This window comes from Aurantimonas sp., from assembly GCF_964217435.1.
Lineage (GTDB): Bacteria > Pseudomonadota > Alphaproteobacteria > Rhizobiales > Rhizobiaceae > Aurantimonas > Aurantimonas coralicida.
This window is the reverse complement of sequence record NZ_CAXPJM010000028.1, coordinates 1-56,255: the sequence shown is the minus strand read 5'-3', so window position 1 is coordinate 56,255 and position 56,255 is coordinate 1. Positions and strand designations below refer to the sequence as shown.

Here is a 56,255-nt window from a genome sequence, read left to right as displayed (position 1 = left end):
GCTGATCGCCTCGGGCGTTGTCGTTCCCCGGATCGACCTGCGGTTTCGTGCCCGCAACACGGCCGAGCGGATCATCAAGTACATCCTGATCTTCTGCGCCACCATCTCGATCCTGGTGACGCTGGGCATTCTCTTCTCGCTCCTGTTCGAGGGGCTTCGGTTCTTCGCCGTGGTGTCGCCGCTGGAATTCTTCTTCGGCATCAACTGGGACCCGCAGATCGCCATCCGCCCCGACCAGGTCGGCTCGACCGGCGCCTTCGGCGCGGTGCCGATCTTCGCCGGCACGCTGATCATCGCGTTGACGGCGATGGTCGTGGCGCTGCCGGTGGGACTGTTCTCGGCGATCTACATGGCCGAGTTCGCCTCGCAGCCGATGCGCACGGTGGTCAAGCCGCTGATCGAGGTGCTCGCGGGCATTCCGACGATCGTCTACGGCTTCTTCGCCGTCCTCGTCGTCTCGCCGGCCATTCGCGGCTTCGGCAGCGACATCGGCATCCCGGTATCGCCGACAGCGGCGATCGTGCCGGGCCTCGTCATGGGCGTGATGATCATCCCGTTCATCTCGTCGCTGGCCGACGACGCGATCTCCGCGGTCCCGCGGGCCATGCGGGACGGCTCGCTCGGGCTCGGGGCGACCCGCGGCGAAACCATCACCAAGGTGATCCTGCCCTCGGCCCTGCCGGGCATCGTCGGCGGTGTTCTCCTCGCCACCAGCCGGGCGATCGGCGAGACCATGATCGTGGTCATGGCGGCGGGCCTGACCGCGAACCTCACCGCCAATCCGCTGGAAGGCGTCACCACCGTCACGGTGCAGATCGTGGCGCTTCTGACCGGCGACACGTCCTTCGACAGTCCCAAGACGCTGGCCGCCTTCGGCCTCGGGCTGACGCTCTTCCTCATGACGCTGATGCTCAACCTCGTCGCAATCCAGATTGTCCGGAAGTATCGGGAACAATATGACTGACGCTACCCAAGCAGGCGCATTCCCCTCGGGCCGGCCGGGCACGCATTCCCGTGATCTCGTCAGGGCCAGCCTCGGCAAGCGCAAGTCGGCGCAGACCCGGCTGAAGATCTACGGCGGCGTCGCGATCGCGTTCGCGCTGCTGATGCTCGCGACGCTGATCGGATCGGTCGTCTCGACCTCGCTTCCGGCCTGGACGCGGACCGAGGTGAAGCTCGACGTGGCGATCCCCGCCGAGGACGACATCAACTACAATTCGCTCGCCAACAATTCCCTGCTCGCCATGTTCCCGGAGACGGACGGGCGCGCGGAACGGCGGGCGGTGACCGGCATCCTGAGCAACGGCGCGCAGTTCATGCTGCGCGATCTCGTCGCCGCGGACCCGCAGCTGAAGGGCCAGACGACATCGGTGTGGGTGCCGGTGTCCGACCCCTACGAGCAATTGTTCGAAGGCGTCGTCAATGCCGACCAGGCCGAAGCCAACCGGCGCCTCGACGACGCGGCGCTGGCCCGCTTCAAGCAGCTGGAAGAGGCCGGGCTGATCCGCTCGGCGGTCGACTGGGGCCTCGTCACCGAGGCGGACAGCCGCTTCCCCGAACTCGCCGGCCTGAAGGGCGCGATCATCGGCTCGTTCTTCCTGCTGCTGGTCTGTTTCCTGATCAGCGTTCCCGTCGGGGTCGGCGCGGCCGTCTATCTGGAGGAGTTCGCGCCGAAGAACCGGTTCACGGACTTCATCGAGATCAACATCAACAATCTGGCGGCGGTGCCGTCGATCGTCTTCGGTCTCCTGGGCCTTGCGCTGTTCATCGGCGTCTTCGGACTGCCGCGTTCGGTGCCGCTGGTCGGCGGCATGGTGCTGTCGCTGATGACCCTGCCGACGATCATCATCGTCACCCGGAACGCCTTGAAGGCGGTGCCGCCCTCGATCCGCGAGGCGGCGCGCGGTGTCGGCGCCTCGGAGATGCAGGTGATCGGCCATCACGTCCTGCCGCTGGCCCTGCCGGGCATCCTCACCGGGGTGATCATCGGCCTGGCCCAGGCGCTCGGCGAGGCGGCGCCGCTGCTGCTGATCGGCATGAACGCCTTCATCACCTCGGCCCCGTCGGGTCCTCTCGACCCGTCGACGGCGCTTCCGACCCAGATCTTCATCTGGTTCGACAGCCCGGAACGCGGCTTCGTGGCGCGCACCAGTGCGGCCATCTGCGTGCTCCTGGCCTTCCTCTCGATCATGAACCTTACGGCGGTCCTTCTGCGACGCCGTCTCGAACGGCGCTGGTAGATATGCGACAGGAGACTCCCATGATGGAAAATATCCAGGTGTCGTTAGCGAAAGGGCCTGCCGTGCAACCTACCCGTCCGATCAAGATGCGATCCGAGAAGGTGACCGTCCATTACGGTCCGAAGCAGGCGCTCTACGACATCGATCTCGATGTCGAGGAGAACCAGGTGACGGCGCTCATCGGACCGTCGGGCTGCGGCAAGTCGACCTTCCTGCGCTGCCTGAACCGGATGAACGACACGATCGACATCGCCAAGGTGGGCGGCAAGATCACGCTGGACGGCGAGGACGTCTACGATCCGGCGATCGACGTGGTCGAGCTGCGGGCGCGGGTCGGCATGGTCTTCCAGAAGCCCAACCCGTTTCCGAAGTCGATCTTCGACAATGTCGCCTATGGTCCGAAGATTCACGGGCTCGCCTCGACCAAGGCCGAGCTCGAGGAGATCGTCGTCACCAGCCTGCGCAAGGCCGGCCTCTACGAAGAGGTAAAGGACCGGCTCGCCGAGCCGGGCACCGGCCTGTCGGGCGGCCAGCAGCAGCGCCTGTGCATCGCCCGCGCCATCGCGGTGTCGCCCGAGGTGATCCTGATGGACGAGCCCTGTTCGGCACTCGATCCGATCGCGACCGCCAAGGTCGAGGAACTGATCGACGAGCTGAAGCAGAACTACACCATCGTCATCGTCACCCATTCGATGCAGCAGGCGGCGCGCGTCTCGCAGCGCACGGCGATGTTCCATCTCGGCTATCTGGTGGAGGTCGGCCCGACGGAGAAGATGTTCTCCAACCCGGACGACAAGCGCACCCAGGACTACATCACCGGCCGCTTCGGCTGAACGAAGGCAAGGAAGCGTCATGCCCATGACCGAACATACAGTCACGTCCTACGAAGACGAGCTGAAGCTGATCGTCCGCCGGATCTCGGAAATGGGCGGGATGGCCGAGCGGATGGTCGAGCAGTCGGTCGCCGCGCTGATGCGCAGCGACTGGGGGCTGGCCCAGTCGGTGGTCGCCGACGACCTGCTGCTGGACGACGCCCAGCGGGCGCTCGACGAGCGGGCGATCATGACCATCGCCAAGCGCCAGCCGATGGCCGTCGACCTGCGCGAGATCGTCGGCGCCATCCGCATCTCCAACGATCTGGAGCGGATCGGCGACCTGGCCAAGAACATCGCCAAGCGGGTGATCGCGGTCCACGACCATGCCCATCCGGTGCAGCTGGTGCGCGGCATCGAGCATCTGTCGGAGATGGCGCTGGAGCAGCTCAAGGAAGTGCTCGACGCCTATGGCGAGCGGGACTACGAGCGCGCGCTCGCCATGCGCGAGAACGACGAGCAGATCGATGCGATGTACACCTCGATCTTCCGCGAGCTCCTGACCTACATGATGGAGGATCCGCGCAACATCACCTCCTGCACGCATCTCCTGTTCTCGGCCAAGAACATCGAGCGGATCGGCGATCACGCCACCAACATCGCCGAGACGGTCTATTACATCCAGACCGGCAAGCAGCTCGAAAACGAGCGGCCGAAGGGCGACAACACGGCGACGATGACCCAGCCGGTGCCGAACGACCCGCCGAGCCAGGCTGACGAGGGCTGACAGCAATGAGCGCACGGATCGTCGTCGTCGAGGACGAGGAAGCCCTCGGCATTCTCCTGCGGTACAATCTCGAGGCCGAAGGCTACGTCGTCGACGTCATCGACCGGGGCGACGAGGCCGACATCCGGCTGAAGGAGGAGGTGCCAGATCTCCTGATCCTCGACTGGATGCTGCCCGGCCTGTCGGGCGTTGAGCTCTGCCGGCGGCTGCGCCAGCGCGAGGAGACCGAGCGCCTGCCGATCCTGATGCTGACGGCACGCGGCGAGGAGAGCGAGCGGGTGCGCGGCCTGTCGGTCGGCGCGGACGACTATGTCGTCAAGCCGTTCTCGACGCCGGAGCTGATCGCCCGTGTGCGGGCCATGCTGCGCCGCTCCAAGCCCGAGAAGATCTCCAGTCAGCTCGTCGCCGGCGACATCGATCTCGACCGCGAGACCCATCGGGTGCGGCGCGCCGGCCGCGAGCTCAAGCTCGGACCGACCGAGTTCAAGCTGATGGAATTCTTCATGCAGTCGCCGGGCCGGGTGTTCTCCCGCGAGCAGTTGCTCGACGGCGTCTGGGGCCGCGACATCTATGTCGACGAGCGCACGGTGGACGTGCATGTCGGCCGGCTGCGCAAGGCGATCAATCGCGGCCGCGAGCGCGACCCGATCCGCACCGTGCGCGGCGCCGGCTATGCGCTGGATGAGCAGTTCAGCGCCGCCAGGTCCCCGGCCGCGCCGGCCCGCACGCGACTGAGTGCCGGCGCCTGACGCGTCTCCCCCCGGCTTCTTCACGAGCCTGAAACGCAAACACCCCGCGCGGCCTGGCCACGCGGGGTGTTTTGCATTTGGTAGGGCCTGCGGCGCCTAGCGCGCGCGGCGGCGATCCGAGAAGGGCTGGAAGGCCAGCTTGGCGTGATAGGCGCAATAGGGCGAGGCATCGCGGGCGTTGTTGCCGCAGAAATGGAAGTCCGGCTTCATCGGGTCGCCGACCGGCCATTTGCAGGTCGTCTCGGTCAGTTCGACGAGGCTGAGCTTGCGGGCGATCGGCACCACTTCGGCGCTCTCGCGCTCCTGCGGCTGGTCCATCACCTCGAGCTCTTCCTCCGGCTCCATCTTCAGCGCGGTGGCGCCCATGGTGCGCGGCATGGAACGGCTCGGGGCCTGCTGCTGCGAGGCGGCGACCAGACGGGCCGGCACCACCATCTCGACGGTCTCGACCTCGGCCGTGCGGCGCGGGGCAGGGCGCTCGACGGCAACCGGCTGCGCGACATTCGGCTGGCGGGCCCGCGATTCGAGTTTCAGGCGGTGCACCTTGCCGATCACGGCGTTGCGGCTGACGCCGCCCAGGCGGTCGGCGATCTGGCTGGCGCTCAGGCCTTCGGTCCAGAGCTGCTTGAGCAGCTCCACGCGTTCGTCAGTCCAGCCCATGGCAAGCTCCTTTCGGCATAGTCGCGACGGCTGGAATCCCTCCACAAGCGCGACGGCTGACCGCGCCAGAACGCACAAGATATATTGAGGAACTAGGTCCGCCGCACGAAATCTAGTATCTTGACGGCAAGATAGCCCAGCCGCGGACTCGCTGACAAGGCTCGCCGGGGACGCAGGGGAATCGTTTGGGGCTTTTCCCCAGCCTTTGTTGCCGCCCGTGACGTTCGTCAAGCCTATGACCGACAAGCAGGGCGAAAATGCGGTTCGATTGACACCGCGTCGGCTCGCCATGGTATAGCGGAAGCTCCGAAGTCTCGGAAAACGCTCGAAAGCCTGCCCCATCGGCAGGCTTTGGCGTTTCAAGCATCCCGCCCCAGCGGTTCGCGCGCCGAACCGATCCCGCAACAACAACCGGATCCGACCCTTACGATCCAGCAAAGTCAAAGGCCATGGCTGACACGACGGACCATTCCTCGCCGCTCTTCGAGACCTATGCACGCGCGCCGCTCGCCTTCGAGCGCGGCAGCGGCGTCTGGCTGGAGACGCGCGACGGCCGACGTTTCATGGACTTTGGCGGCGGCATCGCGGTGAACTGCCTCGGCCATGCCCATCCGCATCTCGTCGAGACGATGAAGGCGCAGGCCGAGAAGCTGTGGCACGTCTCCAATCTCTACGAGATCCCCGACCAGACGCGGATGGCCGAACGGCTGACGGCGGCGACCTTCGCCGACCGCGCCTTCTTCGCCAATTCCGGCGCCGAGGCGGTGGAATGCGCGATCAAGACGGCGCGGCGCTATCACTACGTCAACGGCGCGCCGGAGCGCTATCGCATCCTGACCTTCGAGGGCGCCTTTCACGGGCGCACGCTGGCGACCATCGCGGCCGGCGGGCAGAAGAAGTATCTCGAGGGTTACGGCCCGAAGGTCGAAGGCTTCGACCAGCTGCCCTTCGGCGACCATGACGCGCTGCGCGAGGCGGCGGCGCAGCCGGACGTCGCGGCGATCCTGATCGAGCCGATCCAGGGCGAGGGGGGCATTCGCAGCGTGCCGCCCATGTGCCTGACGGGCCTGCGCGAGATGTGCGACAATCTCGGCATCCTCCTGATCTACGACGAGGTGCAGACCGGCGTCGGGCGGACCGGCAAGTTCTTCGCCTATCAGCATTCGGGCGCCGCGCCGGACATCCTCGCCTCGGCCAAGGGCATTGGCGGCGGCTTTCCGCTCGGCGTGTGCCTGGCGACGGAGCGGGCGGCCAGCGGCATGACGCCGGGCTCGCACGGCACGACCTATGGCGGCAGCCCGCTGGCGATGGCCATCGGCAATGCTGTGCTCGACGTGGTGCTGGACGACGGCTTCCTCGACCATGTCCACGACATGTCGCTGCAGCTCAAGCAGTCGCTGGCCTCGCTCTCGGACCGCTATCCCGACGTGATCGAGGCGGTGCGCGGCGAGGGGCTGCTGATCGGGCTGAAGGCCAAGGTGCCGAACGGCGAACTCGTGGCGCAGATGCGCGAGGAAGGACTTCTGGCGGTACCGGCGGGCGACAATGTCGTGCGCCTGCTGCCGCCGCTCAACGTCACCGCGGACGAGGTCCGGCAGGCGATGGATCGGATCGAGACGGCGGTGGCGGCGATGTCGGCCGGCAACCGGCGCAAGAGCGCGTGAGGCGAATGATGACGATGGCAAACGGCCCCAAGCACTTTCTCGACATCTCCGCCGTCCCGAGCCGCGACCTGCACGACATCATCGACGATGCCGCCAGGCGCAAGGCGCTCGGCCGCGACGGTCCGAAGCCTTTGGCCGGCAAGGTGCTGGCGATGATCTTCGACAAGCCGTCGACGCGCACGCGGGTGTCCTTCGACGTCGGCATGCGCCAGCTCGGCGGCGAGACGCTGTTCCTGTCCGGCACCGAGATGCAACTCGGCCGCTCGGAGACCATCGCCGACACGGCGCGGGTGCTGTCGCGCTATGTCGACGCGATCATGATCCGCACCACCACCCATGACCGGCTGACGGAAATGGCGGAATACGCCACGGTGCCGGTGATCAACGGCCTGACCGACGACACCCATCCGTGCCAGATCATGACCGATCTCTTGACCTTCGAGGAAAAGCGCGGCCCGGTGCGCGGGAAGACCTTCGCCTGGACCGGCGACGGCAACAACGTGCTGTCGTCCTTCGTCGAGGCCTCGGCGCGCTTCTCCTTCAACCTGACCATCGCCACGCCGGCGGGGTCGGGGCCGGACATGCGCTTCGTCGAGCGGGCTCGCAAAGACGGCGCCTCGATCCTAATTACGGAGGACCCGGTGGAAGCGGTGACTGGCGCCGACTGCGTCGTCACCGACACCTGGGTGTCCATGGGCCGCGAGGAACAGGCACGCGGCCACAATGTCTTCATGCCCTATCAGGTCAATGAACGCCTGATGGCGCATGCCAAGCCCGAGGCACTCTTCATGCATTGTCTCCCTGCCCATCGCGGCGAGGAAGTGACCGACGCCGTCATGGACGGCCCGCAATCGGTGGTCTTCGACGAGGCCGAGAACCGTCTGCACGCGCAAAAATCCATCCTGGCCTGGTGCTTCGACGCACTCGGCACCGAGACTTCCGCGGGGCAGAGCCGTGGCTGATCCGCAGAAGGCGCTCGGCGAGTTCAACTTCGCCGGCGACGATGCCGTCGTGCCGTTCGCGGTCGAGGGCCTCGACGCCCGGGGCCGGGCGGTGCAGCTCGGACCCATGCTCGACCAGATCCTCGGCCGGCACGACTACCCCGAACCGGTGGCGCGCCTGCTGGCGGAGATGGTCGTGCTGACGGTGCTGCTCGGCACGTCGCTGAAATTCGACGGCAAGTTCATTGCCCAGACCCAGACCGACGGTCCGGTGGACCTGCTGATCGTCGACTTCACCACGCCGTCGAGCGTGCGCGGCTATGCCCGCTTCGACGCCGACAAGCTGGCGGCCGCCGTCAGCGTCGGCGCGACCTCGTCCGAGGCGCTCCTGGGCAACGGCATCATGGCGCTGACCGTCGACCAGGGCGAATACACCCAGCGCTACCAGGGCATCGTGGAACTGGCCGGCTCGTCCATGGAGGAGGTCGCCGAGGCGTATTTCCGCCAGTCCGAGCAGATCCCGACCGCGGTGAAGCTGGCGGTGGCGCGGATCGTCAAACGCGGCGAGAACGGCTTCGTGGAAAGCTGGCGTGCCGGCGGTCTGGTGGCGCAGTTCCTGCCGGAATCGCCGGAGCGCATGCGCATGCCCGACCTGCCGGGCGGCGACGCGCCAGAGGGCGTCGAGGACGAACTCGGCGATTTCGAGCCGGACGATTCCTGGGTCGAGGTGCGGGCGCTGGTCGACACGGTCGAGGCGTCGGAACTCGCCGATCCCGATGTCGGCGTCGAACGGCTGCTGTTCCGGCTCTTCCACGAGCGGGGCGTGCGGGTGTTCCCGCCCAATCCGGTCGCCGACGACTGCTCGTGCAATCGCGAGCGGATCAAGGGCGTGTTGTCGAACTTCTCCGCCGAGGAGATCACCGAGAGCGTCGAGGACGGCGCAATCGCGGTGACCTGCGAGTTCTGCGGCGAGTCCTACAGCTTCGATCCGTCGGAATTCACGGACGCCGAAAGCGGCAAAAGCCCCGACGGCGACAGCTGACACGATAATCCCGCGCGCGGCCGGTCCGGGCGTGGGGCCGGGGCTTTGACGGCGGCCGGCGGGTTCGCGCGGCTAGTTCAGGACCCGCTGGCGGGCCGGCACGTCGAGCGAGAAGGCCGGGATCTCCACCTGGAACAGCGTGCCGTCCTCCTGCTCCATGCGGTAATGGCCGCGCATGAAGCCGGACGACGTGCCCAGCGGGCAGCCGGAGGTGTAGGTGAAGCTGTCGCCGGGGGCGAGCCGCGGTTCCTCGCCGACGACGCCGGGGCCACTGACTTCCTCGACGTGACCATTGGCGTCGGTGATGTGCCAATATCGTGATCGCAGCCGGGTCGTTTGCCGGCTGCCGTTCTCGATCTCGACCGTATATGCCCAGACCCAGCGTCCGTCGTCCGGCATCGACTGGTCTTCCAGATAGGTCGGTGTCACCGTGACCGTGATGCCGTGCGTCGTCGCCCTGTACATGGCCCCATACCCGAATGGCGTGTCGCGTCGCTTACGTTATCGCGGTGCGGCCGGTTCGGGTCAACGGCGGGTCGCCGCGTGGACGGAGAAAGCCTTGCTCGACGGTGTTCTGAAACGGCAGATCGACCCGCCGATCGACTGGCTGGCGGGCGGGCTGGCGCGGCTGAAGATCGGCGCCAACACCGTGACGGTCGCCGGCCTCGTGCTGGGACTGGCCGCCGCCACCGCGATCGCCTTCGGCGCGCTGGTCACCGGCCTCGTGCTGATCCTCTTGTCGCGGCTCGCCGACGGGCTGGACGGGGCGGTGGCGCGGCAGACAAGGCCGACCGATTTCGGCGGCTATCTCGACATCGTCTTCGATTTTCTCTTCTACGGATCGATCCCGTTGGCCTTCGCGATCCTCGATCCGGGCGCCAATGCGCTGGCCGCGGCGATCCTCCTGATGAGCTTCTACGCCAATGGCGCGAGCTTTCTCGCCTATGCGGTGATGGCCGAAAAGCGCGGCATCCGGACCGTGCAGCGCGGCACCAAGTCGCTCTATTTCACCACCGGGCTGGCCGAGGCGTCGGAAACGCTGGCCGTCTTCGTGCTGTTCTGCCTGCTGCCGCAGCATTTCGCGCTGATCGCCTATATCTTCGCGGCGATGACGGCGTGGACGTTTGCATGGCGCGTGCGGATGAGTTTCCAGGCGTTCGGGTGAGGGCAGAGGTGAGGGGGCAGGGATGGTGGACCTGATCAGCGTTCTTATCAACGTTTGATCACGATGCGGCGTTCTCTCTTTCGCAAGTCTGGCTTGTGGCGCAATTTGATTCCCGACAATTTGTCTTGAATATATCTATATTCGGAAATATCTAACAACTGCGCTTTAACATATGTCCTATACTATGAGGTTGAAATCGATTCGGCTTAGCGGATTGGGAGCTGACGGGCCTGCATTGTATGACAACTGGTGCTTCTAACTGCCGAAAATTGACAGTATCCATGCTTATTGCATTGGTGTACACTTTATCTATAATTGTAGCTTGGTATAGCGTTAAGTATGATCTATGGAAGACAATTTTTATTGTTGGATTAGTTGTCGCGCTCATGCTTTCCGCGGGGGGGATTATGCATCTTCTCCGGAGGAGGGGGATATTGACTTCAAATGTATACATAGATCTAACGACTGATGAACATCAGTGGGCTCCTACCGCGGGCGCCTCAATGATAGTCGGTTGGTCAGCCGCAGCAACAAATTTTATCCATGAAGAAGCCGTCATATTGCTCCTTGTTGGGTTGCTGTACTCGTTCTGGTGTGTCCTCGTTTTAGCGGACGCAGCGCATCCAGAGTTTGCAGGTGTATCTTCCGAACGGAAGACCTCGTGGTCGCGTAAGAAATTAATTTTAGCACTTACGTTCACTCATGTTTTTGTATCAGGGCTCTTCGGGTACTCGGCCTCCCTAATCTTCAGACACATAAGTTATATATATTCCTGTCTCCTCGTTCCCCTCCCGTGAGGGGGTATCGATCTCATCGATTGAGCTTACCTGCGAAGCTGTTAGTGATGGCAGATCGAAATTACAGAGCTTCTTTCGATCTTGGGAAAAAGGCGAGGCGAACGGCTTCAGCGCCGCATGGCTCGGGTTCCGAAGTGTATCTTCGTAGCGTCTAAACGCGTCAACATCGGCGACAATATGCCTGTACCTAATAGCCCCCTACCTGTCAGCCGTGCAAACTGAATCGCTTTAGACCGCCGTCAACGCGGCTTCGATGTCTTCCAGCAGGTCGTCGACATCCTCGAGGCCGATGGAGAGGCGGAGGAGGCCGTCGCTGATGCCGAGTTCGGTGCGCGCTTCCGGCGTCAGGTTCTTGTGGGTGGTGGTCGCCGGATGGGTGATCAGGCTCTTGGCGTCGCCCAGATTGTTGGAGATCAGGATGATCTCCAGGGCGTTGGAGAAGCGGAAGGCCGCCTCCTTGCCGCCGGCCACCTCGAAGGCGAGGAGGGTCGAGCCGCCGGTCATCTGGCGGGCGATGATCGCCGCGTCCGGATGGTCGGCGCGGCCCGGATAGATCACCTTGTTGACCTTGCCGTGCTCGGCCAGCGTGTCGGCGATGCGGGCGGCCGAGCGGGTCTGCTGGGCGACGCGCAGCGGCAGCGTCTCCAGGCCCTTGAGCAGTGTCCACGCATTGAAGGGCGACAGCGACGGGCCGGTGTGGCGGAAATAGTTGTGGAGGTTCTCGTCGATCCATGCGGCGGAGGACAGGATGATACCGCCGAGGCACCGGCCCTGGCCGTCAATGTGCTTGGTGGCCGAATAGACGACGACGTCGGCGCCGAGCTCCAGCGGACGCTGCAGCATGGGCGTGGCGAAGACGTTGTCGACGACGAGGGTGGCGCCGGCCGCATGGGCGATCTCGGCGACCGCGGTGATGTCGATCACCTCCAGCGTCGGATTGGTCGGCGTCTCCATGAAGAACACCTTGGTCTCCGGCCGCACGGCGGCGCGCCAGGCGTCGAGATCGCGGCCGTCGACGAGGGTGCAGGCGACGCCGCAGCGCTCGAGCACCGTCTCGACCACGTAGCGGCAGGAGCCGAACAGGGCGCGGGCCGCCACGACATGGTCGCCGGCCTTGACCTGGCACTGCATGGCGGCGGCGACGGCGGCCATGCCGGAGGCGGTGGCGCGGGCGTCCTCGGCGCCTTCCAGCGCCATCATCCGCTCCTCGAACATGCGGGTCGTGGGATTGCCGTAGCGCGAATAGATGAAGCCGGGCTCGTCGCCGCGGAAGCGGGCCTCGGCGGCCTCGGCGCTCGGATAGACGAAGCCCTGGGTGAGGAACAGCGCCTCGGAGGTCTCGCCGAAGCTTGAGCGCGTCGTGCCGCCATGGACCATGGCCGTGGCCGGGCGCAGTTTGCGTGCCGTATCCGTCTTCTTCTGCATGGGTCGTCTCCGAACAACAAAAACCGGCTGTCGCGTCGCCGCAAAGCCGGTTCGTCGGGAGGCACGATCGCCAAATCGTCAGAACGGCCCTTTAGCGACTTCTTTAACGTGGCTGCAAGCCGGCCGGCCAAATCACCACTTCTGCTTTGCAAATAGACCCGATCCGGCTAGGCGTCAATCCGGGAGCGCGACGCCGCGGGCGGCGCGGATGCAATGCAAGGCCATGACGGGACAGCCGATGTCGGACACATACGCGCAGGGCGGAATCCTGCCCGACCAGGAGATTGCGGGGCTGTTTGCCGCCGGTGCCATCGCCGCGCCGATCGAACGCGACGGCGACCAGATCCAGCCGGCGAGCCTCGACCTGCGCCTCGGGCCGAAGGCCTACCGGGTGCGCGCCTCGTTCCTGCCGGGGCAGGGGCAGTCGGTGGTCGACAAGCTCGACCGGTTCTCGCTGCACGAATTCAGCCTCGCCGACGGGGCGGTGCTGGAGACCGGCTGCGTCTACGTCGTGCCGCTGCTGGAAAGTTTCCGCCTGCCGGCCGACATCCGCGCGACGGCCAATCCGAAATCCTCCACCGGGCGGCTCGACATCTTCACGCGGGTGCTGGCCGACGGGGCGCAGGAATTCGACAAGCTGCCGGCCGGCTATGACGGCCCGCTCTATCTGGAAATCTCGCCGCGGACCTTCCCGATCCTGGTGCGGCAGGGCTCGCGCCTGTCGCAGATCCGCTTCCGCAGCGGCGAGCCGCTGTTGAACGAGGCGGAGCTGGCGGCGCTGCACGGCGAACAGGTGCTGACGACGGCGGCCGAGGCCAACATCTCCGGCGGCGGCATCGCCCTGTCGATCGATCTCGTCGGCAACCGGGACGGGCTCGTCGGCTATCGCGGCAAGCGGCATACGGGCGTCGTCGACGTCGACCGGCGCGGCGCCTATGCGCTGACCGATTTCTGGGAACCGGTGCTGCGCTCCAAGGCCGGCGAACTGGTGCTCGATCCGGACGAATTCTACATCCTGGTGTCCAAGGAGGCGGTGCATGTGCCGCCGGCCTTTGCCGCCGAGATGACACCCTTCGACCCGCTGGTCGGCGAATTCCGCGTTCATTATGCCGGCTTCTTCGATCCGGGCTTCGGCCATTCGGCGGCCGGTGGCTCGGGCAGCCGCGCGGTGCTGGAGGTGCGCAGCCACGACGTGCCCTTCATCCTGGAGGACGGGCAGATCGTCGGCCGGCTGGTCTATGAGCGGATGCAGGCGCTGCCGGAGAAGCTCTATGGCAGCGATCTGAAGTCGAACTACCAGGCCCAGGGGCTGAAGCTGTCGAAGCACTTCGTCTGAAGGCTGGCGCGGTCGCGGTCGCGCCTCCGTCAGGCGAGCGCCTCGCGGCGATCGCGGCTGAGGCGCCAGATGGTGACGGCGTTGGTGGTCAGGACGAGGAGTTCGGCCAGCGCCGCCCCGACCGAGCCGACGAGGACGTTGCTGGCGACCCAGCAGAGCGCCGCGCCAGCCAGAAGCAGGCGCATGGGAATGCCGTCGAGCATGAACATGGCGATGGTGCCGAGCAGGCCCGCCGTCAGCGGAATGACGTCGAGCGGCTGCTCCCAGCTGATCCAGCTGACCAGTCCGGTCGCCGCGAGCATCGTCGCCATGATCGGCCAGCTTCCCTTGTAGCGTCGCGCCAGAAGGATGCGCAGGATGATCAGCGCGCTGATCGCGCCGGCGACCTTGGCGCCGAACAGGAAGAACTGCACCGCGAAGGCGACATTGGCGAAGACCAACAGCAGCAGCAGACGGTCGTCGCGCTTGCTGGCAAAGGCCATGATGCAGATGACCAGCGCGGCAAAGCCGGTCGCCTGGCCGGCGATGAAGCGGAAATCCCAGAGCTCCAGTTGTGATCTCCCGATCATATGGGCGGCGGTCGAACGAAGCCGTCCGCCGGGTGTGAGAAGAAACTTCGGGCGGAGCCCTTGCAGCTATGGCTGGATGGGGCAGCGTCGCCTATATTGGTGTTCGACGGGCTGCGCGGTGCGCCAGGAGTAACATATTCTCGGGGCCTTAGTCATTCCTAGGGAGCTGTCCCTGCCTTGGCCCGTGGGCCTGGGGCACACGGCGCCCACCTACTCTGTAGGTTCCCGGGATCGACATCTCCATCGGCCGGGTGGCTCGTCACTTTCCACCCTTCTCCGGCCAGCCGACACGGCAGACCACTTTTCTTCCGCCGCGAAATCGTCCACCTCTGCCCGGTAGGGGGAGAGCCGATGATCGATGCGAAAGAAGCCAAGGCAAGCCTGCGCCAGGCGGCACTGGCCCGGCGGGACGCGATGCCGGAAGACGCCCGGATCGAGGCGTCGCTCACCGTCGCCGATCGCTGCGCCGACCTCCTGCCGATCACGCCCGGCATGGTCGTCTCGGGCTTCCTGCCGATCCGCTCCGAAATCGATATCCGTCCCTTGATGATGCTGCTGGCCGACCGCGGCGCGCGCCTCTGCGTGCCGGCGATCGTCGACGGCCGTCTGCAGTTCCGCCATCTGGTGCGCGGCGCGCCGCTGGAGCCGCAGGGCTTCGGCACCTATGCGCCGGGTGCGGAAGCGGCTGTGCTCGACCCCGAACTGATGCTGGTGCCGCTGGCCGTCTTCGACCGGCAGGGCGGCCGGATCGGCTATGGCCGCGGCTATTACGACAGCGCCATCGCGGCGCTGACGCAGAAGGGCACGCCGCCGATCCTGGCCGGCGTCGCCTTTGCCGTGCAGGAGGCGGAGACGGTGCCGATGGAGCCCCACGACATCCGCCTGCCGATGATCGTCACCGAGCGCGAGACGATCCGCCCCGATATTGGCTGATCAGCGCCGGTTCTTCTCGCGGCCGAGGATCAGCGCCCAATAGGGCTCGCCGTTGGCGCCGGTCGCCGCGGCAAAGCCGATCTCGGTGACATTGGCGTTGAGCAGGTTACGGCGATGGCCCGGCGAGCGCTTCCAGCCGGTGATGACGGCCGGCGTCGAACGGTAGTTCCAGCCGATATTCTCCGACACCGCGGCCCAGTCATAGCCGAAGGAGGCGACCCGGTTGGGCAGGGCGCCGTCCAGCGAATGGCTGAGATTGCCCTTCGCGGCCATGGCGCGGGCCTGCCGCTCGGCGGCCTTGCCGAGCACCGGGTCGAAGCGGACGGCGCCGAGGCCGTTCTCGGCGCGGAAGGCGTTGATCGTGGCGAGCGCGACATTGCGGTCGACGCTGATCTCGCGGGTCGAGCCGACATCGACGGAGCCGGGCGAGCCGACGCAGGCGGCCAGAAGCGCGATGGGCAGCAGCGCCAGGAGGCGCAGGACGGGGGCAAGGAGCGTGCGGCGGGCGAAAATCATGGCGTCTGGTCTGTCCTGTCGGTTGCGGCGCGCGATCGGGGGAGGCGCGGCAGGCGGTCGGCGGCCCTGCGCTCACAAGGCGCAGATGCACGATGATGATGGCGGGGATTGCTCACCGAAATCTGAAGCTCGTCGGCCCCGCCGGCATGTCGGCACGGCCGGAGACCGCGCCCGGCCGGCGGTGGCTGCGAGACACCGGCCTCATGCCTCGGCAATCTGGCGGTTTTTCGACCGGATGGCGGTGGTGGCCGGCGCGACGATGTTGCGCAGGGGGGGCGGGCGTTGGTGGCACTGTTGCCGGCGGGCGACCCCCGCATTGCGGGATGGCGCGGCCGAGTTGACGGGGCGGGCGGCATGGGCCAAGCGGATCGCTGCCGGTTTGTCGTCAGGGGTGGGCCGGCGCGGCACGAGGCCGCGGGACAGACAGCGACAGGCGAGCGCGATGCGATTTCTCTTTCTCGGCGACATGGTCGGCCGCTCCGGACGGACCGCCGTCTTCGACAGGCTGCCCGGCCTGATCTCCGACTGGAAGCTCGACTTCGTCGTCGTCAATGGCGAGAACTCGGCCGGCGGCTTCGGCATCACCGAGGAGATCTTCGAGCGCACGCTGGAGGCGGGCGCCGACGCGGTGACCACCGGCAACCACGTCTGGGACCAGCGCGAGGCGCTGGCCTTCGCCGGACGGCAGGACCGCTTCATCCGGCCGGCGAACTATCCGGCCGGCACGCCCGGCCACGGCTCGGGCCTGTTCGAGGCGAAGAACGGCGCGCGGGTGCTGGTCGCCAACATCATGGGCCGGGTGTTCATGCATCCCGATCTCGACGATCCCTTCGCCTGCGCCGACAATCTGGTCTCGGCCTGCCCGATGGGCGAACAGGCGGACGCCATCATCGTCGACTTCCACGCCGAGGCGACCAGCGAGAAGCAGTGCTTCGGGCATTTCCTCGACGGGCGGGCGAGCGTCGTGGTGGGTACCCATACCCATGTGCCGACCGCCGACCACCAGGTCCTCGTCGGCGGCACCGCCTACCAGTCCGATGCCGGCATGTGCGGCGACTACGATTCCTCGCTGGGCATGGAGAAGGAGGAGCCGCTGAACCGCTTCGTCACCAAGGTGCCGCGCGGCCGCTTCGACGCCGCGCAGGGGCCGGCGACCATCGCCGGGCTGGCGGTGGAGATTTCCGACCGCACGGGGCTGGCCGAAAAGGTCGCGCCGGTGCGCATCGGCCCGCGGCTCGCCGAGGCGGTGCCGGACTTCTGGTAGGGCGTTCGCGGAGGGCCCGCGGTGCCGGCGTCAGACGCCGGCGAGGACGATGACCGTCGGCGTCTTCGGCAGGCTGCGCATGGAGATGGTGAGGCTGGGTTCGGCCCGCCGCTCCACGGCGAAGCCGGGCATGCGGTCGAGGAAGCGCTCGATCGGGCCGGCGAAGCGATGCATCGGCAGGACGATGGACGAGCGCAGCCGGTCGGCGATCTCGCCCATGCCCTCCTGGCTCATGGTCATGCCGCCATCCACCGGCACCATCAGGACGTCGAGCCGGCCGATGCGGGCGTAATCCTCATTGGTGAGCTGGTGGTGCAGATGGCCGAGATGGCCGATGCACAGGCCCGCCACCTCGAAGATGAAGATCGAATTGCCATCCGCCTCCATGCCGCCGAAGGCGCGGATGTCGGTCGGCACGTTGCGCACATAGAGGTCGCCGACGGTCAAGGCATGCTCGGCCGGTCCGCCCTCCGGGTTCCAGCCGAGCAGCACATGGGGGATCGCCGGGTCTGGATAGGGCGTGTTGTGGGACGAATGCGCCTTGTTCATCGTGACGATGTCCGGCATCGCGCCGCCCGCAAAGCCCGCATAGTCGGTGGCCGCCACGACCCCGCCGGGGCTCTCGATCAGGTAGGTCGCGTGGGAGACATAGGTGATGGTCACCTCGTCCGACGTCGCGGCGAAGCGCCGGGCGGCCGGATTGTCCATCGCGACATAGGTCGCCCCCGGCAGGCTCTCGGCCATGGCGATGCAGGTGCTCGGCACCATCTGGGCGGCGGCCGGGGCGGGCGCCAGGGCAAGGCCGGCGAGACACGCGGCGAGGGCGACGAGGCGGATCATGGGCGGGCTCCGGGTCGGCTGGGCAAGCGGGTCAAAGATCGATCCCGCCAGGGTCGGCGGGCGTGTCGGGCGCCTCGGGCACGATCATCGCGCGCTCCTTGAGGAAGGGATGGATCGCCACGGCCTCGCGAAGCTGGGCCTGGGCGAGACGGAAGCGCCCTTGGCGCATCAGGATGATGGCGCGGCCGGACATGGCGGCGAAGTGCTTCGGCTCCAGCGTGATGGCGCGGTCGACATCGGCCAGCGCGCCGTCGAAATCCTCCTGCAGGAAACGCACGAAACCCCGCTGGTTGAAGGCCTCGGCATAATCGGGGGCGGCGGCCACGGCGGCGTCGAGAAGGGCGCGGGCGCCGGCGAAATCGTAGCTGCCGCGCCGGTCCATGGCCTCTTCGACGAGGCGGCGGGTGGCGGCGTCGGGCGCGGCTTTGATCCAGTGCCGCCAGATGGCGGTTTCGGCGGCGCGGCCCTCGGCCTCGGTGGCGGCGTTCTTCAGCGCGGCGAACAACCGGGCGTCGGTCGGGCGAAGCGCGCGCTCGGCTTCGGCCGGCGGCGGGGCGCGGTCATTGCCCGGCGCGGCGGTGTCGCCCAGGGCCGGGACGGCCGCGGCGAGGACGAGGGCCGCCCAGAGGGCGTAGCGGAACAGCGCAGCGCGATATCGCATGGTCGCGTTCTCCCCTGACCGTCGGCGCGGCAGCAGCAGGGGCGATCGGGCGCCGACCCTTCGAGGCTACCCCGCCGGCGCCAGAAGCGAAATCAACATGGCGTCATCAGGCGGCGGTCGCCGGCCGGCAACGCGCAGGAAGGGTCGCGGAGGCAGGGCTGCGCGGCGTCTATGCGCCGTCGCCGGGTCGGACCATCTCCTGCCAGCGTGCGATCAGCGCGGCGAAATTGTCGGCCGGCGCTCCGGGATAATCGAGTTCGTCGGGGCCGATGGCGACGAAGGGCTGGCGCGAGGCGGTCCAGATGTGGCCGGCGGGGACCAGCCAGCTGGTGTCGTCGAGGGTGCCGGCCTTGATGTTGACCCGGCCGGGATTGCCTTGCGAGCGGTGCTGGATGCGCACGCCGCAATCGGGGCAGAAATCGCCGAGCCGCACCGCGCCGCTGTCGGCCATGCGCCGGGTGGTCGCCATCTCGCTGCTGATGACGAGGCTGGCGGGATCGACGCGCAGGCTCTCGCCATAGGCGCTGGAGGTCTGCCGCTGGCACTCGGTGCAATGGCACAGGTAGAAGACCTGCGGCGCGGCACGGATCTCGTAGCGCACCCTGCCGCACTGGCAGCCGCCGGTCAGCGGCAGGGCCGGAAGGGCGGTCCTGCGGGGTGTGGAACCTTCAAGGGCGTCGGACATGGGAAACCTCGTTCTGGACGTTTGCCGCCCGATTTTTTATATGTCGCGCAATTCTTCCGCATTGAAAGACAGGTTCGCCATGGCCGGCCATTCACAGTTCAAGAACATCATGCATCGCAAGGGCCGCCAGGACGCGGTCCGATCGAAGATGTTTTCCAAGCTCGCCCGCGAGATCGTGGTGGCGGCCAAGTCGGGCCTGCCGGACCCCTCGATGAACGCGCGGCTGCGACTGGCGATCAACAACGCCAAGGCGCAGTCGATGCCGAAGGACAACATCGACCGGGCGATCAAGAAGGCCTCGGGCGGCGATTCGGAGAATTATGACGAGGTCCGCTACGAGGGCTACGGCCCGGGCGGCGTCGCCATCATCGTCGAGGCGCTGACCGACAACCGCAACCGCACCGCCTCCAACGTGCGCTCCTGCTTCACCAAGGCCGGCGGCTCGATGGGCGAGACCGGCTCGGTGTCCTTCATGTTCGATCATGTCGGCGAGATCGTCTATCCGCTGTCGGCCGGCGACGCCGACACGGTGATGGAAGCGGCGATCCTGGCCGGCGCCGACGACGTGATCTCCGACGAGAACGGCCACACCATCGTCACCGCCTTCGAGGATATCGGCGACGTGTCGACGGCGCTGGAGGAATCGCTGGGCGAGGCCGAGAGCGTGCGCCCGACCTGGCGTCCGCAGACCGGCACGCCGGTGGACGAGGACAAGGCCGAGAGCGTGATGCGGCTGATCGGCAATCTCGACGACGACGACGACGTGCAGAACGTCTATGCCAATTTCGAGGTCGATGATGAGGTGATGGCGAAGCTGTCGGCCGCCTGAGCCGGGCTGACGCCCTTTCCATGACAGATGGCGGGCTGCGGCGACGCAGCTCGCCCGGTCGCCTCTCTGTGGCGCGGCCCCGGTGGCCGTCCCGGGGGGGGGGCGAATGACGCCGCCCGGCGGCCGCTCTTCCCTCACGACTGCGTGTTCTCGGGCGCCGTCTGGCCGCAAACCCCGGTTCGCCGGGCTTGGCGGCGTTAACCATTTGTTAACGATTAACGAGACGTCCCCTTAGGGAAAGTCCTACATCGACGTGGGAAACAGGAACCACGTCATGCAGATTTCAGCCTATCTCGGGGCCCTTCGCCGTCGCTCGGACCCCTATGTCGACGATACCAGTCTGGAATTCCAGTTCCGCGCCAGACGCTTCGTGCGCATCCGCAACCTGATCGACGCCGTTCTGGCAAAGCAGGAGCGCTGCGAGATCGTCGATCTCGGCGGGACGGAAAAATACTGGGCGGTCGCCGGCGACTATCTCGACCGGCGACGCGGGCGGGTCTTCGTCACGCTGGTCAATACCGAGCCCCAGGTCGTCGCGCGGCCCGACCAGTTCCGTGCCGTGCGCGAAAGCGCCAGCGACCTGACGCTCTTCGACAACCAGGGCTTCGATCTCGCCCATTCCAACTCGGTGATCGAGCATGTCGGCTCGCGGGCCAACATGCGCGACTTCGCCCTCAACATGCGCCGGCTGGCCCCGCGCTATTACTGCCAGACGCCGAATTACTGGTTTCCGTACGAGCCGCATTTCCGCACCGCCGGCTTCCAGTATCTGCCCAAGGCGGTCCGGGTCGCCATGCTGCAGCGCTTCGCGCTCGGCTTCTTCGACCGCATCGACGACATCGAGGACGCACGCAACGTGGTGCGCGACCACGATCTGATCGGCCGGCGGCAGATGGCGGCGTTCTTCCCGGATGGCGAGATTTCCTACGAGACCGTCCTCGGCTTGCGCAAATCGGTGATCGCGACCCGGGACGCGGGCGCACGGGACGCCTAGCCCCCCGGGTTCGCCGCCCGCCATCCGGCGGTGAAGTAGAACGCACGGGCTGATCGAGTTTCAAAAGCAACCGGCATCGGTATGGATGCGCGGCGGCAGACTGTGTCGCGCGTTCTGGAACAATGGCGCATCCTCTCCGTTGGTTTGATGAATGCCGACGCCAGAGAGGAGGCTACTTATGAAGTATATTGCAGCCACTGCGACCGCCATCATCTTTGCCGCGACGCCTGCGATCGCGCAGGACACTGCTGCCACACCGGCCACGACGCCGATGGCCTCGGAAGATACTGCAGCGACCGACTGGGCGCAGCTGATCCGGACCCGCGACATCGTGGGTGGTGCCGTCTACACGACCAACGAAGCCTATGACGAGGGCTCCTGGGGCGACCGGGACGACTACGCCTGGGGCCGTTCGGGCTATGACGCGGTCGGCAGCGACTGGAACCAGATCGGCGAGATCGAGGACGTGGTCCTTGATCGGTCGGGCAACCTTGCCGGCGTCGTCGCCGAAGTGGGCGGCTTCCTCGACATAGCCGACAAGCACGTCATGCTGCGGGTTGGCGACGTGGATCTCGTACCGGTCGACGACCAGTCCTACGCGTTCATCACGCGGTTCTCCGAGGAAGAGCTCGAAGGCCGTCCGGGCGTCGACGAAGCCTGGTGGAACTGAGGCGCCTCGTCTGACCGGCGACGCTTGCGCCGGAGCTGATCCGGTGCAATCCGAAGGCCCGTCGCGGGAAGCCGCGGCGGGCCTCGTTCATGGAGCGCTCCGCTTCGGTGAGGGAACGACGCGCCGCGCGCCTTGAGCTGTGCGGCTCCCACGTGACCAAGCCTGTTTCGTTTTTGGTTTGTTCACTTTTCGTCTTCTCAATAGCACCTGATTCGGCTAGTCGGAGAGGGTTAACGAAGTGTTGCAGGAGCGGACCATTCGCATCATCGGCATCGATCCCGGCCTGCGCCGGACCGGCTGGGGCATCGTCGAGACGCTCGGCAATTCGCTGCGCTTCGTGGCCAGCGGCACGGTGATGTCGGACGGCAAGATGGATCTCGCCTCGCGGCTGCGCACGCTCTACGAGGGGCTGGCCGACGTGATCCACGCGCAGCAGCCCGACGAGGCCGCGGTGGAGCAGACCTTCGTCAACAAGGACGCCGTCGCCACGCTGAAGCTCGGGCAGGCCCGCGGCATCGCCATGGTGGTGCCGTCGCTGGCCGGGCTGCCGGTCGCCGAATACGCGCCCAACGCCGTGAAGAAGGCGGTGATCGGCGTCGGCCATGGCGAGAAGAAGCAGATCCACATGATGGTGAAGGTGCTGATGCCCAAGGCGACCTTCGACACGGACGATGCCGCCGATGCGCTGGCGATCGCCATCTGCCACAGCCATCACCGCCAGTCGGCCCAGTCGCGGGCGCTTTTGGCCGGCCTGTGAGGGTGCGCGCAGATCCGTTCGCCCGTCGCGGCTCAGGTCCAGCTTTGCCGGCCGGGACTGTCGGCGATGATGCGCCGATCGTGGTAAGCGACGGTCCGGGCATGCCTCGCCGCAGACCCGCCTACGATTCCCACCGCCTGGAGACGCATTCGTGATCGGCAAACTGAAGGGCACCGTCGACGAGATCGGCGAGGACCACGTCGTCGTCGACGTCCACGGCGTCGGCTATGTCGCCTTTTGCGGCGCGCGCACCCTGGCGGCGCTGCCGGGCGAAGGCGAGGCGGTGGTGCTGTTCATCGATACCTATGTGCGCGAGGACATGCTGCGGCTCTACGGCTTTGCGACGCGTGCCGAGCAGGACTGGTTCCGGCTCTTGCAGATGGTGCAGGGCGTCGGCGCCCGGGTGGCGCTGGCGGTGATCGGCACGCTGTCCGCCGGTGACCTCGCCAACGCGGTGGCGTTGCAGGACAAGGCGATGGTGGCGCGCGCGCCCGGCGTAGGCCCGAAGGTCGCCGCGCGGATCGTCGCCGAGCTGAAGGACAAGGCGCCGGCCTTCTCGGGCGCCGGCAGCGACGAGAGCCTGGGACTGAAGCGCGACATCGGCGGCGGCACCGCCGCCGCGCCGGTGGCCGATGCGGTCTCGGCGCTGGTCAATCTCGGCTATCCGCGCGACCAGGCGGCCGAGGCCGTGGCGAAGGCGCTGAAAGATGCCGGCGAGGCGCCGGACAGTGCGAAGCTGATCCGGCTGGGGCTGAAGGCGCTGAGCCGCTGAGGCGGCGAATGGCGCAGCCGGGGCCGGGGACGGATCGCCGGCCGGCCGGTTTTGACATGACGGCGCCGAACGGCCATTGCGGAACCTGCCCGCGACCGGCCGCGCCATTGGTTTTGCAGGCAGATTGTCCCATCGCGACGGAACGGCCCTTATGAGCGACGCCCGCCTGATCAATCCCGAGAAGCACGGCGAGGACATCGACGCGACCCTGCGGCCGCAGCGGCTGGACGATTTCGTCGGCCAGGCGGCGGCGCGGGCCAATCTGAAGATATTCATCGAGGCGGCGAAGAATCGGGGCGAGGCGCTGGATCACGTGCTGTTCGTCGGCCCGCCGGGGCTCGGCAAGACGACGCTTGCGCAGATCATGGCCAAGGAGCTCGGCGTCAATTTCCGCTCGACCTCCGGCCCGGTGATCGCCAAGGCCGGCGATCTGGCGGCGCTACTGACCAATCTGGAAGAGCGCGACGTCCTGTTCATCGACGAGATTCACCGGCTGAGCCCGGCGGTGGAGGAAATCCTCTATCCGGCGATGGAGGATTTCCAGCTCGACCTGATCATCGGCGAGGGGCCGGCGGCGCGCTCGGTGAAGATCGACCTGTCGAAATTCACCCTGGTCGCGGCGACGACGCGGCTGGGGCTGCTGACGACGCCGCTGCGCGACCGCTTCGGCATCCCGGTGCGGCTGAATTTCTACACGGTGGCGGAGCTGGAGCACATCGTCACCCGTGGTGCGCGGCTGATGCGGCTGCCCATGGCCGAGGACGGCGCCCGCGAGATCGCCCGCCGGGCCCGCGGCACGCCGCGCATCGCCGGCCGGCTGCTGCGCCGGGTGCGCGACTTCGCCGACGTCGCCGGGGCAGAGACGGTGGACCGCAAGGTGGCCGACGAGGCGCTGTCGCGGCTGGAAGTGGACAGTCTCGGCCTGGACCAGCTCGACCGGCGCTATCTGGAGCTGATCGCGATGAATTTCGGCGGCGGGCCGGTGGGCATCGAGACCATCGCCGCGGCGCTGTCGGAACCGCGCGACGCCATCGAGGACATCGTCGAGCCGTATCTCCTGCAGCAGGGCTTCCTGCAACGCACCCCGCGCGGGCGCCTGCTGACCCAGCGGGCCTTTGCCCATCTGGGGCTGGCGGTGCCGAGCACCTATCAGGGATCGCAGGCGAGCCTGTTCGAGGACGGCGCCGACGCCGAATGAGGCGGATGCGTCAGGCCGAGGCCGGGTGGTGCCCGGTGTCCAGCCGCGCCATGCGCTCGCCATCGGGCACCGGATAGGCGAGGCGATGAGCCGGATGGTCGAGGGTCGCCGCCAGATGTGCAGCGCGGGCCTCGACCACGGCAAGGGCGGCGCCATCGAGGCCGAGACGCGCGAGACCCATGAAGGCGTCGCACTGGCGGCGCAGCGCGGCGATGTCCCGCGGCCGCGTGGCGGCCGGGGCGATCTGCTCCAGGCAGGCGAGGTAATGCTCGCCGGCGATCATGTCGGTGGCCGCATACTGGCGCAGATGGCCGAAGGAATATTCCAGATATTCGGCGAAGCTGCGCGGCAGGTCGATGACCCGCAGCTTGCCGTCGCTGTCGACATGCAGCGGATCGGCCTTGCCGCGCCCGACCATGCGAGACATGGCGGCGGTCAGCCAGTCCATGCAGGTGATCGCGGTGAAGGGGTCGTTGACGCCCGGTGACAGCGCCCGGCCGGCGATCTCGACCAGTTCGTCGACGAGGAAGACCTGGTCCTGATGCGGGCTGCGCTGGTTGCCGCAGGCGATGGAGGCGACGAGGGCAGTGCGGGTTGCGTCGGTGACGCGCTCGCTCGGCCAGGCGTGGAAGATCACCTTGCCGGGATGTACGAACATGCCGGTCCGGCAGTTCATCCGCACCACGATGTCGGCCTTCTGCGCCGCCTCGATCAGGGTCTCGTGGTCGATGATCTGGAGATAGCCGCTGCGGTCGGAGACGATCTCGGCATAGGGCACGGTGGCCGCCGCTTCGTCGATGTCGTCGCCGAAGCAGGGCGGCACCTGCCACAGGAGGCCCGCCGGCTGGGCTTCGCCGGTTGCCTCGCCGTCCTCCACGTCGCCGCGGATCGGGAAGGCCTTCTCGATCTGCTTGCACAGCGCCTCGCCGATGCCGGCGATGACGTTGGAGATGTGGATGTTGGACGGGACGTGGTGGATGAAGAAGATCAGCACGCCGATCGAGCCGATGGCCAGGATGATGGCGCCGAAGATCGCGATATTGGGCACGAACATCGCGGCATAGACGTCGTCCTCGCCGCCGTCGCGGACGCTGCGCAGCACGAGCATGGAATAGATGAAGGTCGCGACGAAGACGCCGAGGGTGATCTGGTTGCCGCGGTCGTTCATGAAATTGGTCAGGAGCCGCGGGCCGTAGCTGCCGGAGGCGAAGACGACCGTCGCCATGGTGACCGAGAAGACGGTGCCGGCCACCCCGATCATCGAGCCGCCGATGGCGCTGAGGATGGCGCGGGCCCCGTCCGGCTGGGTGGCGTAGAAGAACGGGCTTTCGCCGAAGGCGTCGAGCGGGACCCGGGCGTCGATCTCGATCAGGACGAAGGCCAGAACCGCGGCGCTGACTGCCATGATCGAGGGGATGAACCAGTAGCTTGCGACGACGCGCTGGTAATATTGCTGAATGAACGCACGCATCGCGGCTCCTCGGGTCGGGCGAGTGCAGATATGGCCCGCACGGCCCGGCACAAGCACCAGGCCGCCATTGCCGCGTGAATCAGGGATGATGGGCGCCCGGAGCCGGCGGGAGGCGCGGGGACCGGCCGCTTCGTCAGCGGCCGATCCAACGAAGGGAAGACTGGGTGCGCCGGGTCAGCCGGCCGGCGGGTAGGGATCGTTGCCGTAGGTCCATTCCGTCTGCCACTGGCCGTCGCTGCCCTGCACCAGGACCTGGGAGTCGGTGCCGCTGTCATGCATCTTGTGGGCCGCGTCGCGGGCGGCGTCCATCGCCTCCGCCTGGGTGTCGTAGGGCGTGTCCTTGTCGTCGTGACGCACTTTCCAGCCGTCGCCATCCTTCAGGACGTAATAGCGTTCGCGTGCCATGCCGCTCTCCTCGAAATCGGGTTTCTCGTGCTGGCGAAAGCTAGCGAGGCGCCGCGGGGCGGCAAGTGTTCGCGGCCGTCGGTCGTTTGGCCGGGCAACGGGTCGAACGCCCGGATGTTTCGGTCTCGCCGCCGGCCGGCGCAACAACGCCGACGCGAAGGCTGGTCAGGAGCCTGTCCTGCTGGTAGCATTCCGCTGCGGAAGGTGGTCGGCGATGGCGGACAGCGGGACAGACGCGCTTCTGGTGCTCAGCTACAATGTCTGCTGGGAGGCGATGAGCCATCACCATGGCCTGCCGCTCGGCGATGCCTGCACTTTCGTTCCCGGCAATCCGCATCTAATCCGCTGCGCCGTCAACGTCGCCCATTGCATCGACGCGATGCCCGAGGCGATGGGCATGGACGGCTTCGCATTCATCGGGCTGCAGGAAGCGAGCCTGGTGGGAATGGCGCGATCTCACACCGCGCAGCCTCGCCCAGGGCGACCGGGCGGGCGACTACGTCTTCGACAGTGCCGGCCCGGCGGCCGACCAGATCCCGCCCAATTATCCGCCGGACAAGCTGCAATCGGATCACCTGCCGGTGGTCGCCCTGCTGCCGGCGGCCTGACGCGGCGGGATCAGGGCGCAGGGTTCACACGACCAGGCATCAACGGGAGGACGGCATGACCCATCGAACGATCGCCCGATCGCTGCTGGCGGCCACTGTGCTGCTGGCGGCCGGTGCACAGGCGCAGGGACAGGCGGCGGCGCCGAACCAGATCCAGCAGGCGAGCCTGTTCCGGGCCGACGTGCGGGACCGGCCGGGCTGCGAGCCCACCGCCGCGAACGGCACGGTGAGCTGGCCCGAGGCGATCGGCAATCCGGCGGTGAGCTGTCCCGACGCCTTCGGCTGGACGTCCTTCCTGACGGCGGTCGAGCAGGCGTTCTGGACCTGGGGCACCGACCAGACGATCTGGATCGACGACCCGAAGGCGATCTGCGGACGCGAGGGCTCGCCGGAGGATTGCTGCGACCCGGCGGTGTTCGACGAGACGCCGCCGCTGGGCGAGGCGCCGCCGGCCGGCTGCCCGTTCTATCCGCCGGACTGGACCAATCCGCCGCCGATCACCGTGGCGCGGCCGAGCCCGAGCCACACCCACGACTTCCTGGAACGGCTCGATCCGGCGCGGGTGCTGCGCCAGGAGGAGGCGGAGATCGTGTTCCGCAACCGGTCGTTCGTGCGCTACACCTTCGCCCAGAACCTCTACAACAAGGAGAGTCTCGGCGCCCGCTTCACCGCGATGCAGGACTGGGTGAACGTCAATGCGCCCTACAACAACGCGGCGCTGGCGATCGACTATCCGACCGACGCGGTGATGTTCAAGGTCGACTTCCTCAGCCAGTCGCAGATGCTGGAGAACGGCCTGATCTGGCGCGAGGACGATGCCGGGCGAACGCTCAATCCGCCGAACGACCCCGACGCGCCCTATGTGACGATGCTGATCGAGGAGACGCTGGCGCCGGGCGACGAGGAACCGGAGCTCTACTATCTCGTCGCGGTGACGGCGGCGTCGAAGGCGATCCCCACCTGGCACTGGTACGCCATGGAGCATGTCGGCAATCTCGGCCGCTGCGACTTCACCGGCTGCAACGATTCCTACGGCTACAGCGCCGCCGGCGTGACGGTGGAGGGCGAGAGCTTCGGCCAGAACTACATTCCGCCGAAGACCGAGAACTCCGAGGATGCCACCCAGGACATCGTCTTCGACATGGGAACGCCCTACACGCCGGAAGAGACCGGCGAGCGCATCACCCCGGCGCTGGACGGCCTGATGGCGGCCATGGGCATTGCCACGGGCGACGGGCCGCAGGACCCGGACACGCCCTCGGCGGCCGATCCGGCGTGGCGCAGCTACCGGCTGAAGGCCTCGCAGACGGAGTTCGTCATGCCGACGGGCATGCCGACCCATGCCGGCCAGTCGATCACCGAGGGCGGCTTCGTCAATTCGGCCTCCTGCATGACCTGCCATTCCCAGGCCGGGCCGGACGCCACCGGCAATCCCGGCGTGCCGGGGATCGGCGCCAGCAACGACCTCAACCTGTTCGGCCTGAGCCAGACGGTGAACGGCGCGCCGGACCCGGACTGGTTCTATGCCACGGGCACGAACCAGATGCGGGTCCTGCCGATGGACATGGTCTGGGGCATGCTGAATGCGAGCTGCGTCGCGCCGAAGGGCAAGACCGGCCTGTGCGAGACCTATGAAGGATCGCAATTCGCGCCGCCCGGGCGCGCTGTGCCCTCCGCGCCGACTGGCGCGGCGTCCGACACGCCTGCGCGCTGAACAACGAAAAGGGCGCGCTCCAACGAGGGGAGCGCGCCCTTTCGGCGAATGGGTCGGCCGGGGCGGGATGCCCCGGTCGCGGCTCCTGGATGGCGGGCTAGAGCTTGCCGATCGAGAAGAACAGCGTCTCGCCGGAGGAATCATCGACGCCGTCATTGTCGGTGACCGCATAGGCGGTGCCGTCGCTCGCAATGGTGAAGCCCTCGATCTTGTCGACGACATAGCCGCCGGTGGCCTTCAGGTCGGACAGGAAGTCGTGGACCTCTTCCTTGGTGACCGTCGGCAGGTCGCCGCCGAGCGGGGCGGGCTTCAGATCGGCCTTGGCGACCCGGTAGAGCTTCTTCAGCCGGGCGGCGTCGCCGATCTGGTTGTCGCGCTCGAGGACATAGAGCCAGTCGCCGCTGGCGGTGATCTCCGACAGGCCGACCCAGCCCTTGTCAGTGCTCTCCAGCGGGTAGCGGACGGCACTCCATTCCTTCGAGTCCGGCTTGTAGGCGAGGAGCTTGACGATGCCCTTGGCATCGTCCTCCCACTCGCGCTGGATGGCGACCCAGAGCGTGTCGCCGTCGAGGGTCACGCCCTCGGCGCCGAAGCGGGTGGAACCGTCGACGAGGGCGTCGGGGAAGGGGACTTCCTCGACGATCGCGCCGGCGGCGTCCACGCGCAGGAGCTGGTGCGGCACGTCCTTCTCGAGATTGCCCTCGCTGGCGAGCCAGAAGCCGCCTTCGCCGTCGGCGGTGATGCCTTCGAGGTCGAGCGCCTCGGCAGGCTCGCCGTCACGGGTGACGACCATCCTGGCGGTGATGCGGGCCGGCTTCTCTGACGCGTCGATGGTGAAGATCGCCGGCTGGCTGGTGTAGAAGCTGTCGCTGACCGCATGGAGCGTCGTGGCGCTGTCGGCATCGGCGGCAAGGCCGGAGAGGGCGCCCCAGCCGACCGGGCGGCCGTCGGCATCGTCTTCAGAGACGATCATCGGATAAGCGCTCTCGCCCTCGCCGCGCTCGTAGATCATCACGTGGGAGCGGGCGCCGCCATCCGCGACGAGATCGGCCTCGTTGGAGGTGACCAGGAGGTTGCGCGACGGGATCGCGATGGCGCCCTCCGGGGCGATGCCCGACGGCAGCAGCTGGGTGAAGACGGGATCGCCGTCGCCGAGAGCGTAGACGCCGACGGCCGAGCCGCGTTCGGACAGGACGAAGGCGTAGGTCGTGCCGTCGAAGGTGGCGACTTCCAGACCTTCGGGCTCGACGCCCTTGGCGTCGGAGCGCTTGTCCGGATAATGGCCGGCGCGGATGACCTCGTACTCGAAGGACGGGCCGGCTTCCCAGGCGACGCTGCCGTCCTTGTTCCAGACGGTGAAGGAGCGCGAGCCGCCCTCATAGTCGCCCTCATTGGCGGAGACGAAGCGGTCGTTGTCGATCCACTGGACGGTGTCGGGCTCGCGCTTGCGGCCGGCCTGGCTGCCGGTGAAGGCGAGTTCACGGTCGTCCTCGGTGTCGATGCCGTCGAGGTCGACGGCGCCGGCGGAAAAGTCGGCAGTCACTTCGCCGGTCACGGCGTCGACGATGGCGAAATGGTTGTTCTCCTGCAGCGAGACGACGATCTCGCCGGCCCCGTTGAAGTCGACATATTCGGGCTCCGGATCTTCGGGCGCGATGTCGGCGAGGCCGGTCAGCTCGACCTTCGTCAGGGAGGCGCAGTCGGGCACACCGTCGGTCAGCTTGACGATGGCGAGGAAGCCGGCCGGCATCTGCGGCAGGGCGCCGTCGTCGAGGTCCTCGTCGCGCTCGTTCTCGATGGCGATGGCAGCATAGGCGCCGTCCTTCGAGACCGCGACGGAATCGGGCTGGCCGCCAAGATCGCAGGAGGCCGTCTCGGTCTTGGCCACGATGTCGATCACCGCCAGGCGGCCCGACGGCGCGGTGTAGCTCGGCGAGGTATTGACGCCGACAAGGACATTGCCGCCGGCGACCGCAACGGAGGTCGGCTCGCCGTCCAGCGCCAGGAAGCCGCCGGCTTTCGGAGCCTTCGGATCGGTGATGTCGATCAGGCCGATGCCGCCGGCCGGGCTGTCGGAGTAGATCAGGGTGTTGCCGTCGGCGCTGGCGGTGATGATCTCCGAGGAGGTCTCGGTCTCGGCGGGCATGTCGGCCGGCAGGTTGGCGACGACCGGGAAGCTGGCGATGCGCCGGAACACCGGCTCGGCCATCGCGGTGGCCGGCGCGGCGAGCGCGCTGGTGGCGAGAAGGGCGGCGAGGCTGAGGCGAAGCGGCGAGATCACGGCGGCGGTTCCTTTGCTTGACGCGAATGGCGCGTCTATGAGGTCGGCCTGTTACAGAGGCGTGACACAGTGCCGGAACGGGCGTGCGACCGGCGCGTGCCGCGACCGCGAGGCGAAAGGAGCTGGCGATGACCGATGGACTGGCCGGACGGCTGACCGAGGACGGCCACGCGCTCGACGTGCGCATCTATTTCGAGGACACCGACTTCTCCGGCGTCGTCTATCACGCCCGCTACCTGCACTTCCTCGAGCGGGGACGCTCGGACTTCCTGCGGCTGAAGGGGATCGGCCACGGCGAACTGATGGACGGGCGCTACGGCGCGCCGATGGCCTTTGCCGTGCGGCACATGGACATCGACTTCCTGCGGCCGGCGCGGATCGACGACGTGGTCACCGTGACCACCCGCACGGCCCTCCTGGGCGGCGCGCGGATCGTCCTCGCCCAGCGCATCTGTTGCGGCGACACGGTGCTGATCGAGGCGATGGTGAAGGTCGCGGTGATCTCGCCCGGCGGCAAGCCGATGCGCATGCCGAAAGAGATGCAGGCGCTGCTGCAGCCCGCCGCCGAGGCGTGAGGCGCGGGCCGGCCGGGCGTGGGCGGTAACGGCTCGTTAACCCTACCGGTGCATCAATGGCGCGAATCGGATTTGAGCCGAACCACGCCATTCTTTCACCGGATTCGCTTGTGAAAGGGCATCAGGGGTTTACGCGGCCGAATGGCCGAATTTGCTGCATGTCGGGGCCGATATGGGCGGGACGGTGCCGAAAGGCGCGCACCTGCTGCAGGCTGCCGACGGTTCCGAATATCGAGGATGACTGGGAATGGACGCTGACGTCGTTCAGGGAACGCTACACGCCGCCGGTTCGGTGTCCCTCTGGGACCTGTTCTGGCAGGCCGGCTTCATCGTGAAGCTGGTGATGATCGGGCTCATGGCTGCTTCGGTCTGGACCTGGGCGATCATCATCGACAAGTCGATGCGCTATGGCCGGTTCCGCCGCCAGCTCAACAAGTTCGAGAGCAATTTCTGGTCCGGCCAGTCGCTGGAGGACCTCTATCACAACCTGTCCGAGCGCAAGACGTCGGGCATGGGCGCGCTGTTCGTCGCGGCGATGCGCGAGTGGAAGAAGTCGTTCGAGAAGGGCGCCCGTTCGCCGCTCGGTCTGCAGACGCGGATCGACAAGGCGATGGACGTGACCCTGGCCCGCGAGATGGACGAGCTGGAATCGCGGCTCGGCTTCCTCGCCACCATCGGCTCGGCGGCCCCCTTCGTCGGCTTGTTCGGCACGGTCATCGGCATCATGACCTCGTTCCAGGCGATCGCCGGGTCGCAGCAGACCAGCCTTGCCGTCGTGGCGCCGGGTATCGCGGAAGCGCTTTTGGCGACCGCCATCGGCCTCGTCGCCGCCATCCCCGCCGTCATCGCCTACAACAAGCTGTCGGCCGATGCCGGCAAGCTGGGCATGCGGCTGGAATCCTTCGCCGACGAGTTCTCCGCGATCCTGTCGCGGCAGATCGACGAGAAGCTGTCCTCGCGCTGAGCGGGTGAAACGCCGGTCCGTGCGACCGGGAAGGGAATGACAGATGGGCATGTCTGCCGGAACCGGGCGTTCCAGCGGGTCGCGACGCGGTCGGGGCCGCGGCCGCCGTCAGCCAATGAGCGAGATCAACGTCACGCCGATGGTCGACGTGATGCTGGTGCTGCTGATCATCTTCATGGTCGCGGCTCCCCTCCTGACCGTGGGCGTGCCGATCGAGTTGCCTGAGACCCAGGCCAAGGCGATGAATTCGGACACCCAGCCGATCACCATCTCGGTGAATTCGGATGGCGAGATCTATCTCAACGACACGGTGATCCCGATCGACGAGGTCGTGGCCAAGCTGCAGGCCGTGGCCCAGGCCGGCTACGAGGAGCGCATCTTCGTGCGCGGCGACCGTTCGGCCGATTACGGTACGGTGATGCGCGTCATGGCGCGGATCTCGGCCGCCGGCTTCCGCAATATCGGTCTCGTGACCGATCAAGAAAACGCTTGAGCGAAACCAGCTTTCGATGAAGTCCGGCGTCGTCCTTTCCACCCTTCTGCACGGAGCGGTCCTGACCTGGGGCCTGTGGTCCCTGTCGGCGCCCGAGCCGCTGCAGATGGCGCCGGTGGAATCGCTGCCGGTGGACCTCGTGCCGATCGAGGAATTCTCGCAGTCGATGATCGGTGCCAAGGACGCGCCGGTCACCGAGACGCCGGCGCCCAACCCGACCGAGACCCCCGAGACGCTGCCGATGCCGGCCGAGAATGTCGGCGACAACGAGACCGATCTCGCCACCCCGCCGACGCCGATCAAGCGCCCGACCCCGACCGAGCAGGCGGCCGCCGCCCAGCCGTCCGAGCCGACGCCACCGACGCCTGAGCCGGAACCTGCGCCCGAGCCGGAGCCCGCGCCGACCCCGCCGGAGCCGCAGCCCGAACCCGAGCCGACGCCGGAACAGCCCGCCGAGGTGACGCCGCCGCAGCCCGACCCGGTGGAGCAGGCGATCGCCGAGGCCGAAGCCGCGCCGGAACCCGATCCCGTGCCGCAGAACGTGCCGGTGCCGGCGACCAAGCCGAAGCCGCCGGCGCCCGCGCCGAAGGTCGCCGAGACTAAGCCCATGGAGCCGAAGAAGCCGGAGCCGGCAAAGCAGGCCGAGACCCGGACGCCGGAAGAGAGCCAGTTCGACGCCGACCAGATCGCCGCGCTCCTGAACAAGGAGAAGTCGGCGGGCGGCGGCGCCAGGCGTTCGGACCAGCAGGCCTCGCTGGGCACCGATCGCCAGACCGGCGGCAAGCTCTCCCAGAGCGAGCTCGACGCGCTGCGCGGGCAGATCCAGCGCTGCTGGTCGCCGCCCTCGGGCGTATCGGAAGCCGGTTCGCTGCGGATCTCGATCCAGATGCGGCTCGATCCGTCGGGCGAACTGGAAGCGCGGCCGCAGATCATCGGCGGCGGCGGCGGCTCGATGATCGAGCGGGTGGCGGGCGAGGCGGCGCTGCGCGCCGTGCAGCGCTGCGCGCCCTACAATCTGCCGGCCGAGAAGTACGATACCTGGGCCGACGTCGTGGTCAATTTCGATCCGAGCCAGATGTTCTGATGGCGACGGCGCGGCGACCCGGTTTCGATCATGATCCGGCCGCCGGATCGCCGGTCCGGGCGCCAGCCGCCCGGTCGCCGTTGCGGCAGGACGCCATACAATCCCCCTATTGGATGGTAGGAAGCGGACGAGGGAAGATCGATTCCCCGGCCCAGCCTGCCGGGGGATTTTCCGTACCAGTTCAAACAGGAGAGGCGCGGCCAAAAGGCCGGCGCAGGTCTCCGACCGCAGTTGAAGGTCTGACATGAAGATGATCATCAAGGGCGCGCTCGTGATCGCGATGGCGATCTCCGGCGCTTTCGTGGCACTGGCACCGGCCGCCGCGGCGGTCGAGATCGACGTGACCCAGGGCAATGTCGAGCCGCTGCCGATCGCCATCACCGACTTCCAGTCGGCCGACGGCATCGGCAAGCAGATTTCCGACGTGGTGCAGGCCGACCTGAAGCGCTCGGGCCTGTTCGCGCCGATCGACCGGGCGGCCTTCATCCAGTCCGGCCTGACCACCGACACGACGCCGTCCTTCAAGGACTGGACCGTCATCAACGCCCAGGCGCTGGTGGTCGGCCGGGTCTCGCCGGAGGCCGACGGACGGCTGCGGGTGGAGTTCCGCCTGTGGGACACCTTCGCGGGCCAGCAGCTCGACGGCCAGCAATTCTACACCAACCCGGAGAACTGGCGCCGGGTCGCCCACATCATCGCCGACGCGATCTATGAGCGGCTGACCGGCGAGAAGGGCTATTTCGACACCCGCATCGTCTTCGTCTCGGAGAGCGGCACCAAGGACAAGCGGGTCAAGCGCCTCGCCATCATGGACCAGGACGGCGCCAATCTGCGCTATCTGACCGACGGCAGCGAGCTGGTGCTGACGCCGCGCTTCTCGCCGAGCCGCCAGGAGGTCACCTACATGTCCTTCGGCAATGGCGAGCCGCGGGTCTATCTCTTGCAGCTCGAGACCGGCCAGCGCGAGATCGTCGGCAACTTCCCCGGCATGACCTTCTCGCCGCGCTTCTCGCCGGACGGCCAGAAGGTGATCATGAGCCTCCAGCAGGAGGGTAACGCCAACATCTACGCCATGGACCTGCGCTCGCGGGCGACGACCCGGCTGACCTCGACCACCGCCATCGACACCTCGCCGTCCTATTCGCCGGACGGGCGTCGGATCGTGTTCGAATCCGACCGTGGCGGACGCCAGCAGCTCTACGTGATGGGGGCCGACGGCTCGGGCCAGCAGCGCATCTCCTTCGGCGACGGCTCCTATTCGACCCCGGTCTGGTCGCCGCGCGGCGATCTGATCGCCTTCACCAAGCAGAGCGGCGGCCAGTTCCAGATCGGCGTCATGCGGCCGGACGGTTCGGGCGAGCGCATCCTGACCTCGGGCTTCCACAATGAGGGCCCGACCTGGGCGCCGAACGGCCGTGTCCTGATGTTCTTCCGCGACCAGCGGGGCGGCGGCGGGCCGCAGCTCTATTCGATCGATCTGACCGGCTACAACGAGCAGAAGATCCCGACCCCGAGCTACGCCTCGGACCCGGCTTGGTCGCCCTCCCTCGAATAGGGCCGCCGCGAGGCCAGCCCCGGGCAAGCCCGGGGCCCGATTATGGCGTGAATGTTGCGGAAATGCCGCAACATGGCGGAAACCGGGCGGACGCCCGGCCGCGGCCTCATTCCGGCGATAATTCAACGGGATGAGCCGCGTCGGGCGCGCCGAAGCGCCGCCGTTTTTACGTGTCGTTAAGTGGCGTCAGGGTAAACGTCGCGTAACCCAATTGCATCGTTTTCAAAGGAGCTGGCCATGCGCCGGAGCATTTTCGGGGTGAAGAGCCGCATCGCATTCGCCGTCGTCGCCAGCCTGGCGGTCGCTGGCTGCGCCAGCAAGAAGGACGCCCTGCCGGACAACGCGGCAGGTCTCGGTCTGAACGGGGCCAATGGCGCGAATGGCGCCTATGGCAGCGCGACGCCGGGCTCGACCCAGGACTTCACCGTCAATGTCGGTGACCGGGTGTTCTTCGACACCGATTCGACCTCGCTGCGGGCCGATGCCCAGCAGACGCTGACCCAGCAGGCGCGCTGGCTGAACCAGTATTCGCAGTACTCGATCGTGATCGAGGGCCATGCCGACGAGCGCGGCACCCGCGAATACAACCTGGCGCTGGGCGCACGCCGCGCCGCCGCGACCCGCGACTACCTCGTGCAGCAGGGCGTTCCGGCCAACCGGATGCGCACCATCTCCTACGGCAAGGAACGTCCGGTCGCGGTGTGCGACGACATTTCCTGCTGGTCGCAGAACCGCCGCGCCGTTACCGTTCTGAGCGGCGCCGGCAGCTGATCGGCCTGACGGATCGTCGCCGGTTCGCTTCGCGGCCGGCGACGTCCACGGCGAAAGCGGGGCGCTGCCCAACTTTGGCCGAACTGCCTCGTTCCATGCTAGGAAACCGCGCCGTCGCTGCACGAACCATTGCGTTCGCGCCGCGGCGGCCATTGCCGTTTCCAGCCGTCGAGGAACTGTGTTCATGATGTTTCGACAAACGATCCTTGCCGTATCGGCGCTGGCCCTGATGGGTACCGCGACCGGCGGGGCGTCGGCCTTCGAATTGCCCGGGCTCTTCGGCGAGTCCGCATCCGGCGCTGCACGCCAGGCGCCGGCCGAGACGCGGACCGCCCCCGTGCGCATGGCGCAGGCCGGCGACGTCAGCGTGCGCATCAACCAGCTCGAGGAAGAGGTCCGCCGGCTGAATGGCCGGGTCGAGGAACTGAGCTTCCAGCTGCTGCGCACCCAGGAAGACATGCGCAAGCAGCTCGAGGACAACGAGTTCCGCTTCCAGCAGCTCGAGGGCGGCGGAGCGGGTGCCGCGGGCACCTCGGTCAACGAGCAGCGCGGCGACGCCGGCTCGGCCATGCCTGAGCAGCCCGGCGACAGCCAGCAGGCCGCCACGGGAGACGACATCGGTCGTCTCCTGGAGGACGGCGAGCTTGCCACCGGCGCGCTCGACACGACCAATCTGCAGACCGGCGTGCCCGGCCTTGGCGACAGCGCGTCGTCGGGCGGCTCCAGCACCGTCGCGGCGATCACGCCGGGCGGGCAGGGCGAGACCTACGACCTGGCCTACAACTACCTCCTGGCCGGCGACTACCAGCTCGCCGAGCAGGCCTTCCGCCAGTATGCCCAGACCTATCCGACCGCCGAGGATGCGCCGGATGCGCGCTACTGGCTGGGCGAGAGCCTGTACCAGCAGCAGAAATTCGCCGACGCGGCCGAGGTGTTCCTCGAGGCGCAGAAGAGCGCACCGGAGAACAGCAAGGCGCCGGAGATGATGCTGAAGCTGGGCATGTCGCTGGCCAAGCTCGACAATCGGGAAACCGCGTGCATCACCTACAAGGAAGTGGCCAAACGCTATCCGCAGATGAGCAGCAACGTGCGCAAGAAGCTGGCGAGCGAGGAAAAGTCGGCCAACTGCTGACGCCTGCCGCGGACCGCCGCGGCCTGCGCCTGGGCATTCCCCGCGCCCGGCCGGACGCCGCGCCGCTCGACCGGCTCGCCCTTGCCGAGCTCCTGACCCATTCGCTGTACCAGGCGGCCGCCCTGACAGGCTCCCGCGACCGCGCGATCCTTGCCGTGTCCGGCGGCCCCGATTCGCTGGCGCTGATTCTCGCGGCCATCGCCCTGCAGGGCACCGCGGCGCTGCCGCAAACCCGATTTCACATCGTCACCGTCGACCACGGCCTGCGCGACGCCTCGGCGGCGGAGGCGCGCTACGTCGCGAGCGTTGCGGCGCGCTTCGGCCTCGGCCAAGAAACGCTGCGCTGGGCCGCGCCGGCCCGGACCGGCAACATTGCCGCGGCGGCCCGCGACGCCCGCTACGCGCTGCTCGCCAATGCGGCCCGGCGCTTCGGCGCGACAGTGATCCTGACCGCCCATCACGCGGACGACCAGTGCGAGACCCACATGATGGCGCGCGAACGCGGCGCCGGGGTCGTCGGCCTGGCCGGCATGCGGCCGGTGCGGTCGCTGGCGCCGGATCTCGTGCTGGCGCGGCCGTTTCTCGACATTGCCGGCGACCGGCTGAAGGCAAGCGTGGCGGCGCATGGCCTGCCGGCCGTTGAAGATCCGACCAATGACGATCCGGCCTCGCGCCGGGTGCAGCTTCGCCGGCAGATCGCGGCGGGCGTTCTGGACCGGGACGCGCTGCGGGCGCGAATCGCGGGGTATCGATCGGAGCGCGATGCGCTGGAAGCCGGGCTCGGCGAGGCCATCGCCGCAATGCAGGCGGCGGGTGAGCTCATGCTCCCGGACGACGGCACGCTAAGAATCGCAAGGGATGCGCTGCGACGCCTCGGCGACGACGCGGCGTTCGTCCTCCTGCAACGCGCCATCGCGGCAGTCGGGGGCAGGGGGCATGGCCCGGAAGGTGCGGCGACGATCCGGCTTCTGGATGCGCTGCGCGGCGAATCGGAGGCGGCCCGTACGCTGGCGGGTGTGCGGGCGGTGCCCGGCGCGACGATCATCCTGATGCGCGAATACGGCCGGGCCGGCATCGCGGCGCTGCCGGCGACGGGGGGAGAACGGGTCTTCGACGGCCGCTTCGTGGTCGATGCCGGGGCCGGGCCCCTGCATTCCGGGGCGCGGCTCGTCGCCTTCGGGGATCTCGGCCGCGGCAATCCGGTCGAGAAGACCTTGCCCGTGCTTGTCGCCGGCGATAGCCTTGTCGCCATCCCCGCACAGCTCGGCGGCAAGGTCGCCGCGGGAACGCTGCTGCTGGCGATCCGGTCGCTCGTCGGCTGGAGCCTGACCCGCGATCTGCCGCCGCCAACGGGTGGCTGGACCGGGCGACATGCAAAGCCGCGGTAACCACCCTGCGCCGCCAACCGGTGCAAATTGCCGCAAAACCGCCTGACCTTGTTGGCAAGAAGGGGGGCAGCACCTATCTTCGAGCCAATCGTCCTCGTGACTTCGGGCGTCCATTCCAGGAAGATCGATGAACCAGAACTTTCGAAACTTCGCGCTGTGGGCGATCATCGCTCTCTTGCTGATCGCGCTTTTCCAGCTGTTTTCGAACGGTTCGCAAACCGCCGGCGCCCGCGACATCCCGTATTCGCAGTTCCTGTCCGACGTGAAATCCGGCCGTGTCGAGGCCGTGACGATCCAGGGCCAGCGCATCAGCGGCAAATATTCGGATTCCTCGCCGCCCTTCCAGACCTATGCGCCGGAAGACGCGCAGCTGGTCGAGCGGCTCGAGGCCCAGAACGTCCAGATCAATGCCAGCCCTCCGGGTGACAACAGCAACCCGATCTGGTCGATGCTGCTGTCCTTCGGCCCGATCCTCCTGATCCTCGCGGTCTGGATCTTCCTGATGCGCCAGATGCAGGGCGGTGCCGGCGGCAAGGCGATGGGCTTCGGCAAGTCCAAGGCCAAGCTCCTGACCGAGGCCCATGGCCGCGTCACCTTCGCCGACGTCGCCGGCGTCGACGAGGCCAAGCAGGATCTGGAAGAGGTCGTCGAGTTCCTGCGCGAGCCGCAGAAGTTCCAGCGCCTCGGCGGCAAGATCCCGCGCGGCGTGCTGCTCGTCGGCCCTCCGGGAACCGGCAAGACGCTGCTCGCCCGCTCGGTGGCCGGTGAAGCCAACGTGCCGTTCTTCACCATCTCCGGTTCGGACTTCGTCGAGATGTTCGTCGGCGTCGGCGCCAGCCGCGTGCGCGACATGTTCGAGCAGGCCAAGAAGAACAGCCCCTGCATCATCTTCATCGACGAGATCGACGCGGTCGGCCGCCATCGCGGCGCGGGCCTCGGCGGCGGCAATGACGAGCGCGAGCAGACGCTGAACCAGCTTCTGGTCGAGATGGACGGCTTCGAATCGAACGAAGGCGTGATCCTGATCGCCGCGACCAACCGTCCGGACGTGCTCGACCCGGCGCTGCTGCGCCCGGGCCGCTTCGACCGGCAGGTGATGGTGCCGAACCCGGATGTCGGCGGCCGCGAGAAGATCCTGAAGGTGCATGTGCGCAACGTGCCGCTGGCGCCGAACGTCAATCTGCGGACGATCGCCCGTGGCACGCCCGGCTTCTCGGGCGCCGATCTCGCCAACCTCGTCAACGAGGCGGCGCTGATGGCCGCGCGGCGCTCCAAGCGTCTCGTCACCATGCTCGAATTCGAGGATGCCAAGGACAAGGTCATGATGGGCGCCGAGCGCCGGTCGATGGCCATGACCGAGGAAGAGAAGACGCTGACCGCCTATCACGAGGCCGGCCACGCCCTCGTCGGCATCATCGAGCCGTTCAACGATCCGCTGCACAAGGTGACGATCATCCCGCGCGGTCGTGCGCTGGGCGTGACCATGAACCTGCCGGAGCGCGATCGCTACGGCATGCGCAAGAACGAGATGGAGGCGCGCCTCGCCATGATCTTCGGTGGCCGTGCCGCCGAGGAGATCATCTACGGGCTCGACAACGTCACCACCGGCGCGTCCAACGACATCCAGCAGGCGACCAACATGGCGCGGGCGATGGTCATGGAATACGGCATGAGCGACAAGCTCGGCCGGCTGCGCTACAAGGACAACCAGGACGAGGTGTTCCTCGGCCATTCGGTGGCGCACCAGCAGCACATGTCCGAGGACACGGCGCGGCTGATCGATTCCGAGGTGCGCGGCATCATCGAGACGGCCGAGAACAAGGCGCGCAACATCCTCAACACCCATATCGACCAGCTGCACATCCTGGCGAAGGGGCTGCTGGAATACGAGACGCTCTCGGGCGACGAGGTCCGCGACCTCCTGGCCGGCAAGCCGCTGGCCCGCGACATGGGCGACGACACGCCGCCGTCGCGCGGGTCCGCCGTGCCCAAGGCCGGTTCGAGCCGCGGGCCGGACTCCCGCGCAGGCGAGGCGGGCGACAGCCTGGAGCCGCAGCCGACCTGATCACTCGGGTCCGCTCCGGCGCGATCGCAAGACAATCGAAGGGAGCGGCTGTACAGCCGCTCCCTTTTCGTTTGCGGGGTCGACATCAGCGGCGGTGCATCTCGGCGGGGTTGCAGGCAACGTCTCCGCAATCCATTGATGCGAGAGTATGACGACAGGGAACGGCGCCGCGCGCCTCTCCCGGTCCGCGAGACCGCCGATGGCGCCGACCGGGCCGGGCGATGGCGCGCGCGGCAGCCGCCACCGGACGGACGGTCCGGCAGAACAGGAACAGACGGGGTCAGGTGATGAGCAGACGCTATTTCGGCACGGACGGCATTCGCGGCACGGCCAACCGGCACCCGATGACGGCCGAGGTGGCGATGCGGGTCGGCATGGCGGCGGGCCTGGTCTTCCAGCGCGGCTCCTACCGGCACCGGGTCGTGATCGGCAAGGATACGCGGCGGTCCAGCTACATGATCGAGAACGCCATGGTGGCCGGCTTCACGGCGGCCGGCGTCGACGTGTTCCTGCTCGGGCCCATGCCGACCCCGGCGGTGGCCATGCTGACCCGGTCGCTGCGCGCCGATATCGGCGTGATGATCTCGGCCTCGCACAATCCGTTCGAAGACAATGGCATCAAGCTGTTCGGGCCCGACGGCTACAAGCTCTCCGACGAGCTGGAGCTGCGCATCGAGGCGCTGCTGGACGAGGATCTGACGCCGCGGCTGGCGACGGGCGACGGCCTCGGCCGGGCCAAGCGCATTGACGGCGTCCACGACCGCTACATCGAGGCGGCCAAGCGGACGCTGCCGCGCGAGCTGTCGCTGGAGGGCGTGCGCGTCGCCATCGACTGCGCCAATGGCGCGGCCTACCGGGTGGCACCGGACGTTCTGTGGGAGCTCGGTGCCGAGATCGTCAAGCTGGGCGTCGATCCGGACGGCACCAACATCAACCGCAATTGCGGCTCGACGGCGCCTGCGGCCCTGATCGAGAAGGTCAAGGAAGTGCGCGCCGATATCGGCATCGCGCTGGACGGCGATGCCGACCGTGTGCTGATCGTCGACGAGCGCGGCGAGGTGGTCGATGGCGACCAGCTGATGGCGGTGATCGCCGAAAGCTGGGCCGAGGACGGTCGACTGGCCGCCGGCGGCATCGTCGCGACGGTGATGTCCAATCTCGGCCTCGAGCGCTTCCTGTCCGATCACGATCTGCAACTGGCCCGCACGGCGGTCGGCGACCGCTATGTCGTCGAGCACATGCGCGAGCACGGCTACAATGTCGGCGGCGAGCAGTCCGGCCATATCGTCCTGTCGGATTTCGGGACGACGGGGGATGGCCTCGTGGCGGCGCTGCAGGTGCTGGCGGTGGTCCAGCGCAAGGGCGGCACCGTGTCGGAGGTCTGCCGCCGCTTCGAGCCGGTGCCGCAGATCCTCAAGAACTTCCGCTATTCGGGCGGCGCGCCGCTGGAGCGCCAGCGCGTGCAGGACGCCATCAACGCCGGGCGCGATCGCCTCGGCGAGGGCGGGCGCCTGGTCATCCGCGCTTCCGGTACGGAACCGCTGATCCGGGTGATGGCCGAGGGCGACGATCGCGGGCTGGTCAACTCGGTCGTCGACGATATCCTCGGCGCGCTCCAGCAGACCGCAGCGTAAGGTAAGGTCACCAAGTTCTGAAGGCCCGATCTTCGTTAAACTTCGTATTAACCATTCCGATTTACCGTCTTCGTTAAGGTAACGGCGTCTGCCAATCCCGGCCGCCGGATCGAATCGGAGATGAGAGCAATGAAATCTCGCCTTTTGACGACCGTGGCATTGATCGGCGCGGTCTCATCCTTCAGCAGCTTCGCCAAGGCCGCCGACATCATCGAAGAGCAGCCCTACTTCCCGCCGCCGGCTCCGGTGATCGTGGAAGAAGTCGCCACGGGCGGGTGGTACCTGCGCGGTGACGTCGGCTACGTCTTCAAGTCCAAGACCGACGGCTATTACAACGGCTGGAACATCGATCCGGGCGTCCAGTTCGTCGACGACGTCTTCCACTACGATTCGATCGAGACGAAGGGCGCCGCCTCCTTCGGCGTCGGTGTCGGTTACCGCTTCACCGATCATCTGCGCGTCGACGCGACCGTCGATTACTTCCGGACCGATGTCGACGGCCGCAGCAACTGCAACACGCAGGTGCAGCAGAGCTACAACATCCTCGCCAATGCGGGCTGCTATTACGACGACAGCTCGAAGGTCTCGATCTGGACGGCTCTGGCCAATGCCTATGTCGATCTCGGCACCTATGGCCGCATCACGCCCTATGTCGGCGCCGGCCTCGGCTTTGCCCATGTGAAATACGACGACCAGACCAACGAGATCGTCTGCGGCTCCAACCCGAACTGCCCGGCGACCAACTATGTCGGCGTGCATGCCGGCAAGTCGAGCTGGCGCTTCGCCTCGTCGCTCAGCGCCGGTGCCAGCATCGACATCACCCACAAGCTGAAGTTCGACGCCGGTTACCGCTACACCCGGATCTCGGGCGGTGACGCCTTCGGTTACGACGAGCTCGACCGCAGCTTCGGCGCTTCCGGCGTCCAGGGCAGCGACAACGGCTTCAACATCCACGCCGTGCGCGCTGGCCTGCGCTACGAGTTCGGCGGCGGCGGCGGCGGCTTCGGCAAGGGCAAGGGCAAGGCCGTCGAGCCGATCTACGCCTCGACCCCGCTCTATGAAGAGCCGGCGCCGATCTACGAAGAGCCGATCTACAAGTAAGCCGGCCCGCAAAGGCTGCGCATGAGACGGGCCGCTGCCTTCGGGCAGCGGCCTTTTTCGTGCGGCGTTCGCGGTCGTCATCGCCGGGCGATCGTAACCTTCGTAAAGGTTTAGGGTTAAGAAACAGGGTTAATCGCGCGTTAATCTTTCTGCGGCAGGATCGGGTGAGACGAGGGGTGCGGTGCCGCACTTCTCGTGAAGCGAAGACTGCAACGGGAAGCGGCTCCATGAACCTTGCAACCAAACTGATGGCCAGTGCCGCGCTGATCGGCTTCACCATGCCGGTGGCGAGCGCCGCCGACCTTCCGCCCATCTACGAGACCCCGATCTACCAGGACGTGCCGGAAGTGCAGCCCGTCGAGATCGGCAGCGGCTGGTATCTGCGCGGCGATGTCTCCTACGATTTCCAGTCCGACGTCGACGTCAACGGCCGCGAATACCGGCCGGACTTCGCGCGCTACGGCAACGGACCGACCTATGCGCCCGGCCAGTACGATTCCTTCGGCGCCGGCCATGACGGCTTCGAGATGGACGGCGCGGCGTCCTTCGGCGTCGGCTTCGGCTACCAGTTCACCGATTATTTCCGCGGCGACCTGACCGCGCGCTACTGGTCGGCCGATATCGACGGCGGCGACCGGATCGGCTCCTGCTTCGACTACGTGACGGCGACCGGCGGCACGGCCAGCCAGGCGTCCTGCGACTCCACGACCAGCGCCAGCGCGACCGGCCTGGAACTGATGGCCAACGCCTATGCCGATCTCGGCACCTTCGTCGGCTTCACGCCGTATGTCGGCGCCGGCGCCGGTGCGGTGAAGGTCAAGTATGACGACGTCAACGTCTCGCATGGCTGCACGCTCAACGGCACGGCCTGCGCGAACAGCTTCTACAACAGCGAGGCGAGCTACGACGGCGCCACCAGCTGGCGTTTCGCCTACTCGCTGATGGCCGGTGTCTCCTACGACATCTCGCGGAACCTGAAGGTCGATCTCGGCTACCGCTTCCTCGATGTCGATGGCGGCGACGCCTACAGCTATTCGGGCGACGTCGCGGCCAACGGCCAGCTCGGCCTCAGCGCCGAGGATGACGGCTTCCAGCGCCATTCGGTCCAGGCCGCGATCCGCTATTCGCTCTGGTAGGCGAGAAGTCACAGCAAGTTCATGGAAGAACGGCGGGCGCCTTGCGGGGCCTGCCGTTCTTGCGTTCGGGGGAGGGACGTGACGGGTGACGGGCCGTCGCGCGGCCCGAATGTGCTTGACGGGTGCCGGCCGCAGGAGTAGCGCCATTCGCGGGACACGCCTCCCCAACGAGGCGCTTCTATCTGTGAGGATAGCTTTGATGGCACATACCGCGAAGCCGGACCTGCGTCCGGCCAATCCCCGTTTTTCCTCCGGCCCCTGCGCGAAACGACCCGGCTGGTCGCTCGACGCGCTCAACGATGCCGCGCTCGGTCGCTCGCATCGCGCCAAGGTCGGAAAATCCAAGCTTCAGCAGGCGATCGACGAGACCCGTGAGGTTCTCGGCGTGCCGGACGACTACCGCATCGGCATCGTGCCGGCGTCGGACACCGGCGCGGTCGAGATGGCGATGTGGTCGCTGCTCGGCGCCCGCGGCGTCGACATGCTGGCCTGGGAATCCTTCGGCGCCGGCTGGGTGACCGACACGGTCAAGCAGCTGAAGCTCGACGATGCCCGCGTCTTCGAGGCGCCCTATGGCGAGATCGTAGACTTCGCACAGGTCGATTTTGCCCGCGACGTGGTCTTCACCTGGAACGGCACGACCTCCGGCGTGCGCGTGCCCAACGGCGACGCGATCCCGGCGACCCGCGAAGGCCTGACGATCTGCGACGCCACCTCGGCGGCCTTCGCCCAGGACCTGCCCTACGACAAGCTCGATGTGGTGACCTTCTCCTGGCAGAAGGTGCTCGGCGGTGAAGCGGCGCACGGCGTCCTGATCCTGTCGCCCCGCGCCGTCGAACGGCTGGAAAGCTACAAGCCGGCCTGGCCGCTGCCGAAGATCTTCCGCATGACCAAGGGCGGCAAGCTGATCGAGGGCATCTTCAAGGGCGAGACCATCAATACGCCGTCGATGCTGTGCGTCGAGGACTATCTCGACGCGCTCGGCTGGGCGAAGTCGATCGGCGGCCTGTCGGCCCTGAAGGCACGGGCCGACGCCAATCTGGCGGTGATCGAGAGCTTCGTCGACACGCATCCCTTCCTGGCGTTCCTGGCCGCCGACAAGGCGACCCGGTCCAACACGTCGGTCTGCCTGACCTTCGCCGATCCGGCCGTGGCCAATCTCTCCGACGACGCGCAGAACGCCTTTTCCAAGGCGGTCGTGTCGCTCCTGGAGAAGGAGGGCGTTGCCCTCGACATCGGCGCCTATCGCGATGCGCCGGCGGGCCTGCGGATCTGGTGTGGCGCGACGGTCGAGACCTCAGACGTCCTGGCGCTGATGCCGTGGATCGAATGGGCCTTCGAGACCCAGAAGGCCGAGCTCGCCAAGGCAGCCTGATCCGGTCGCGGATCATTCCCTTCCCTGAAAGGGGAGGGATGTCCGCTCCGGGCTCGAAGGGCGGACGATCCGGGAAGGAGCGTCGCGCGGCAGGCCTCGTTCAGGCGCTCTCGCAACGCTCCCCCGATCCTTCGGACCGCCGTCATCCGCATCCGGTGAGGGGCGGCCGCCTCGTTCCAGTTCACAGCATTCATCGTTTTCGCGACGCCGGACCACCGCGTCGCTCATCATTCAAAGGACCATTCCCATGGCACCTCGCGTTCTCGTTTCCGACAAGCTCTCCAAGACCGCCGTCCAGGTCTTCACCGACCGCGGCGTTGAGGTCGACTACATGCCGGATCTCGGCAAGGACAAGGACAAGCTGCTCGAGATCATCGGCCAGTATGACGGCCTCGCAATCCGCTCGGCCACCAAGGCGACCGAGAAGCTGATCCAGGCGGCGACCAATCTGAAGGTCATCGGCCGCGCCGGCATCGGCGTCGACAATGTCGACATCCCGGCGGCCAGCCGGAAGGGCATCATCGTTATGAACACGCCCTTCGGCAATTCCATCACCACCGCCGAGCACGCGATCGCGATGATGTTCGCGGTCGCCCGCCAGCTTCCCGCCGCCGACGCCTCGACCCAAGCCGGCAAGTGGGAGAAGAACCGCTTCATGGGCGTCGAGATCACCGGCAAGACGCTGGGCGTGATCGGCTGCGGCAATATCGGCTCGATCGTGGCGACCCGCGGCGTCGGCCTGAAGATGCGCGTCGTCGCCTTCGACCCGTTCCTGTCGCATGAGCGCGCCGCGCAGCTCGGCATCGAGAAGGTCGAGCTCGACGAGCTGTTCAAGCGCGCCGACTTCATCAGCCTGCACACGCCGATGACCGACAAGACCAAGGGCATCATCAACGCGGCGGCGATCGCCAAGATGAAGGACGGCGTGCGCATCATCAATTGCGCCCGTGGCGGTCTCGTCGTCGAGGCCGATCTGGCCGAGGGGATCAAGTCGGGCAAGGTGGCCGGTGCCGGCGTCGACGTGTTCGAGACCGAGCCGGCGACGGATTCGGTGCTGTTCGGCTTGGAGAACGTCGTCTGCACCCCGCATCTGGGCGCCTCGACCTCGGAAGCCCAGGAGAATGTCGCGGTGCAGGTCGCCGAGCAGATGTCGGACTATCTCGTCCGTGGCGCCGTCTCCAACGCCATCAACATGCCGTCGATCACCGCCGAGGAAGCGCCGATCCTGACGCCCTTCGTCAAGCTCGCCGAGATCCTCGGCGGCTTTGCCGGGCAGGTCACCGAGGAGCCGATCACCTCGGTCGAGATCCTCTATGACGGCACGGTGGCCGGCATGAACACCAATGCGCTGACCAGCGCGGCGCTGTCGGGCCTGATCAAGAGCCAGGTGTCGGACGTCAACATGGTCTCGGCGCCGATCATGGTGAAGGAGCGCGGCATCCACGTGACGGAATCGCGCCGCGACCAGTCGGGCGTGTTCGAGACCTACATCAAGCTGACCGTGACGACGGAGACGATGACCCGTTCGGTGGCCGGCACGGTGTTCTCGGACGGCAAGCCGCGCTTCATCCAGATCAAGGGCATCAATCTCGACGCCGAGGTCGGCCAGCACATGGTCTATACGACCAACAACGACGCGCCGGGCATCATCGGCCTTCTGGGCACGACCTTCGGCGCCGCCGGGGTCAACATCGCCAACTTCCAGCTCGGCCGGAACCGTCCGGGCGGCGATGCGATCGCGCTGCTGTATCTGGATTCGCCGATGCCGGAGGACCTTCTGAAGACGGTGCTCTCCCACAAGGAGATCATCAGCGCCAAGCCGCTGCGCTTCGACGTTGCCGAAGCGACCGTCTAAAGGCCTGAGAGCAGGATCGCGGCGCCCCGTTTCTTGCGGGGCGTCGCTTTAAGCCTCGCTCGCCTTGCGGGCGCGGGCGGCGCCCCGCTCGGCGAGCATGATGCCGCCGAGGACGAAGGTGAGGGCGGCGACGTGATAGGCGTGCAGCTCCTCGCCGATGATCAGGACCGCCAGGATGGCGCCGAAGATCGGGACGAGATTGACGAAGAGATTGGCCCGGTTGGGGCCGATCAGCTCGATGCCGCGGATATAGAGCACCTGCGCCAGCAGCGACGGGAAGATGGCGGTATAGAGCGCCGCGGTCATGCCGGAGGTGTCGGGGAGTTGGGTATGGCCCATGGCCCATTCGATGCCGGCCAGCGGCACCGAGACGACGAGGGCGGATAGCGCGAGAACGAAGATCGTCGAGCGCCAGTGCAGCTTCGGCTTGAAGCGCAGCGCCACCGTGTAGCCGCCATAGATCAGCACCGCGAGCATCATCAGCGCGTCGCCGCGGTTGAGGTCGAGGGCGAGCAGCGCGGACAATTCGCCGTGAGAAGCGGTCAGGGCGACGCCGACGATGGTCAGGCTGAAGCCGATGATCTGGAACAGCGTCACGCCGGTGCGGAACAGAAGGAAGTTCGCCACGAAGACGATCAGCGGCATGGCCGACTGCTCGATGGTGACGTTGATGGCGCTGGTATAGTTCACCGCCAGATAGAAGATGGCGTTGAAGCAGGTGAAGCCGATGGCGCCGAGGGCGAAGAGGAAGGGCAGGTTGCGCCGGATCTCCGGCCATTCGCGGCGCACGTCGCCCCAGGCGAAGGGCGCGACGAACAGGCAGGCCAGCGTCCAGCGGATCAGGGTCAGGAGCATCGGCGAGACGTGGCCGACGGCCAGCTTGCCGGCGATGGCGTTGCCGGCCCAGAACAGGGCGACGGTGCCAAGGACGAGATAGGCGTTGCGGAAATAGGACGTCATGCTTCGCGTTTACGCGCGCCAGGACGATGCGCCTAGAGGGGCGGATAAAATAAGGTTCGCTGACGAGTGGCGCGGCCGGCATTTCGCGCCGCCGCGCAGCTTGCATGTCGGGCCAAATTGTCGGAAGTCCGCCGCAGGACCGCCTCGCTTCGCGCCGGGCGCTTGACTATAGTCCGCGCGCCTTCGGCAGCAGGGTGCGGGGCGAACATTCGCGAGAAGGACATATCATGGCCAATGTCGTCGTCGTCGGTTCCCAGTGGGGAGACGAGGGTAAAGGCAAGATCGTCGACTGGCTGTCGGAGCGGGCCGACGTGGTCGTGCGCTTCCAGGGCGGGCACAATGCCGGCCATACGCTGGTCGTCGACGGCGTCTCCTACAAGCTGTCGCTGCTGCCCTCGGGCGTCGTGCGCCAGGGCAAGCTGTCGGTCATCGGCAATGGCGTGGTCTTCGATCCGCATGCCTTCGTGGCCGAGAAGAACCGCCTGCAGGAGCAAGGCGTCTCGGTCAGCCCGCAGACGCTGCGGATCGCCGACAACGCGGCGCTGATCCTGTCGCTGCACCGCGAACTCGACGCCACCCGCGAAAACGCCAGCGCCGCCGGCACCAAGATCGGCACGACGGGCCGCGGCATCGGCCCGGCCTACGAGGACAAGGTCGGCCGCCGCGCCATCCGGGTGATGGACCTCGCCAACCCCGAAAGCCTGCCGGGTCGCATCGAGCGGCTGCTGGCGCATCACAACGCGCTGCGGCGCGGCCTCGGCCAGAGCGAGATCGACCCGGCGGCGATCCTCGACGAGCTGACCTCGGTGGCCGACGAGATCACCCCCTATATCGACCGGGTCTGGCGGCTGCTCGACCAGCGGCGCAAGGCCGGCGACCGGATCCTGTTCGAGGGCGCGCAGGGCACGCTGCTCGACATCGACCACGGCACCTATCCCTTCGTGACCTCGTCCAACACGGTGGCCGGGCAGGCCGCGGCCGGCTCCGGCCTCGGCCCGTCGAGCCTCGGCTTCGTGCTGGGCATCACCAAGGCCTACACGACGCGGGTCGGCGAGGGGCCGTTCCCGAGCGAGCAGGACAACGAGATCGGCCAGTTCCTGGGCGAAAAGGGCCGCGAATTCGGCACCGTGACCGGGCGCAAGCGCCGCTGCGGCTGGTTCGACGCGGTGCTGGTGCGCCAGGCTGTGGCGCTGAACGGCATCCACGGCCTCGCTTTGACCAAGCTCGACGTTCTGGACGGCCTCGACGAGATCAAGATCGTGGTCGCCTACAAGCTCGACGGCAAGACGATAGACTATCTGCCGGCAAGTCTTGCCGAGCAACAGCGCATCGAGCCGATCTTCGAGACCTTGGAAGGCTGGCGCGACACCACGGCCGGCGCACGCCGCTGGACCGATCTTCCTGCCCAGGCGATCAAGTATGTCCGGCACATCGAGGAACTGGTGGAAGCGCCTGTCACGCTTCTGTCGACCTCGCCGGAGCGCGACGACACAATACTTGTTCGCGATCCGTTTCAGGACTAGAGTCCCGGCGCCGGCGCACCAGAAATCAAGACGAGTGAGTGACTGCGATCCATGGCGGATTTGAGCGGCGTACTTCGCAAGACCATCGATGGCCTGCCACGCGCAACGCCGCAGATGCGAGCGAAGGTCTACGAGAAAGCCCGCGCGGCGATCCAGCGGCAGATCCAGGCGGCCAATCCTCCTCTTGCCGAGGAGGTCGTCGCCGCACGCCAGTCGGCGCTCGAGGACGCGATCGCGCGCACCGAGCAGCATTATCTCGACCAGGATGGCGGCGGCGGCGAGCCCGCGGCTGTGGCACCGATCGCAGCGCCGCCGGCGTTTGCGCCTGCCGATACGCCGGCAGCACCTTCCGAGGACATGTCACCGCGGTCCGATTTGCGGTCGTCCGAGCCGCCGCGGCCGCAGACGCCGCCGGCCGAGCGCCCGCGCGCGCCGCAGTCGGACAGCCGTATCGAACCCTCCTTCGACGCTGGACGCCCGGACGCGGGTAACGCTGCAGCTGCCGCCGGCGGGGCCAACACGCATTCGGCCTGGGAGCGGGAGACGCCCGCCACCCCGACGTCGTCCCCGACCAAGCCGCAGGGCGCCGGCGCCGGCACAGGCGCGGCTTCGCCGGCCAGGCCGGGACCTGCCAAGGATGCCGGGCGCAGCGATCCGCCGCCCTTCTTCCCGGTCTCGGCGGAAGAGCCCGAGGGCGGGGCCCGTCCCGCCGCCGTGGGGGCACCGTTCATCGTGCCGTCGCAGGAGAGCGGTCGCTCCGGTCCCGCCGTTGCCGGGACGGACGATGCCCATGACGACGAGGACCGGCTGCCGGCCGGCATCCGCTCCGACGACGACCTGATCCCCGCCGCCGACCTGACCGCGCCGCGCTACTCTGCGCGCCAGCGTCGCAAGTCCGGCGGCGCCGGCAATCGCGGTGCGATCACGGCCGTTGCCGCCGTGCTGATCCTCGGCGGGCTGGGAACGGCCGGCTGGATGTATCGCGAGGAAATCCAGGCGATGCTGGTCGATCCGGCCGGCCTGGATACCATCGCCACGAACAACGCCGACGGCACGCCCGCCCCGACCCCGGCGGACGAGGCCGGAACCGACGTGGCCGCGGTCGATCCAGCAGCCGAGACACCGGAGGCCGAGGGCGAGACCGCGCCGGAGACGACGACGCCGGCGCGGGAATCCACGCGCCAGTTCACCCAGCGGCTGCTGCCGGACGGCACCGAAGTCGACGAGGGCCCGGCCGAGGTCGCGCCGAACGCCTTCGACGAGGGCACGAACATCGCCGCCGCCTCGCCGGTGGAGACGCCGGACCTGTCGGGCAATCCGACCATTGCCAGCGAGATCGGCGAGAACCCGGAAGTCGTCGGTGCGCCAGCGGAGACGCCGGCCGAGACCGCGGCTGAGACGCCCGATGCCGCGCCGACCGAGGACGCGGCCGCCGGGGAGACCGAGGTCGCGGCCGTCGATCCGTCCGAGGACGGGGTGGGCGTTGCGCAGGACGCGGTGTTCTACCAGGAGCGCACCGAGACGGTTCCGGGCACGCAGGAAAGCGGCGACGTCGTCTGGTCGGTGGTCAACGAGTCGCCGACGGAAGGGCAGCCGCCCGAGCCGGCGATCCGGGCCGAAGCCGAGATCCCGGACGAAAACCTGAAGATGACCATGACCATCCGGCGCAATGCGGACCCGACGCTGCCGGCGAGCCATGTCATCGAGCTGCTGTTCACGACGCCGGAAAACTTCGCCGGGGGCAGTGTCGCCAACGTCCAGCGGCTGGCCCTGAAGCCGTCCGAGCAGGCGCGCGGCGAGCCGCTGATCGGGGTGGCCGGCAAGATCTCCGACGGCTTCTTCATCATCGCCCTGAACAATCTCGAACAGGCGATGCAGAACAACATGGCGCTCTTGCAGAACGAGCAGTGGATCGACATTCCGATCGCCTATGCCTCGGGCCGTCGGGCGCTGATGTCGATCGAGAAGGGCGTGCCGGGCGACCGGGTGTTCAAGGAAGCGATCGAGGCCTGGAAGGCCAAGACCTGACGGTTTGGATCGCCGTGCCTGACCGCCGCTGGTCCTTAGTGGGACGGTTGCGGACGGCGGCGCCGTTCTAAGCATGCATCATGCGAAAAGGGCCGGCCCGCGGATTGCGGACCGGCCCTTTCTTCATATCGGCCGTGGCCTCGGATCAGGCGGCCGGCTGCTCGACCGTCCGCAGCGCCCGGTTGGTCGCGTCGGCGGTGTCGCGTACCGCCTTCTGGACCTTCTCGAAGGCGCGCACCTCGATCTGGCGCACGCGCTCGCGGCTGATCTCGAACTCGCCGGAGAGCGTCTCCAGCGTCAGCGGATCCTCGGCCAGGCGTCGTGCCTCGAAGATCCGGCGCTCGCGGTCGTTGAGCACGCCCATGGCCTGCTGCAGCATGCCGCGGCGCTGGTCGAGCTCGTCGTTGCGCGCGAGCAGGTCTTCCTGCGTCTCGCTGTCGTCGACCAGCCAGTCCTGCCACTCGCCGGATTCGCCCTCGGTGGCGCGCAGCGGCGCGTTGAGCGAGGCGTCGCCGGACAGGCGGCGGTTCATCGACACGACTTCCTCGTCGGACACGCCGAGATTGGTGGCGATCTGAGAGACCTGGTCGGGGCGCAGATCGCCCTCGTCCAGCGCCTGGATGCGACTCTTCATCTTGCGAAGATTGAAGAACAGCCGCTTCTGGTTCGCCGTGGTGCCCATCTTGACGAGGCTCCAGGACCGCAGGATGTATTCCTGGATCGAGGCCTTGATCCACCACATGGCATAGGTGGCCAGACGGAAGCCGCGCTCCGGATCGAAGCGCTTGACGGCCTGCATCAGGCCGACATTGCCTTCCGATACGACTTCGCCGATCGGCAGGCCGTAGCCGCGATAGCCCATGGCAATCTTGGCGACGAGCCGCAGATGGCTGGTGACGAGCCTGTGCGCAGCGTCGCGGTCGTCATGTTCCGCGTAACGCTTCGCCAGCATGTATTCTTCCTGCGGCTCCAGCATCGGGAACCGCCTGATCTCTTCCAGGTACCGGCTGAGGCCGGCTTCGCCCGAGGAGATGCTCGGGAGATTGGCTTGGGCCATATGTGCGCCCTCCATCGTTGCAGACGACCGCTTTTCGCGAAAGCCGGTCGGTGTGCGGGCCGCCTGCGCCTGCCCGCACCTTTCAGATATGGGGATTACCCCGGCCGATTGCACGGCAAAATCATGGGATCAGCGCGCTGAACGATCTGTTCGCGAACGCTCACCAATGGCCTCGGCAACGGGTCTTACCCAGTAGAAATCCCGAAGGCGGCGCACAGTTCCACCATATCGGCCGGCAAATCCGCCTGGAACGCCAGATCCTCGCCGGTGACCGGGTGGACGAAGCCGAGGCGGAAGGCGTGCAGGGCCTGGCGGTCGAAGCGCTCGACGACATGGCGGGCATCGTCCTCCAGCCGCCGCGACTTGCTGCGGAAGCCGGCGCCATAGACGTCGTCGCCGACGAGCGGATGGCCGATATGCGACATGTGCACGCGGATCTGGTGGGTGCGGCCGGTTTCCAGCACGCATTCGACCAGCGACGCAATGCCGTCGTCCAGCGTCGAGGCCTTGACCAGGTTGAAGCGGGTGACGGCATGGCGGGCGTCGGCGCGGTCGGCGGCGACCACGGCGCGCTTGACGCGGTCGGTGGTGGAGCGGCCGAGCGCCGCGTCGATCGTGCCGCTGGGCCGCAGCGGGACACCCCAGACCAGCGCCAGATAGGCGCGCGACAGGCGGCCGTCGCGGCCATGGGCGGCGAACTGGTCGGCAAGGCCCTGGTGGGCCGCGTCGGACTTGGCGACGACCAGCAGGCCGCTGGTGTCCTTGTCGAGGCGGTGGACGATGCCCGGCCGCTTGACGCCGCCGACGCCGGAGAGGCTGTCGCCGCAATGGTGGATCAGCGCGTTGACCAGCGTGCCGGTCCAGTTGCCCGGACCCGGATGGACGACGAGGCCGGCCGGCTTGTCGATCACGACGAGGTGTTCGTCCTCGAAGACGATGGTCAGCGGGATCGGCTCGGGCAGGGGCTCGGGATCGGATGGCGGCGGAATGTCGACGGCGACGATCTCGCCGGCGGCCAGCTTGCGCTTGCCGACGGTCACGGTGACGTCGTCGACGGTGACCTGGCCGTCGGCGATCAGGGCCTGGGCGCGGCTGCGCGATAGCGCGCCGTCGCTGGCGGCGGCGACGAAGGCGTCGAGCCGGATGCCGGCCCGGTCGTCCTCGACCAGAAAGCGGCTTGTGTCGGCGGCTTGCGGCCCTGTAGGAGCGATGTCGACCATCACAGTGCCCGATCCGCTGGAGTGACAGGCATTTTGATCCCTCTCAATGCGGTGTCCCGTCCCGAAACCAGATGCATCCTTCGGGACGATGCTGCCGCCAGACCGACCGGACGCGCCATGAGCATCGAGGACAATGACGACACCGAAAAGCCGCTCGACCCGGCGACCGAACGGCTCCGGCGCAAGATGGTGCGGCTGTTGGTGGTCTCGATCGGGATCATGACGATCGGGCTTATGGCCGTGCTGGCGGCCATTGTCTACCGCACCATGGGCGGGCCGGGGCCGCTGGAGGGCATCGAGACGACCATCGCGCTGCCGGCCGGCAGCGAGGTGCTGGAAAGCTCGCTCGACGGCAAGCAGGCGCTCCTGCGGGTGCGCAACGGGGCCGAGGTGTCGCTGTACCTGGTGTCGCTCACCGACGGCAGCGTCACGGCCCGCTACGCGCTGCCGCAATAGTTCGCAGAATTTGCCCGATGCCCCCCTTGCATCGGGCAAATCGCCCGGTTATATCCTCGCTCACCAGCAAGCGCCCATCGTCTAGCGGTTAGGACGGCGCCCTCTCACGGCGCAAACAGGGGTTCGATTCCCCTTGGGCGTACCACTTGTCTCACGACACATAGTTTGCTGATTTCCCCCCAAAGAACGCATTTATTCCCGAGTACGAGAGATTCTCGCGTTTTCCGCGAGGACTTTGGAGCTTCGCCTAGGTCTGATCGCTGCTGTCTCGTGATGTCGGCGACTGCTGTTTCGTAGTTCCAACCCGAATGCCTGATTATGGGCTTCTCGGATTAGTTGCCTCAACCGGGCGATTCGCAGCTCTTGTCCCGATTCCCGTCGTCAAAGCTGATTCGGAGGAACGGGGAATTCGAAGACGGGCGATAGGGGCGGAGTAATAGCCCGAGATCGCCACTTGGTCTGATGCACTTCGTCCGTGGGCAGTTCTGCCTCCAGCGGCAATCGCGTTGCCAGCAGGCGTTCATCAGGGGCCGGTTCGACTTTGACGTCCCCCACCGTCGACATATTCGCGATCCAGCACCTCGACAGTCGCCGTCGCTGTAAGGCCATGAAAGACTGTCGAAGCGAAGATAGTGAACGCGACAAGTGCCCAGAGCGGCCCTTCATCGACAAACTCAACGTGCGTGGACGCATACGCCAAGTAATAGAGCGACCCAATGCCGCGCACGCCATAGATCGCGACCACGGCTTTCGCCCTCAGGCTCAGAGGAGTCCCGATGAGGCCGAGCATTCCGGTCGCGGGCCTGATCGCCAGAATCAGGCCAAACCCGATTACGGTGTGGCTCCAGTCAAGGTGAGGCCAAAGCGACGGCATGACGCTGCCGAGGAGCACTAGCAGAATAGCGGTGATGGCATGTTCTATCGAACTCGCGAAGGCATGTAGCTGCTTGTGGAACTGATGCCGCGCCTCAGCCCGCCGGCACACGACGCCGGCAATGAACGCCGCGATAAATCCATAGCCTTCGGCAAGTTCCACGACCCCGTAAGCAAGGAACACCCCGGCAAGAGCGAGCACCCCGGGGCCCGAGGGAGCGATCG

52 protein-coding genes, 1 tRNA gene, 1 other RNA gene and 1 riboswitch (1 of these 55 running past the window's edge) are annotated in these 56,255 nt (G+C 67.3%); of the genes, 39 read left to right on the top strand and 15 right to left on the bottom strand.

Annotated elements, in window-relative coordinates; genetic code table 11:
• The 5 genes in view from pstC to phoB are tightly spaced (at most 23 nt apart) and all read left to right on the top strand, a layout consistent with a single transcriptional unit that may run on beyond the window.
• Positions 1-964: the 3' portion of a phosphate ABC transporter permease subunit PstC gene (pstC, locus tag ACEQX1_RS12195; RefSeq protein WP_370196869.1), read on the top strand. 419 nt of this gene lie to the left of the window's left edge; only the last 964 of its 1,383 coding nucleotides appear in the window; the start codon falls outside the window, past its left edge; the stop codon is at positions 962-964.
• The gene (pstA, locus tag ACEQX1_RS12190; RefSeq protein ID WP_370194841.1) at positions 957-2,240 is read left to right on the top strand and encodes a phosphate ABC transporter permease PstA; all 1,284 of its coding nucleotides are present in this window, start codon (positions 957-959) and stop codon (positions 2,238-2,240) included. The genes pstC and pstA overlap by 8 nt, the downstream gene beginning before the upstream one ends.
• Positions 2,241-2,263: 23 nt before the next feature.
• Entirely contained in the window at positions 2,264-3,073 is an 810-nt protein-coding gene (gene pstB / locus ACEQX1_RS12185) for a phosphate ABC transporter ATP-binding protein PstB (RefSeq protein ID WP_051141505.1), read from the top strand.
• A gap of 19 nt (positions 3,074-3,092) precedes the next feature.
• On the top strand, positions 3,093-3,839 hold the full coding sequence (phoU, locus tag ACEQX1_RS12180; RefSeq protein ID WP_188077650.1) for a phosphate signaling complex protein PhoU: 747 nt from the start codon (positions 3,093-3,095) through the stop codon (positions 3,837-3,839).
• Between the two features lie 5 nt (positions 3,840-3,844).
• Positions 3,845-4,588, top strand: a complete 744-nt coding sequence (gene phoB, locus ACEQX1_RS12175; protein ID WP_024348874.1) for a phosphate regulon transcriptional regulator PhoB — start codon at positions 3,845-3,847, stop codon at positions 4,586-4,588.
• 96 nt (positions 4,589-4,684) lie between these two features.
• On the opposite strand, the gene ACEQX1_RS12170 is transcribed toward phoB, so the two are convergent.
• Entirely contained in the window at positions 4,685-5,248 is a 564-nt protein-coding gene (locus ACEQX1_RS12170; RefSeq protein WP_024348873.1) for a GcrA family cell cycle regulator, read from the bottom strand.
• A 449-nt stretch (positions 5,249-5,697) separates the two neighbouring features.
• Here ACEQX1_RS12170 and ACEQX1_RS12165 point away from each other — a divergent pair, with 449 nt between their 5' ends.
• The 3 genes from ACEQX1_RS12165 to ACEQX1_RS12155 are packed head-to-tail and all read left to right on the top strand — an operon-like array spanning position 5,698 to position 8,895.
• The gene (locus ACEQX1_RS12165) at positions 5,698-6,912 is read left to right on the top strand and encodes an aspartate aminotransferase family protein (protein ID WP_024348872.1); all 1,215 of its coding nucleotides are present in this window, start codon (positions 5,698-5,700) and stop codon (positions 6,910-6,912) included.
• Positions 6,913-6,920: 8 nt separating this feature from the next.
• Positions 6,921-7,874, top strand: coding sequence for an ornithine carbamoyltransferase (gene argF / locus ACEQX1_RS12160; RefSeq protein ID WP_029702577.1), 954 nt, complete (start codon positions 6,921-6,923; stop codon positions 7,872-7,874).
• Entirely contained in the window at positions 7,867-8,895 is a 1,029-nt protein-coding gene (locus ACEQX1_RS12155; RefSeq protein ID WP_370194798.1) for an Hsp33 family molecular chaperone, read from the top strand. The genes argF and ACEQX1_RS12155 overlap by 8 nt, the downstream gene beginning before the upstream one ends.
• 72 nt (positions 8,896-8,967) lie before the next feature.
• Here the strand turns inward: ACEQX1_RS12155 and apaG are convergent, their stop codons facing one another.
• The gene (gene apaG, locus ACEQX1_RS12150) at positions 8,968-9,360 is read right to left on the bottom strand and encodes a Co2+/Mg2+ efflux protein ApaG (protein ID WP_024348869.1); all 393 of its coding nucleotides are present in this window, start codon (positions 9,358-9,360) and stop codon (positions 8,968-8,970) included.
• A 94-nt stretch (positions 9,361-9,454) separates the two neighbouring features.
• Between apaG and ACEQX1_RS12145 the strand changes: the two genes are divergently transcribed.
• Entirely contained in the window at positions 9,455-10,060 is a 606-nt protein-coding gene (locus ACEQX1_RS12145; RefSeq protein WP_370196868.1) for a CDP-alcohol phosphatidyltransferase family protein, read from the top strand.
• Between the two features lie 1,025 nt (positions 10,061-11,085).
• Here ACEQX1_RS12145 and ACEQX1_RS12140 read toward each other — a convergent pair.
• Positions 11,086-12,282 (bottom strand): O-succinylhomoserine sulfhydrylase, encoded by a 1,197-nt coding sequence (locus ACEQX1_RS12140; protein ID WP_370196867.1) that lies wholly within the window; start codon positions 12,280-12,282, stop codon positions 11,086-11,088.
• A gap of 71 nt (positions 12,283-12,353) precedes the next feature.
• Positions 12,354-12,431, bottom strand: a riboswitch (SAM riboswitch).
• Between the two features lie 89 nt (positions 12,432-12,520).
• Between ACEQX1_RS12140 and ACEQX1_RS12135 the strand changes: the two genes are divergently transcribed.
• Positions 12,521-13,618, top strand: coding sequence for a 2'-deoxycytidine 5'-triphosphate deaminase (locus ACEQX1_RS12135; protein ID WP_370194793.1), 1,098 nt, complete (start codon positions 12,521-12,523; stop codon positions 13,616-13,618).
• A 29-nt stretch (positions 13,619-13,647) separates the two neighbouring features.
• Here the strand turns inward: ACEQX1_RS12135 and ACEQX1_RS12130 are convergent, their stop codons facing one another.
• Positions 13,648-14,187, bottom strand: a complete 540-nt coding sequence (locus ACEQX1_RS12130; protein ID WP_370194791.1) for a YgjV family protein — start codon at positions 14,185-14,187, stop codon at positions 13,648-13,650.
• A 105-nt stretch (positions 14,188-14,292) separates the two neighbouring features.
• Between ACEQX1_RS12130 and ssrS the strand changes: the two genes are divergently transcribed.
• Positions 14,293-14,449, top strand: a non-coding RNA gene (gene ssrS, locus ACEQX1_RS12125) — 6S RNA.
• An 89-nt stretch (positions 14,450-14,538) separates the two neighbouring features.
• Positions 14,539-15,120: a 5-formyltetrahydrofolate cyclo-ligase gene (locus ACEQX1_RS12120; protein WP_370194789.1), complete on the top strand. Its 582-nt coding sequence runs from the start codon at positions 14,539-14,541 to the stop codon at positions 15,118-15,120.
• Here the strand turns inward: ACEQX1_RS12120 and ACEQX1_RS12115 are convergent, their stop codons facing one another.
• Positions 15,121-15,636 carry a CAP domain-containing protein gene (locus tag ACEQX1_RS12115; protein ID WP_370194788.1) on the bottom strand — a complete coding sequence of 172 codons (516 nt, stop codon included), beginning with the start codon at positions 15,634-15,636 and terminating at the stop codon, positions 15,121-15,123.
• 442 nt (positions 15,637-16,078) lie between these two features.
• Here ACEQX1_RS12115 and ACEQX1_RS12110 point away from each other — a divergent pair, with 442 nt between their 5' ends.
• Complete coding sequence (locus ACEQX1_RS12110; RefSeq protein WP_370196866.1) at positions 16,079-16,900, top strand: TIGR00282 family metallophosphoesterase; 822 nt, start codon at positions 16,079-16,081, stop codon at positions 16,898-16,900.
• 30 nt (positions 16,901-16,930) lie between these two features.
• On the opposite strand, the gene ACEQX1_RS12105 is transcribed toward ACEQX1_RS12110, so the two are convergent.
• From ACEQX1_RS12105 to ACEQX1_RS12095, 3 genes are all read right to left on the bottom strand, one after another.
• The gene (locus ACEQX1_RS12105; RefSeq protein WP_370194785.1) at positions 16,931-17,740 is read right to left on the bottom strand and encodes an MBL fold metallo-hydrolase; all 810 of its coding nucleotides are present in this window, start codon (positions 17,738-17,740) and stop codon (positions 16,931-16,933) included.
• A 31-nt stretch (positions 17,741-17,771) separates the two neighbouring features.
• Positions 17,772-18,401 carry a tetratricopeptide repeat protein gene (locus ACEQX1_RS12100; protein WP_370196865.1) on the bottom strand — a complete coding sequence of 210 codons (630 nt, stop codon included), beginning with the start codon at positions 18,399-18,401 and terminating at the stop codon, positions 17,772-17,774.
• A 169-nt stretch (positions 18,402-18,570) separates the two neighbouring features.
• Entirely contained in the window at positions 18,571-19,086 is a 516-nt protein-coding gene (locus ACEQX1_RS12095) for a GFA family protein (protein ID WP_370194993.1), read from the bottom strand.
• Between the two features lie 79 nt (positions 19,087-19,165).
• On the opposite strand from ACEQX1_RS12095, the gene ACEQX1_RS12090 reads away from it, so the two are divergent.
• The 6 genes from ACEQX1_RS12090 to ruvB all read left to right on the top strand — a co-directional run bounded on the left by ACEQX1_RS12090 (position 19,166) and on the right by ruvB (position 24,306).
• On the top strand, positions 19,166-19,915 hold the full coding sequence (locus ACEQX1_RS12090) for a YebC/PmpR family DNA-binding transcriptional regulator (protein ID WP_009208737.1): 750 nt from the start codon (positions 19,166-19,168) through the stop codon (positions 19,913-19,915).
• Between the two features lie 274 nt (positions 19,916-20,189).
• Positions 20,190-20,909, top strand: coding sequence for an SAM-dependent methyltransferase (locus tag ACEQX1_RS12085; protein WP_277025129.1), 720 nt, complete (start codon positions 20,190-20,192; stop codon positions 20,907-20,909).
• Between the two features lie 178 nt (positions 20,910-21,087).
• Complete coding sequence (locus ACEQX1_RS12080; protein WP_187390195.1) at positions 21,088-21,579, top strand: PRC-barrel domain-containing protein; 492 nt, start codon at positions 21,088-21,090, stop codon at positions 21,577-21,579.
• A 238-nt stretch (positions 21,580-21,817) separates the two neighbouring features.
• Complete coding sequence (gene ruvC, locus ACEQX1_RS12075) at positions 21,818-22,336, top strand: crossover junction endodeoxyribonuclease RuvC (protein ID WP_370194996.1); 519 nt, start codon at positions 21,818-21,820, stop codon at positions 22,334-22,336.
• Between the two features lie 151 nt (positions 22,337-22,487).
• A complete protein-coding gene (gene ruvA, locus ACEQX1_RS12070) occupies positions 22,488-23,108 on the top strand; it encodes a Holliday junction branch migration protein RuvA (RefSeq protein WP_009208741.1) in 621 nt (206 codons plus the stop codon).
• A 151-nt stretch (positions 23,109-23,259) separates the two neighbouring features.
• A complete protein-coding gene (ruvB, locus tag ACEQX1_RS12065) occupies positions 23,260-24,306 on the top strand; it encodes a Holliday junction branch migration DNA helicase RuvB (RefSeq protein WP_230785664.1) in 1,047 nt (348 codons plus the stop codon).
• Positions 24,307-24,316: 10 nt separating this feature from the next.
• Here the strand turns inward: ruvB and ACEQX1_RS12060 are convergent, their stop codons facing one another.
• The gene (locus ACEQX1_RS12060) at positions 24,317-25,777 is read right to left on the bottom strand and encodes a DUF2254 domain-containing protein (protein ID WP_370195000.1); all 1,461 of its coding nucleotides are present in this window, start codon (positions 25,775-25,777) and stop codon (positions 24,317-24,319) included.
• Between the two features lie 174 nt (positions 25,778-25,951).
• Entirely contained in the window at positions 25,952-26,182 is a 231-nt protein-coding gene (locus ACEQX1_RS12055) for a DUF2188 domain-containing protein (RefSeq protein WP_370195002.1), read from the bottom strand.
• Positions 26,183-26,396: 214 nt separating this feature from the next.
• On the opposite strand from ACEQX1_RS12055, the gene ACEQX1_RS12050 reads away from it, so the two are divergent.
• Positions 26,397-26,849, top strand: a complete 453-nt coding sequence (locus tag ACEQX1_RS12050) for a hypothetical protein (RefSeq protein WP_370195005.1) — start codon at positions 26,397-26,399, stop codon at positions 26,847-26,849.
• The gene (locus tag ACEQX1_RS12045) at positions 26,846-28,504 is read left to right on the top strand and encodes a hypothetical protein (RefSeq protein WP_370195007.1); all 1,659 of its coding nucleotides are present in this window, start codon (positions 26,846-26,848) and stop codon (positions 28,502-28,504) included. Before ACEQX1_RS12050 ends, ACEQX1_RS12045 begins: the two co-directional genes overlap by 4 nt.
• Before the next feature lie 97 nt (positions 28,505-28,601).
• Here the strand turns inward: ACEQX1_RS12045 and ACEQX1_RS12040 are convergent, their stop codons facing one another.
• The gene (locus tag ACEQX1_RS12040) at positions 28,602-30,713 is read right to left on the bottom strand and encodes an esterase-like activity of phytase family protein (protein WP_370196876.1); all 2,112 of its coding nucleotides are present in this window, start codon (positions 30,711-30,713) and stop codon (positions 28,602-28,604) included.
• A gap of 200 nt (positions 30,714-30,913) precedes the next feature.
• On the opposite strand from ACEQX1_RS12040, the gene ACEQX1_RS12035 reads away from it, so the two are divergent.
• The 14 genes from ACEQX1_RS12035 to serA all read left to right on the top strand — a co-directional run bounded on the left by ACEQX1_RS12035 (position 30,914) and on the right by serA (position 47,913).
• The gene (locus tag ACEQX1_RS12035; protein WP_370195009.1) at positions 30,914-31,360 is read left to right on the top strand and encodes a YbgC/FadM family acyl-CoA thioesterase; all 447 of its coding nucleotides are present in this window, start codon (positions 30,914-30,916) and stop codon (positions 31,358-31,360) included.
• Between the two features lie 247 nt (positions 31,361-31,607).
• On the top strand, positions 31,608-32,324 hold the full coding sequence (gene tolQ, locus ACEQX1_RS12030) for a protein TolQ (RefSeq protein ID WP_009208748.1): 717 nt from the start codon (positions 31,608-31,610) through the stop codon (positions 32,322-32,324).
• A gap of 43 nt (positions 32,325-32,367) precedes the next feature.
• Positions 32,368-32,817: a protein TolR gene (gene tolR / locus ACEQX1_RS12025; RefSeq protein WP_187390187.1), complete on the top strand. Its 450-nt coding sequence runs from the start codon at positions 32,368-32,370 to the stop codon at positions 32,815-32,817.
• A gap of 16 nt (positions 32,818-32,833) precedes the next feature.
• Entirely contained in the window at positions 32,834-33,901 is a 1,068-nt protein-coding gene (locus ACEQX1_RS12020) for a hypothetical protein (RefSeq protein WP_370195011.1), read from the top strand.
• Between the two features lie 250 nt (positions 33,902-34,151).
• Positions 34,152-35,456 (top strand): Tol-Pal system beta propeller repeat protein TolB, encoded by a 1,305-nt coding sequence (tolB, locus tag ACEQX1_RS12015; protein ID WP_370195018.1) that lies wholly within the window; start codon positions 34,152-34,154, stop codon positions 35,454-35,456.
• Positions 35,457-35,693: 237 nt separating this feature from the next.
• A complete protein-coding gene (pal, locus tag ACEQX1_RS12010; RefSeq protein WP_009208752.1) occupies positions 35,694-36,227 on the top strand; it encodes a peptidoglycan-associated lipoprotein Pal in 534 nt (177 codons plus the stop codon).
• A gap of 184 nt (positions 36,228-36,411) precedes the next feature.
• Positions 36,412-37,359, top strand: coding sequence for a tol-pal system protein YbgF (gene ybgF, locus ACEQX1_RS12005; protein WP_370195265.1), 948 nt, complete (start codon positions 36,412-36,414; stop codon positions 37,357-37,359).
• 155 nt (positions 37,360-37,514) lie between these two features.
• Positions 37,515-38,747, top strand: a complete 1,233-nt coding sequence (gene tilS / locus ACEQX1_RS12000; RefSeq protein ID WP_370195264.1) for a tRNA lysidine(34) synthetase TilS — start codon at positions 37,515-37,517, stop codon at positions 38,745-38,747.
• Positions 38,748-38,874: 127 nt separating this feature from the next.
• Positions 38,875-40,812, top strand: coding sequence for an ATP-dependent zinc metalloprotease FtsH (gene ftsH / locus ACEQX1_RS11995; RefSeq protein ID WP_024348843.1), 1,938 nt, complete (start codon positions 38,875-38,877; stop codon positions 40,810-40,812).
• Positions 40,813-41,099: 287 nt separating this feature from the next.
• The gene (gene glmM / locus ACEQX1_RS11990) at positions 41,100-42,446 is read left to right on the top strand and encodes a phosphoglucosamine mutase (protein ID WP_370195263.1); all 1,347 of its coding nucleotides are present in this window, start codon (positions 41,100-41,102) and stop codon (positions 42,444-42,446) included.
• 129 nt (positions 42,447-42,575) lie between these two features.
• Complete coding sequence (locus ACEQX1_RS11985) at positions 42,576-43,547, top strand: outer membrane protein (RefSeq protein ID WP_024348841.1); 972 nt, start codon at positions 42,576-42,578, stop codon at positions 43,545-43,547.
• 227 nt (positions 43,548-43,774) lie between these two features.
• Positions 43,775-44,683 (top strand): outer membrane protein, encoded by a 909-nt coding sequence (locus ACEQX1_RS11980; RefSeq protein WP_230785674.1) that lies wholly within the window; start codon positions 43,775-43,777, stop codon positions 44,681-44,683.
• 199 nt (positions 44,684-44,882) lie between these two features.
• Positions 44,883-46,058 carry a phosphoserine transaminase gene (locus ACEQX1_RS11975; RefSeq protein WP_370195262.1) on the top strand — a complete coding sequence of 392 codons (1,176 nt, stop codon included), beginning with the start codon at positions 44,883-44,885 and terminating at the stop codon, positions 46,056-46,058.
• Positions 46,059-46,305: 247 nt separating this feature from the next.
• Positions 46,306-47,913: a phosphoglycerate dehydrogenase gene (gene serA / locus ACEQX1_RS11970; protein WP_370195261.1), complete on the top strand. Its 1,608-nt coding sequence runs from the start codon at positions 46,306-46,308 to the stop codon at positions 47,911-47,913.
• Between the two features lie 48 nt (positions 47,914-47,961).
• On the opposite strand, the gene ACEQX1_RS11965 is transcribed toward serA, so the two are convergent.
• Positions 47,962-48,873: a DMT family transporter gene (locus ACEQX1_RS11965; RefSeq protein ID WP_024348837.1), complete on the bottom strand. Its 912-nt coding sequence runs from the start codon at positions 48,871-48,873 to the stop codon at positions 47,962-47,964.
• A 227-nt stretch (positions 48,874-49,100) separates the two neighbouring features.
• Here ACEQX1_RS11965 and ACEQX1_RS11960 point away from each other — a divergent pair, with 227 nt between their 5' ends.
• A complete protein-coding gene (locus ACEQX1_RS11960) occupies positions 49,101-50,396 on the top strand; it encodes an adenylosuccinate synthase (RefSeq protein WP_024348836.1) in 1,296 nt (431 codons plus the stop codon).
• 51 nt (positions 50,397-50,447) lie between these two features.
• The gene (locus ACEQX1_RS11955) at positions 50,448-52,424 is read left to right on the top strand and encodes a hypothetical protein (RefSeq protein ID WP_370196003.1); all 1,977 of its coding nucleotides are present in this window, start codon (positions 50,448-50,450) and stop codon (positions 52,422-52,424) included.
• Between the two features lie 145 nt (positions 52,425-52,569).
• Here the strand turns inward: ACEQX1_RS11955 and rpoH are convergent, their stop codons facing one another.
• Positions 52,570-53,481: an RNA polymerase sigma factor RpoH gene (rpoH, locus tag ACEQX1_RS11950; RefSeq protein WP_009208764.1), complete on the bottom strand. Its 912-nt coding sequence runs from the start codon at positions 53,479-53,481 to the stop codon at positions 52,570-52,572.
• A gap of 185 nt (positions 53,482-53,666) precedes the next feature.
• Positions 53,667-54,701: an RluA family pseudouridine synthase gene (locus ACEQX1_RS11945; protein ID WP_370196001.1), complete on the bottom strand. Its 1,035-nt coding sequence runs from the start codon at positions 54,699-54,701 to the stop codon at positions 53,667-53,669.
• 117 nt (positions 54,702-54,818) lie between these two features.
• Between ACEQX1_RS11945 and ACEQX1_RS11940 the strand changes: the two genes are divergently transcribed.
• Positions 54,819-55,157 carry a hypothetical protein gene (locus ACEQX1_RS11940; protein ID WP_370196000.1) on the top strand — a complete coding sequence of 113 codons (339 nt, stop codon included), beginning with the start codon at positions 54,819-54,821 and terminating at the stop codon, positions 55,155-55,157.
• Positions 55,158-55,227: 70 nt separating this feature from the next.
• Positions 55,228-55,302: transfer RNA gene (locus ACEQX1_RS11935), tRNA-Glu, on the top strand.
• 378 nt (positions 55,303-55,680) lie between these two features.
• Here ACEQX1_RS11935 and ACEQX1_RS11930 read toward each other — a convergent pair.
• Positions 55,681-56,255 (bottom strand): cation:proton antiporter (locus tag ACEQX1_RS11930; protein ID WP_370196864.1); only part of this gene is annotated, 575 nt, incomplete at its 5' end.

Bases quoted from the DNA above. Each gene is read 5' to 3' on its own strand.
- pstA (WP_370194841.1), top strand. From the start codon at position 957: ATGACTGACGCTACCCAAGCAGGCGCATTCCCCTCGGGCCGGCCGGGC.
- pstB (WP_051141505.1), top strand. From the start codon at position 2,264: ATGGAAAATATCCAGGTGTCGTTAGCGAAAGGGCCTGCCGTGCAACCT.
- phoU (WP_188077650.1), top strand. From the start codon at position 3,093: ATGCCCATGACCGAACATACAGTCACGTCCTACGAAGACGAGCTGAAG.
- phoB (WP_024348874.1), top strand. From the start codon at position 3,845: ATGAGCGCACGGATCGTCGTCGTCGAGGACGAGGAAGCCCTCGGCATT.
- ACEQX1_RS12170 (WP_024348873.1), bottom strand. From the start codon at position 5,248: ATGGGCTGGACTGACGAACGCGTGGAGCTGCTCAAGCAGCTCTGGACC.
- ACEQX1_RS12165 (WP_024348872.1), top strand. From the start codon at position 5,698: ATGGCTGACACGACGGACCATTCCTCGCCGCTCTTCGAGACCTATGCA.
- argF (WP_029702577.1), top strand. From the start codon at position 6,921: ATGACGATGGCAAACGGCCCCAAGCACTTTCTCGACATCTCCGCCGTC.
- apaG (WP_024348869.1), bottom strand. From the start codon at position 9,360: ATGTACAGGGCGACGACGCACGGCATCACGGTCACGGTGACACCGACC.
- ACEQX1_RS12140 (WP_370196867.1), bottom strand. From the start codon at position 12,282: ATGCAGAAGAAGACGGATACGGCACGCAAACTGCGCCCGGCCACGGCC.
- ACEQX1_RS12135 (WP_370194793.1), top strand. From the start codon at position 12,521: ATGTCGGACACATACGCGCAGGGCGGAATCCTGCCCGACCAGGAGATT.
- ACEQX1_RS12130 (WP_370194791.1), bottom strand. From the start codon at position 14,187: ATGATCGGGAGATCACAACTGGAGCTCTGGGATTTCCGCTTCATCGCC.
- ACEQX1_RS12120 (WP_370194789.1), top strand. From the start codon at position 14,539: ATGATCGATGCGAAAGAAGCCAAGGCAAGCCTGCGCCAGGCGGCACTG.
- ACEQX1_RS12115 (WP_370194788.1), bottom strand. From the start codon at position 15,636: ATGATTTTCGCCCGCCGCACGCTCCTTGCCCCCGTCCTGCGCCTCCTG.
- ACEQX1_RS12110 (WP_370196866.1), top strand. From the start codon at position 16,079: ATGCGATTTCTCTTTCTCGGCGACATGGTCGGCCGCTCCGGACGGACC.
- ACEQX1_RS12105 (WP_370194785.1), bottom strand. From the start codon at position 17,740: ATGATCCGCCTCGTCGCCCTCGCCGCGTGTCTCGCCGGCCTTGCCCTG.
- ACEQX1_RS12100 (WP_370196865.1), bottom strand. From the start codon at position 18,401: ATGCGATATCGCGCTGCGCTGTTCCGCTACGCCCTCTGGGCGGCCCTC.
- ACEQX1_RS12095 (WP_370194993.1), bottom strand. From the start codon at position 19,086: ATGTCCGACGCCCTTGAAGGTTCCACACCCCGCAGGACCGCCCTTCCG.
- ACEQX1_RS12090 (WP_009208737.1), top strand. From the start codon at position 19,166: ATGGCCGGCCATTCACAGTTCAAGAACATCATGCATCGCAAGGGCCGC.
- ACEQX1_RS12085 (WP_277025129.1), top strand. From the start codon at position 20,190: ATGCAGATTTCAGCCTATCTCGGGGCCCTTCGCCGTCGCTCGGACCCC.
- ACEQX1_RS12080 (WP_187390195.1), top strand. From the start codon at position 21,088: ATGAAGTATATTGCAGCCACTGCGACCGCCATCATCTTTGCCGCGACG.
- ruvB (WP_230785664.1), top strand. From the start codon at position 23,260: ATGAGCGACGCCCGCCTGATCAATCCCGAGAAGCACGGCGAGGACATC.
- ACEQX1_RS12060 (WP_370195000.1), bottom strand. From the start codon at position 25,777: ATGCGTGCGTTCATTCAGCAATATTACCAGCGCGTCGTCGCAAGCTAC.
- ACEQX1_RS12055 (WP_370195002.1), bottom strand. From the start codon at position 26,182: ATGGCACGCGAACGCTATTACGTCCTGAAGGATGGCGACGGCTGGAAA.
- ACEQX1_RS12050 (WP_370195005.1), top strand. From the start codon at position 26,397: ATGGCGGACAGCGGGACAGACGCGCTTCTGGTGCTCAGCTACAATGTC.
- ACEQX1_RS12045 (WP_370195007.1), top strand. From the start codon at position 26,846: ATGACCCATCGAACGATCGCCCGATCGCTGCTGGCGGCCACTGTGCTG.
- ACEQX1_RS12040 (WP_370196876.1), bottom strand. From the start codon at position 30,713: ATGGCCGAGCCGGTGTTCCGGCGCATCGCCAGCTTCCCGGTCGTCGCC.
- ACEQX1_RS12035 (WP_370195009.1), top strand. From the start codon at position 30,914: ATGACCGATGGACTGGCCGGACGGCTGACCGAGGACGGCCACGCGCTC.
- tolQ (WP_009208748.1), top strand. From the start codon at position 31,608: ATGGACGCTGACGTCGTTCAGGGAACGCTACACGCCGCCGGTTCGGTG.
- tolR (WP_187390187.1), top strand. From the start codon at position 32,368: ATGGGCATGTCTGCCGGAACCGGGCGTTCCAGCGGGTCGCGACGCGGT.
- ACEQX1_RS12020 (WP_370195011.1), top strand. From the start codon at position 32,834: ATGAAGTCCGGCGTCGTCCTTTCCACCCTTCTGCACGGAGCGGTCCTG.
- tolB (WP_370195018.1), top strand. From the start codon at position 34,152: ATGATCATCAAGGGCGCGCTCGTGATCGCGATGGCGATCTCCGGCGCT.
- pal (WP_009208752.1), top strand. From the start codon at position 35,694: ATGCGCCGGAGCATTTTCGGGGTGAAGAGCCGCATCGCATTCGCCGTC.
- ybgF (WP_370195265.1), top strand. From the start codon at position 36,412: ATGATGTTTCGACAAACGATCCTTGCCGTATCGGCGCTGGCCCTGATG.
- ftsH (WP_024348843.1), top strand. From the start codon at position 38,875: ATGAACCAGAACTTTCGAAACTTCGCGCTGTGGGCGATCATCGCTCTC.
- glmM (WP_370195263.1), top strand. From the start codon at position 41,100: ATGAGCAGACGCTATTTCGGCACGGACGGCATTCGCGGCACGGCCAAC.
- ACEQX1_RS11985 (WP_024348841.1), top strand. From the start codon at position 42,576: ATGAAATCTCGCCTTTTGACGACCGTGGCATTGATCGGCGCGGTCTCA.
- ACEQX1_RS11980 (WP_230785674.1), top strand. From the start codon at position 43,775: ATGAACCTTGCAACCAAACTGATGGCCAGTGCCGCGCTGATCGGCTTC.
- ACEQX1_RS11975 (WP_370195262.1), top strand. From the start codon at position 44,883: ATGGCACATACCGCGAAGCCGGACCTGCGTCCGGCCAATCCCCGTTTT.
- serA (WP_370195261.1), top strand. From the start codon at position 46,306: ATGGCACCTCGCGTTCTCGTTTCCGACAAGCTCTCCAAGACCGCCGTC.
- ACEQX1_RS11965 (WP_024348837.1), bottom strand. From the start codon at position 48,873: ATGACGTCCTATTTCCGCAACGCCTATCTCGTCCTTGGCACCGTCGCC.
- ACEQX1_RS11960 (WP_024348836.1), top strand. From the start codon at position 49,101: ATGGCCAATGTCGTCGTCGTCGGTTCCCAGTGGGGAGACGAGGGTAAA.
- ACEQX1_RS11955 (WP_370196003.1), top strand. From the start codon at position 50,448: ATGGCGGATTTGAGCGGCGTACTTCGCAAGACCATCGATGGCCTGCCA.
- rpoH (WP_009208764.1), bottom strand. From the start codon at position 53,481: ATGGCCCAAGCCAATCTCCCGAGCATCTCCTCGGGCGAAGCCGGCCTC.
- ACEQX1_RS11945 (WP_370196001.1), bottom strand. From the start codon at position 54,701: ATGGTCGACATCGCTCCTACAGGGCCGCAAGCCGCCGACACAAGCCGC.
- ACEQX1_RS11940 (WP_370196000.1), top strand. From the start codon at position 54,819: ATGAGCATCGAGGACAATGACGACACCGAAAAGCCGCTCGACCCGGCG.